The sequence below is a fragment of the Pelagicoccus sp. SDUM812003 genome, from assembly GCF_031127815.1.
Classification (GTDB): Bacteria; Verrucomicrobiota; Verrucomicrobiia; order Opitutales; family Opitutaceae; genus Pelagicoccus.
The window spans coordinates 57,672-115,342 of sequence record NZ_JARXHY010000010.1 but is presented as its reverse complement, the minus strand read 5'-3'; the positions used below and the strand labels follow the sequence as shown (position 1 = coordinate 115,342).

Here is a 57,671-nt window from a genome sequence, read left to right as displayed (position 1 = left end):
CGCAAGGTCGCCATGTCATTGGCTTCCGCCGCGATGAGAGGCACGATTCCCGCCTTCTCCAAAAGCAGGTTGAAGCTCGAGCGAAGGCTGCTTTCGCGGCTCGGCAGCACCACCGGAGCCCCTTGCAAATCCTGGGGAAAACGAAAATCCACCTTGAACTCATAGTCCCGAGGAGCGATCAGACTCACCGCTTGCTCAGCCACGATCTGCGTACGGGTCATGGGCTCCACCTCCGCTGGCACGGCGCTGTTCGACAAAACGATATCTAGAGTGTGAGCCTTCAGCTGGCCGATCAGCTCCTGCAAGTTAGCCGAGTAGATGACCACCTCCACCTCCTGATCGTCGAGGGCGTCGCTGAGGAAGGTGATCTGGAAGTTCTTAGAAAGAGTAGACACCGCTCCGACTCGAATCACGCTGCGGTAGTGCCCGCCGCGGTTGTGCAGCGTGGCCAGCATCTCCTCGCCCGTGCGAAAGATCGCATCCGCATAGTTCAACACCATGCGCCCCTCCTCCGTAAGCGAAAGCGTCTTGTGCTCGCGCTCGAACAAGAAGCAGCCAAGCGACTCCTCCAGCTTCTTCAGCTGAATGCTTAAAGCGGACTGCGAAACGTTTAGCCGATCGGCCGCTTTGGTCAGACTGCCCTCCCGCGCGATGGCATGAAAGTACCTGAGGTGGTGATAGTTGAGCTGAGTCATCCAAGGCCTATGGTTTTATAAAAGTGAACGATTTCTTATAATACTTATATTTGATTTATAAATGTCAATCGCGTACACTGTGTCGCATGGACAACATCCTATTCATCGGAGCTTCCTTCTCCACCATTTCGCTATTGATTTGGCTTCTCGCTTCGTCAGCTCGGCTGAACGCGAACCCGCTGCGGGCCGCTTCGCTCGGGGAGCGCCATGGGTGGCTCGCTTTCGCGCTTACTTTACTCGCTGGAGCTGCCTGGCTTGTGGCCGGGCGAGAAGGGGTACTCCTATCCGTGACGCGCGATCAGTGGATCGGTCTGCGATTCGATGCCTTGTCCATCCCCCTAGCGCTTCTCATCACTTTCCTGGCCGCGATCATATTGCGTTTCTCCAAGCACTATCTCGCAGGCGAGCCGGACCACGGACGTTTCACCAAGTGGATGTGCGCCACCTTCGGCTCCGTGATCGCTCTCGTGATGGCCCCGGGACTGGCTCAGTTTCTCGTCGCCTGGATCGCGACAAGCCTTTGCCTGCACCAGCTTCTGGTCTTCTATCCTGCCCGACGCGGCACCCGGTACTCCGCTCGCAAGAAATTTCTAGTTAGTCGCATCAGCGACCTGCTATTGGCCATCGCTTTCAGCGGGACCTACTTCGCCTTTGGCAGTCAAAGCTTCGAGCAGATTTTCTATTCCCTGCGCGCTGAGGAGACGGTCCTTCCTAGCTACATTCCTTGGCTCATCGCAGCGGCGGCGATCCTGAAGTCGGTGCAGTTCCCGTTCCACACCTGGCTACCTGAGACCATGGGAACACCAACTCCCGTTTCGGCCCTCATGCACGCCGGCATCGTCAACGCAGGCGGGATCCTTATCATCACCTTCGCGCCATTCTACCAATTTTCGGATACATCGGCTCCACTCCATCTGCTAGCCCTTTCCGGAGCGATCACAGCGGCTTTCGGGTCGTTGGTCATGCTCTCGCAGACCAGCGTCAAACGAAGCCTCGCCTATTCTACCGTGGCCCAAATGGGTTTCATGCTGATGCAGTGCGGGCTCGGCGCCTTCCACCTGGCGCTGCTGCATATCGTAGCCCACTCGCTTTACAAGGCGCACAGTTTTCTCTCTTCCGGGTCGAGCGTGCGCGCCATTGAAACCCGTAGCGCTCCAGCAAATACAGAGCCTAGGACTCCGCTCAAGCTGGTCGCTGCAGCTGCAGCGGGATTCCTGCTGTCTCTCGGTCTCTTTGTCGCGCTGTCTGGCGGATTCGACAGCAAGCCAGGCGCCTACGTATTCGCTGCGGTGCTGGCCGCGGCTCTGATACAGCTGCTCTATCAATCTCCCACACAGCGCCCTGCCAACGGCTTCCTCTCGGCCGCCGCTATCGGAAGCGCTTATCTCCTGCTCACGAACTTCGCAGCGTGGTGGGTAGCTCCTGAAATTTCTGTGCATACTCTCACCAGCTCCGTTTTCGACGCAACGCTAGCCGGAATTATCTTCTGCGTATTCATTTTTACGATACTGCTACAAAACCTATCCAAAGCAGCGAGACCTGACAGCTGGGTATCGAAACTCTATGTGCATGCCTTCAACGGATTCTATCTGAACACAATCGCGGACCGCACCATCCGTTTCCTCCGCCTTCATCCTGATCAAGCCTAACTGTTCCAACGCCTTTCACTCATGAAAACGAATCACAACCTGCAAAGCGACATCGAGCAGGCGATCAACACCATCGCCCCACTATGGCCGCTCACTCACTTCGTCGCCGTAAACCCATTCATCGGGTACGCCGATCGACCTATCTGGGAGGCATCCAGCCATTTGAAGCTTTCGCACGGCGACTATCCGCTGCCTGCGCTCGACTATCTCCACCAACAGCATACCGACGGTCACGTATCCAAAGATTGCCTACAAAAAGCCCATGACCTCGCGTCGCCCGCCATTCGGGAAGCCTTCACGCAGCGCGACCTTCGCTTCGACGCTGACACGTCGATCCGCCTGACCGCATCCTATCAGAAGCCGGACTATCCGGAGTTTCAGATCGGCACCTTCAGCGCCTATCTCGACCGAAGAGAGGGCACGCGCTGGAACCATGTCCTCAAGCAGGAGGCGGGCAAGTGGTGCGCCGCTCACTTCGACCGCGGACAATCTATCTGGAGCTCTCCCTGGAAAGAACAGTCGCTGTTCTCGGGCTGGAGACGCTTTGCCGCTATCGATCGCAACCTCTCCTACCATGGGCTCAAAAACGTGCAGGGCATCATCGCTTCGATTCCTGATAGTCCTACGGAGGCGATTCGCTATGTGATTGCCTGCCTAGAGATTCCCGCGGAACGCTGCGCCGATATTCTGGAGCGGGCGTTCCTCGAGCTGCCTGGCTGGTCAGGCTACCTAAGATACCTCGATCGTGAGAGGGAACTACGTGGCGAATCCGACGACAACTGCCTGCAGCTGCTCGCCATCTTGCTCTGCTACGAACTCGTCCTGTATCTGAATTCCAATGACGACGAAGATAGAATCCTCGGTTGGAAACGCAGTTTGATGGAAGACCTCAGCGACACCGGAGAGCCCGGGATCTCGGTCGAGCTGGCGCTTCGGCTCCTCTGGCAATCGGCAGTGGAGCTCTCTGTCGAAAACCATTTGAGAACCCAGATCGTTCCTCAAAACGAGCCAGTGAAGGATCGACCTTCGCTGCAGGCGGTTTTCTGCATCGACGTTCGTTCGGAACGGTTTCGCCGCAGCCTCGAGTCGGTCATGCCGGACGCCCAAACCATCGGCTTCGCCGGATTCTTCGGCATTCCTGCTCATCACCACATCCCTGGAACCCAAAGTGACAAGGCGCTTTGTCCAGCTCTGCTGGCTCCACCGGTCAAGACCGCGCCGAGCGTTTCGCGCCTGGACTGCGACGAGTGGATTTCGCTGCAGAGCCAAGCAGGCGAGGCGGCCAGCAAGCGTGATGCTTGGAGACGCTTTCGCGAATCCGCGGCATCTTGTTTCACTTTCGTGGAAGCCATCGGCCTGAGCTATCTGAGCAAGCTCCTCAAAGCCAGCTTTCCAAGTCTGGCTAAGTCTGATCCTTCGTTCCGAAACAAGCTAGTGCCAAAGTTCCTGGATGCCCTTGGGCAGAAGCAGCGCCTCGATCTAGCGGAAACCCTTCTGAGAGGAATAAACCTCACGGAAAACGTCGCCCCCATCGTGCTCATCTGCGGACACGGCAGCGAAACGGCCAACAATCCCTACGGTTCGAGCTTGGACTGCGGCGCCTGCGGGGGAAACGCGGGCGACGTCAATGCTCGCCTAGCGGTCAGCCTGCTCAACGACAAGGCCATTCGCAGCGGTCTGAAAGCCCGTGGCATTGTGATTCCAGACGACAGCCTTTTCCTTGCCGGTATCCATAATACCACAACAGACGAAGTGGAGCTTTTCGACACGGAGAGCATCCCAGTGGGGAGCCGAGCGAAAGTGGCTGAAACCGAACAGGCCTTGAAACAGGCGGGCGACCTCTGTCTGCTAGAACGACGCGCCACGCTGGGCATCGCTTCCAGCCAAACCAATACCGAGCAAATCCGCGCTCGTAGTCGGGACTGGTCGCAGGTGCGCCCCGAATGGGGGCTCGCCGGAAACGAAGCCTTCATCGTCGCTCCACGCTCGTGGACCCGAGCGAGCGACTTGAAGGGCAAGGCCTTCCTGCACGAATACGACGCTGGGAACGATCCCGACGGAATGCGGCTCGAGAACATTCTCGCAGGTCCATTGGTGGTGGGGAGCTGGATCAATCTCCAGTACTTCGCTTCCGCCTCCAACAACGAGACCTACGGCAGCGGTCAAAAGACCATCCACAACGTGGTGGGCGGCATCGGCGTCGCGATTGGCAACGAGAACGACCTCAAGGTGGGACTGCCTTGGCAGTCCGTGCACGACGGAAAGGACTTTGCCCACCGGCCCGCCCGCTTGCTGGCCTGCATCGCCGCCGAACCGGCCACCATCGATCGCATCTTGCAGCAGCAGCCACACTTGAACGATCTCGTAACCAATAGCTGGATACATCTTGTGGCCCTTGGCGAGCAAGGCGACAAGTGGGCTCGTCGACACGAAAGCGGCCAATGGCTGCTACCCGACCAAATCGAAGCGGAAGCCTCGCAGCAGTCCTGAACGACTATTGCCCAGCGGTTCTCACCGACCGCTGTTTATCCGACATCGCCTTTCGACAGTCTAAACCCAGTACGGCTGCTTAGACTGTCGGGCGACCGAAATAGTTGAGCAGCCAAACTTCCTTCCAGACACGGTATCGGCCTTCCCAAGTGATGCGGCCCATCTCCTCTTGGAGGTGGGGAGGCACGAGGAAGCCTTCCTCGATATTGGTCTTTTCGAGCACGCGCTGCTGATTGTTCAGGTCGTCGATCGGATCGTCGTCGAAGGCCTGCAGCTTTCTGTTTTTCAATCGCTTCCTATGCTGCTTGTAGAGGGACACGATGCTGCGGCACCAAGGCTTGCGCAGCACGTACCAGCTCGACGGATAGAAGCCTCCGTAGGGCATGTAGAGATTGTCGGTCACGATGCGTTCCCCTGACTCGGTTTCCGAGGCGAAGGAAAAGCAGTAGCCGATATCTCCATTGCTTTGCGGCACGAAGAGGATCTGAAAACGAATCGAATTGTCCTCGCTCTGGAAGATGCTGGAGCGAACCTGGATCCCGTGGCCTAGGTCTGCCAAAACCGCGGTGGATCGCGAGAAGCCTTTTCCTCTAAGCCAGTCCTTGACCTCGAACAGCTGCTTCTGAGCCGGCCATTCCTCTCCCGAGGTGTTTTCCTTGAAACGAGGAAAAAGAGCCAGTCCGCTCTGACTAAGGGCGCTGATGGCGAACCAGGTGTAAATGGTCTCCAGCAGCATCCAGCCGAGGAAGAAGGTCACGCTGAGCACCCAGAAGGGCCGCTCGAACCAGTTTCCCTCGAAAGCCAGGTAGGCTGCGCCCTGCGACACTGCCAGCCAGCGTGCCCAACGATTGAATACGGACACTTTCAGGGATGTGCTACGGTTGTTCATAATCCCGAGAAAGAGGGAGAGTCCGATGCAGATATAGACAAAATACTCCACGTAGGGAGAAAGGGCGCTTTGCGGAATATCCATTTTAGAAAACTTGGCTGAGCACAAAATGCGGGTTCATCGCGTCCTCAATCCTAAAGAGGACGAAGCTCTGAAAACTACGCTGAGATTGGGTTACGATCCAGCACGAAGCGTTGATTTCATCAAACAAGGCGCCGCTGCGCAAAAAGACCCGCCTCACAAGAAGCGGGTCTTGGAAAATCGGGGTCCGCTCGGGTCGACCTCGCTCAGGTCAACCGAACCGGCATGATCACGCAGAGGAAGCTCTCCAAGGTCTTGAAAACGCCAGGGCTGACCTCGTCCTTCAACTCGAAGAAGATCTCGTCCTTGGCCAAGGCCTTCAGCGGATCCATCAGGAATTGAGGATTGAAGGCGACCTGCAGGTCCGGACCGCTGTAGTCGATCGCCAGCGACTCGTGAGACTCGCCGAAATCGGGGCTGGACGCGGAAAGCTCCATCAAGTTGTTGCTGATCTGGATCTTAACCTGGTTCGACTTATCGGTGGTCACCAGGGCGGCGCGATGAATGGACTGCAGGAAGAGCTCACGCTCGACCTTGATGCGCTGATGCGTCTCCTTGGGGATAACCTGTTGATAATTCGGATAATTGCCCTCGACCACTTTGGAAACCAGATGGATGTCGCCCACGAAACCGTCGGAATCGTCCTTGGTATGAATCTGGAAGGCCACTCGACGATCGTTGAAAGCGATCTTCAAGGTCTCGCCCTTGTCGAGCAGGCGAACCAGCTCGGAAACGGTCTTGGCAGGAAGGATCAGACTGCCGGACATGCCTTCGCCCACTTCCATCTCGTGGTCGATCTTCGCCAAGCGGCGACCATCGGTAGCCACCAGGCTCAGCTTCCCGGAAGCGCCTTCTTCCGGTTCGAGAAAATTGAAGAACACCCCGTTGAGCATGTAGCGTGTCTCGTCGGTCGACTGGGCGTAGGACACGCTCTTGATCATGCTGGCCAGGTTGCCCTGTTCGATGGTGAAGGAGCGATCGTCGCTGAACTCAGGCAAGGCCGGGAACTCGTCGCGGCTGATGCCCATGATCTTGAAGTTCGAACCACCGGATGCGATCTTGACCTGGTTGTTGGGCGAAGCCTCGACCTTCACGTCGCTATTGGGAAGCTCCTTCACGATGGTCGCCAGACGCTTCACCGGCAAGGTCACCGCGCCTTCCTCCTCCACCGTGGCCTTGATTCGAGCGCAGATTCCGAGGTCAAGGTTGGTCGTGGTGAGCGAGATCGTTTCGCCTTCCGCCTCGATGAGAACGTTACTGAGGATTGGCATCGTTGCCTTCGATCCAACGACGTTGAGAACTTGTTGGAGACCGTTGCTGAAATGATCGCGGTGGATTTTGAACTTCATTGGGGACGAGTTAGCGGAGTTTTGGAGTTTCTGACAATTCCAATGGATAGTAGTTAATTAATTTAAAAAGATAAGCCGTATTCTTATGCTCTGTGAATATCGGGGATAAGCGACGTAAAGAAATGGAATTCAAGCACTAAGAAGGATTCGAAAATGTGCAAGCCTGTGGGGTTTCTTTGCTGGCAAAAAAGCGCATGTTAAAAAAAAACGAATTTCACCAGCTTATTGCGCGGTTCTTCACGAGTTGTTGCCACTTATTGGAAGGCTTATTCCTCGGCGGGATCTGCTCCTTCGCCTTTCTTGCGCAGGCGCAACAGATGGCGAACGACGCCGTAGAAGAGGTAGCCGAGAAACATCAGCACCAAGGCGTATTCGCGGGAGAAGTAGATGATGGCGAAAAGCGCCAGCACCGCCACGAAGGTTCGAAAACGGATCTGAGTCTGCCAGCCGATGTTCTTGAAGCTGGGATAGCGGATCGAACTGATCATCAGGTAGGAGATGAAGAGCATCAGCACCGGCAGGGCGATAGCCCAACGCTGCTCCAGACCATGTTTAGTCATGACGAGGACCAGGGTAGCGATCATGCCAGCCGCGGCCGGCACCGGAAGCCCTAGGAAGTCTCCGCTGGATTTGTCCAGCTTTTCGGAATACACCGCGGGGTGGGTGATTACGTTGAAGCGCGCCAGGCGCACGCCAGCGCACAGGAGGTAGACGAATGCCAGGAAGAAGCCGACCTTGGTGGAGTAGTCCTCGTTGTGGGCGGGATTGAGCAGCAGGAAGAGCACCATCAGGGATGGCGCGATGCCGAAGGTGACGATGTCGGCGATGGAGTCGAACTCCTTGCCGAAGAGGGACTCTCGCCCGCCGAGCCGGGCCACCCGGCCGTCGAGCGAATCGCACAGCATGCCGCCGAGGATGAACAGTACGGCCTGCCGGTAGAGGGCGTTCGGATCGGAGGAATCGTCGCCAAGCATCACGTTGTAGCGCGCTTGGATGCAGTTTTTGATGGCGAGAAAGCCGAAAAAGAGATTTCCAGCGGTGAAGAGATTGGGGAGCAGGTAGATCTTGCTGGCCTGACTTCCGTCTATCTTTGCGACTTCCTTGGGTTCGAGTTCGGGGTCTTCGTCCAAAAGGTGAGAGGAGGGGGGTTAGTGCTTCAGCGTTTCCAGATATTTCCAGAATGAGGAATGCTGCTCCGCGAGCTGCTCTTCGGAGATGGGCAGCTTGGTGCGGTAGATGAAATCGGTAAGCGTGTTCTTGTGCAGGATGCACAAAGTGTTCAGCGAGACGCCTTCGCGCTTGAAGTAGATGCGATGATCGCCGGATCGCAGGCGAAAGATGGTGGCTCCGTCGCGGCGGAAGCTGCCCAGCGGCTCTTCCGGATGGTTCAGCTGGAATTCCGTCAAGTTGCTGAGCGGGTCGATGACGGCCAGCTGCTTTAGCGTGGGGAGCTTTTCCAGCTCCTTCAGGGCCTGATCGTTAAAGGTGACCTGGAACATGATTCGTTGATAAGTTATTAAGCTCCAATTCTGCGTATGCTGGTTGAAACGCAACGCTCAATCGTAGCTGATGCCGCCAAGCATTGCAAAAATTGCGCCTCGTTTTCAGCGAAAGGGATCAGGATTCGCGGCCCTAGGTAGAGTCACGCTCCAGCATGGACCACTGCCGAGTCCGCCGCCGCAAGCGCGAGTCGCGACGCTTGCCTGGCGCTTAGAGGGGCTTGCTGAGTCGTCCTTGGTAGCTGCGAGCCAGAGCCCGATTCGCTTCCATGGCTCCCTCGGTGTTTTGGCTGCGCAGCAGCGGAGCCTCCACGCCCATCGCGTCGAGATGCTGCAGAATCTCCATCTGCAGCAAATTGATCAGCAGGGCTCCAGCCATGGTCGAAGTCGGGCCGGCGAACTTGCCTTTCTCCGGCAGTTCCACGATGGCGTCTCCCATGGATCCGCAGTTGTCCAAAACGAAGTCGGCGATTTCGTGCAGCTTCTTGCCTTCCGAATGAGTGGTCTTCACTTGCTGAGCCATGCCCACCGATGTGAGGGCGATGACTTTCAAGCCCTTTTCATGAGCGTAGCGGGCGACTTCGATGGGCGAGCAGTTCTTTCCCGAATTGGAGATCGCGATGAGAAACTCGCCTGCCTTGAGCCCGTGGTTTCTGTCGTAGCGGGCAGCCAGCTGGGTGCCGTAGCCCTCCAGATTTTCAATGAATCCGCCAGTCATATCCAGAATGGCGCTTACGCAGACCAGACCGCCAGCTCGTCCAACCATCTCGCGGCCAATGATTTCCGAATGTCCGCTGCCGAAGGTGTGGATCACGCCCCCTTCGGCGACAGATTTTGCCATCAATGGACCGAGCGTTTCGATCGTTGACTGGTTGTGAAGGTAGACGCGTTCGAGCAGGACCTGCGTAGTCTTAAAATAGTTTTCCTTAAGCATGAATGAAACTTTTGGCTGTGAAGACTGTTCGGGAAACAAAGGGGAAACAAGGGGAATAACGTTCGACCGGCTAAGGCTTTCACTGCTATAAAGCGCACCTAAAAACTGTAAGCCGCACTTAACGCTTAAACAAAACATTATGACAGAAGTATCAACCCTCACTCAACTGGATCAGCTTAAGGAATTCACCACGGTCGTTGCCGACACTGGCGATTTCCAATCCATCAAGGAGTTCGAACCTCGCGACGCGACCACCAATCCGACCCTCATCTTGAAGGCTGCTGGAAAGGATGAATACGCCTCCATCGTCGATGCCGCCATCAAGGAAGCGGATGATTCGAGCAAGCCCAAGGCGAAGCGCGTCGACGCCATCATCGACGAACTGCTGGTTCGTTTCGGTATCGAAATTTTGAATATCGTGCCGGGCCGCGTTTCCACCGAGGTCGACGCCCGTCTTTCCTTCGACACTGAAGGTTCCATCGCGAAGGCTCGTGAAATCATCGCCCTCTACGAAAAGAAGGGCGTTTCCCGTGACCGCATTCTCATTAAGATCGCCTCGACCTGGGAAGGCATCAACGCGGCAGCTGAGCTCGAAAAGGAAGGTATCCACTGCAACCTTACACTCCTATTCTCCATGGCTCAAGCCGTTCATTGCGCCGAATCCAAGGTCACGCTAATTTCCCCCTTCGTCGGCCGTATCATGGATTGGTACAAGGCGAAGGAAGGCAAGACCTACGAAGCGCCGGAAGATCCAGGCGTGCTTTCCGTACAAGCCATCTACAACTATTACAAGAAGTTTGGATACAAAACCGAGGTTATGGGAGCGAGCTTCCGCAACGCGGGCGAAATCCTAGAACTCGCTGGATGCGACCTCCTTACGATCTCTCCAAATCTTCTGGAAGAGCTCAAGAACGGATCCGGCAAGGTCGAGCGCAAGCTCAGCCCTGAGATCGCTCAGGAGCAGGATATCGAGAAGATCGCCATGGATGAGAACACCTTCCGCTGGATGTTCAACGAAGACGCCATGGCCACGGAAAAGACCGCCGAAGGCATCCGCAACTTCGCCAAGGACATCGTCAAGCTCGAAGAACTGATCGAGTCCAAGCTGTCCTAGGTTTTTCGATACTTTTTTTCGAAAGGCGCCCGATTAGCATCGGGCGCCTTTTTTGCGGCTTTTCGGAAATGACTCTTCTTTGAGAACAGCTAACTCAATTCAGAAGCTGGTCACAGGTCATCGAAGAGGAATGCTCGTCGGTGGTTCGCTAGCCATTCTTCGGAATAGTTTTGTGGCAGGGATTTGAAGCGATGTCCGCAACCTTGGGCAATGGCCTCGAGAGAAACCATCCGTTCGAAAAGTCTTAAGATCCTCATGGCATGAACCGTGCCATTGTCGGGCCCGCAGAGCCACCAGACATTTCCTGAAAGAGATTTGGCGTAGGCCAGAAGATCGCGTTCTCCCTCATCGACATCGTTGCGGTTTCCCACTGCAAGCATCAGTTCAGCTTGGGATTTCTTATCCACCATGACGACTTTCGCAAAGTCACTTTTTAGCTGATCGGGATCTCGATCGACAAGACGGCGTCCTTGTCTGTTTGGTCGTGTGGCCTCTTCTATGCAGAGCTCTACTGTATGTAGTTTGTAGCTTCGCTTGAGGGCATTCCAGCAGTTGAGTTTGTGAGCAGCGGCGATAGCATTTGTATCAACAAGTATGATACTGTTTCGAGTCGGAGGATTCACTAGGTAACTACAGCTCGAATGGTGGCTTTAGTTTGTAGGAAGCGAAAAGATCTTCGAGTTCCTCCTGATCAATGTCGAGAAGCTTGAGCGCCTTTCGCACTGTGATGGCCCCACGCTCCAACACTTTGTACAGATCTCCTACGAACTCTGGACTGAAAAGTTGTGGACGGGCTTCCACACTTTTTCCGCGAAGGGCTGCAGCGGCCTGCTGTGCTTCGCGGGTTTTCTTGAAGACGCGAAGATTGACCATTCTCCAATAGACAGCCATGGGCGAAACACCAAGCTGGTCTGCTGTTTGGGTGATCCACTCTTCATGGTCTTGGTCGCCACGTCTTGCCCAAATCTGTCTCATTGTTTCGGAGGGCATAAGTAGTCCAGCTGTGAATGCGTCAGCGAGCTTCTCAGCAGCGGGGCGCTTTTTCTTGATCTCTGATTCATCGATAACGAGATCGAGACGCGCCGGGGGGAGCTTGTCCCAAGTGAGCAAGTGAAACAGTTCGTGTCCAATATCAAAGTTCTGTCGAGTATTGGGCTCGTTTCGATTAATCAGAATATAAGCTCCATCGTCTAAACGACAGGCAGCTCCAGATATTGAGGCAGGCGCGTCGACGTATAAAACTTGAATTCCAAGTTCTTGTGTGACCGCCTCGCGTAGTCTTTTTGTGGGTACGTCTCCTAGATCCCATGCAGCGGCACAGCGTTCGCCTTGGTATGTCGCGAAATCGAGAGGGGTCTTCTCTCCGATCGAAGAAATCTTCGCTTGTGCGGGGCTTGCCGTTTGTTCGAGCAGTTCCTGGAAACGACGGTGGGTGGCGATGTAAGAGCCGGCCAGATACTCGAAGTCTGCGATCTCCGTTTCGGACGCATTTAGCGACCTATAGGAGAAGGCTTTCTCGCCCGCGACCAGGTAGGGATCTGTGAAATAGTCCAAAGGTTTGCGAAGAGCTTCGGAGAATTGAACGAGTTCCTCCGCGCTGACGCGGCGTTGGCCATTTTCGATGGTGGACAAGGTTTGCCGGTCCTTGAAATCGAGGGTGTGCGAAAGCTTTTCTTGCGAGAGTTTCGCCTCCTGCCGAGCGAGTTTTACGCGTTCGCCGATGAGTCGAGAGAGTGAGTCCATAGCTAGCTCCGGGTTGAGGAAACATCTGCCTAAATCTTGCAAAAGTCAATTATGCAAGACTTATCGATGTTTCGTAGGAGAACTTGTTTGGAAACGAAATTGATGCGTAGCGTATGCCTTTTTTCGAAAAGCAGACTCGCAGCAGAAACTCTACGGTGAAGATGGCGATGGAGACGACTTCGACCAGCCACAGGCTAGAGCGAAGCGTGGGCGAGATGCTGGGCATGGTTTCGATGGTGAAATCGAGTATCGAAACTATGATAACGATCTGGATGAACCAAGCGAAGACGCGTCCGGGGCCGCGGTCGGGGTTGTCGACCAGCTGTTGCAGGAATCGGGTGGGCATGGAGAGGAGGAATCGCAGGAACTACTAGGGATCTATCCGTATCCTTGCCAGAAGAAAAGTGGTTAACCCCTTTTGCATGCGGCTGGCGAGGACGTGGAAGCGCAAGGCAGAGTCGCTGTTGTTTGGAATCAGCCTCGTTCGATCTGAATCGATGATTGGTTCTCGCCACGAAGAGGCACGAAAACCAATGCGCTGTGACCAGCTATAGAAGCCTGGTTTAGGAAATGCTTATTCTTCGCGCCTTCTTGTGGAGATCGACTTGTTAACTGCCTGCCGGTTTCGCAAAAACCAGCTGATAGCATAAACGTATTCCCTACTTTACGGGAATACGATGTCGTCGGCTTCGATGGTGATTAGGGCGGATTTATCGAGGTCGCCTTCGATTTGGCTCAGGCGCAAGGCTTGGTTGCGGATGACTTGTTCGAACAAGTTTCGCGCGTAGCGGCCGTTCCCGAAGTCGTTGCGGGGTTGGGCGAGGATGTATTCAAAAAGTTGAGTCAGCTTTTCCTTGGCCTTTTCGGAGAGCTCGTACTGATTCTTGGCGCAGAAGATTTGGAAGATTTTCAGGAGCTCCTCGCTTTGGTAGTCTTCGAAGAGGATGGTTTTGCTGAAGCGTGATCGCAGTCCGGGATTGGTCTGAATGAATTCCTCCATGTTGGCGGGATAGCCCGCCACGATGACGATCAGGCGGTCGCGATAGTCCTCCATGCGTTTGACCAGCGTATCGATCGCTTCACTACCGAAGTCGCCTTCGCCACCGCTTAAAAGGCTGTAGGCTTCGTCGATGAAGAGCACGCCATCGAGGGCGCTCTCCACGACCTCAGAGGTTTTCTTGGCGGTGTGGCCGACGTACTGGCCCACCAGACCCATGCGATCGGTTTCGATGAGATGGCCTTTCTGCAGGACTCCCAGTTTCTTGAAGATGCGAGCCAGGATGCGGGCCACGGTGGTTTTGCCCGTGCCTGGGTTGCCTGAGAAAACCAAATGGAGCGAAAGCGGGGTGGCTTTCAGGTTGTGTTCCAGTCGCTGTTTTTGGATTTCCAGGAAGCGGGCGAGCCCTTGGATTTCTTGTTTCACCTGAGCCAGACCGATCAGCTCGTCGAGCGTTTGCAGCTCATCTTCGAGCGTCGCCGAATCGTCGACGTCCTCCTGAGGAGCGACTTGGGCTTGTTCGACGGGAGATTCGATCAGAGGCGGACCCTTTCTGGACAGCAATTCGCGAGCTTGCGCTTCCAGCTGAGCAGCGAGGGCGTTGTTTTTTGGAAAAAGCGCTTGGGAGAGGTTGGAGAGAAAAATGCGCTCGTCGGCGGTGAGGTCGCTGTCGCACAAGCAAAGGGCGAAGGCGGCGCGAAAGACCTCTTTGGCGAGCGAGGGGCGCTCGCGGGCGATGCGCAGCTGATCGAGCTCGTAGGTCGGCAAGCTTTCGATACGGGACGTCAGCAGCGAGTCGTACATTTCCGACCAACCGAGGGTGGCGCTTGCCGTTTGCAGGAAGATGCGTTCGGAGGCGTTCCTTTCCCCATCGATGAGGCTGGCGAGAAAGAGGGCGAAGCGCAGCTCGAAATCGATTTCGAAATCGGAGCAGGAATGCTTCGACATGAGCTCCCGCTTGGTGGCAGAGAAGTCCTTGAGGCAGCTTCGCGCTGCTGCTCGAATGGTGTCCATCGGTTTGGAGGAAGGCTTGGCGCGCTGCTGCTCAGGTCAGCCGCTATGGGGACCGCGTTCGACGAGCTGAGACGATACGCTCGCGGGAGCGAAGGACGAGGCGATTTGGTTTTGTATCCGCTGAGCAATGACGGCATCGCCACAGGTGAATATGTCGATGGCCGCGTACGCGTATTCGGGCCAGGTATGGACGGCTATGTGGCTTTCCGCGATGACCACGACTCCGGAAAGCCCATGGGGATTGAATTGGTGAAAGACGCTCTTAACCACGTGAGCGCCCGCATCGGTCGCGGCGGCGACGAGCGTTTCCTCCAGCTTCTCGGCATCAAGCAAGAGCTCGTCCGGGCAGTTCTCGAGCTCTAGCAAGATGTGAGTGCCGAGGGCGGTAGAACGGCCCTCGGCATTCGAAAGACTCGTTTGATTTTCGGCTGTATTGGTAAGCTTCACCAGTTTGGTTGTAGGGCGGGGCGGTGACCCGCCTGACTTGCAATGTTTTGTCGCCTCGGCGCGGCGACCTACAGACTCAGGATTCTGCTAGGCGTTGCCTAATTTCGCTTTCAAGGCGGCCAGCTTGTCGTTGACTGCGGGCGAGGAGGCGCCGCCGCTACCCAGCTCTTCGAACTCCCTGTCCAGAGTGTCGCCTGATCCGCCGGAAACTTCGGAGAGTTCCTTGGCCGCGTCCGCTTCGTAGGACTGGCGTTCCGCCTTGGCTTTCATGCGAGCCATGAGGTCGTCGGCCTTGTTGTTCTTGGAGATGCGGGCCTTGGCTTCGTAGATGTCCTTCTTGACTTGAGCCGCTTTGCTTTGGGCGATGATGAAGTCCTTGTTTCGTTTGAACTCGGCCAGCTCGTCGCCCATCTTGATGATTTCCTTCTTAAGCTCGTCGACCGAGGCGCGTTGGCTCTGCCACTGCGTTTCCAAGCTGGTCATTTTCTGCTCGTGCTCGGTGGCTCGCTGCAGGGCCCGCACGGCGAGGTCTTCCTTGCCGGCCTTGAGGGCCATTTCCGCCTTCTGCTCCCAGGTGAACTTGTCGGCCTTTTCCTTTTCCAGCAGGGCCTTGGTCTGGCGTTCGGTCGCGATGCAGCCCTGCACGGACTTCTTGGCTTCCATGATCTGCTTCTCCTTGTCGCGGATGGCCTGCTCGAGCATGAGCTCGGGCTTCTCCATCTTGTCGACAACCTTGTTTGCGGCGGCTTCGCCTACCTTGAAAATGCGTGAGAAAATGCTCATTTGATATCCTTCGGTTGAGGGGGCTTAGGCGATGTGTTGTGTGAGCAGGACTTCGGCCCGGTCGGTGGCGAGTTCCAGAGCGTCGAACACGCTCAGTATCTCGTGGTCGTTGAGGCTGCCGGTTTCTCGGCTTTCCACCAGTACCAGGCGCGGGTCCTCGGGGTTGGTGTTGTTGATGCCGAAGCTGACGGGAAGGATTTCCGTGTTCAGATCGAGCAGTTTGAAGTGAAGATCGGAGGAGCCGAAGGCGTTCAGGTTGCCAAGGTCCACCTCGAAGTAGATGCTGGTTTCGGAGATCTTAACGAAGACCGGAAGCTCCCCGTCACGGGTTACTTGATACACTTGGTTGTCCAGTTCCTCGACCTGGAATCCGTGGAGGGTGAGGAAGCGGGAGAACTCCTCTTGTTTTTCTATTTTTACTATCACTTCGTTCATCTGGGATGGGTTAGGTTGGACGCCTCAGGCTGACAGCTGGGGCTCGATGTCGTTTTCGATTGAAAGAAAGTCTTCGGGTTTGTCAGCAAGGATGATCAGCCGATCCCCCTTTTCCACGATGGTTCGCTTGTTCGGATTGAGCACATGCTGGTCGCCCTTGATGAGTCCAATGAGCTGCAGGTTGACCGGATGCTGGATAAACGCCATCTGCAGGTCCATAAAACGCTTTCCCACGAAGCGAGTGGCGTGGGTGTAGAATTGGCTGCCTTCGCGGCAGGTGATGAGCTGCTCGAAGGTCTTGCGAATGCCCGGATAGAAGAACTCCTGCACGATCATGCGCTCGTTGATCCCATCGGATAGGATGATGCCATCGGTCTGGGCGCGCTGCATCATCTTCAGGTTGCGCGAGCTGACTAGCTCCACCACGGTTTTGATGGGTTTGCCGGTCTCTGTCTCGATCATCTCCACGATGGAGCCGATAGCGTAAGTCAACGCATCTGACGAGGCGTCGCCTGGGTGTGCTGGAAGAATGAATACGCCGTCGGATTCCGTGACGTTCGCTTGGTAGAGGACTTCTTCGGAAGTCGGTAGGCCTTTCACGAAGAGGACGCCTCGTTTGAGCAAAGCCGCCGGGAGCTCGTCGATGGATTCGGTGACGATGACGACCTTTTTATTGGCGTAGCTTGGATTTCCCTGCAGTTCGTCGAGGATTTGCAGGACTTTGTCCAGACTCGGAAAATTGCAGATGATGATGTGATTGGAGTCTTTGATTTTCATGGCGCCTTTCCGTTTTTTGGATACGCGTTCGAGCACTGCTTCGGTGATGGTGGCAAGCAGGTAGCCAAGCAGTCCGATTCCTACCAGAAAACACGGGTAGGCGATGACGAAACGACCGACGAAGCTTTGAGGAAAATAGTCGCCGTAGCCGACGGTGGTCATGGTGACCATGGCCCACCAGAGAGAGTCGAGGTAGCCGAGTCCCTCCTGATAGCTGCGCTCGGCGAGATAGTATCCAGTTCCGAAAAACAGGTTTAGCCCCAACGCCACCAAAAGAACCTTAGTGAGACGGATTGTGGTTTCGTCCCCCCTGTTGATGATTCGTCTGATTATCTGAAAGAGCATCCTGATTCGTTGAAATGTATCGAATAACCGCCTACAGGGACCAAGGTTCCTGCCATTCGTCGGGTGGTTCTGGCGTGGCGTCGAAGCGGTTGGATCGCTGGGCCAGCAAGTCAACTTTCTGGACCGTGGCTTCGCTTGGCGAATCTTGGCTTTGGTGTTCGATGTTCCGGTGGGGCGCGGTCTCGTGAATGTGGAGTTGCTCAATCAGAGCGAGACCTTGCTCGATGACATCTTTGATTACGGACTCGCCCGGGACGAAACCATCATCGTCCTCCCATCCAAGCTGCTCGGCGGATACGGCGGTTTTGCAGATTTCCAGGATCTCGTCCCAGACGCTGCCCAGCAGCAGGTCGAACTGCCATCCCGTCTCGTTGCGGCCGAACCGGTTTTCGCTGAGGAAGCTCATGAAAACGATCTCCACCGGATCGATGCCTTTGTAGGCGGCCACGGCCACTCGCAAATCTTCCCAGCGCTCGTCATTGAGAAAACGTTGCCATTCCAGCTTGTTGTCGAAGTCGAAGTAGCTGGCGAAAGCGAAGGTCCCTTCCTGAAGATCGACGGCGCAGAAGACGTCGAAGAAGGTCAGGAAATCGGTGTAGCGGCGCATGAAACGCTGCAGAGCGTCGCGTCCTTTCTCCGTCGGCGCGTACTTTTCCTGATCCTTGATTTGAATGAAGTCCCGCGTCAGCAGCCATTCCAGGATGGGCTCCAGATCTTCCTCCTCCCGCTCCAGCATGAGCTGGAAAACCTTGGGAGCGTTGATCATGTACTCCAGTAGATAGATGGCAGCGAACTGCTGCTTCTGGGTCTCGCTAACGGTGTAGTTGGTTTTTTCCGACATGGGAAACTAGAACAAGGCGCCGAGAATCAAGGCCAGGCCGATGGCGGAAGCGCCCTCGATCAAGGCGGCTCCCCAATTGCGGTCCTTTGAGATTTCGTCATCCAGCAAGGATCCCGGAAGGATGAAGCGATCGATGGCGAAACGGCAGACGGAGAGGAGAAAAACGCAGATCACGAACCAGACCGCGAGACCCAGTAGGGAATCGCTGGATACGATATAGCTGGAGAGCAGCATGCCGATCGCGGCGAGGGTGATTCCGAAGCCGACGCCCGCCGCGGCGTTGTCGCGCTCGATTTCGTCGTGCAGATCGTAGGCGCTGATCTTTTGGTAGACCATCGCGAAGAGGATGAAGGCCGCTTGAGCCACCACGAAATAGATCAGGGTGAGGAGGATGTCCGCAAGCAGGCTGCCGGAGGATTCGCCGTAGGTGGCGGCTTTGATCATGAAGGCCGATCCGATGTAGGAGCCGGCCTGCACGGCGCCGGTGCCGATGTTCTGGTCTTCCACGAGCTCCTTGGTGTTGCTGAAGCGACGCAGCAGCAGCTTGTCGTTCGCCACGCGGGCCACTTGCAGCAGGGCGATGCCGAAGAGCGACCAAAGGACGGTGCCGCCGAGGTCGCGTAGCAGGATGTTGGTATTTGGATTGACCGCCTGAGCGGAAACGTCTTGGCGAAGCACGCCCCAAAGAATGATGCCGATGCCAAGGATGTATCCAGAAAAGGATACGGCGATCGCTTTGTTGTCCTTTTGCGTCAGTTCTTGGGAGAGCTGGTAGGGGGTGCAGAGGTCGTTGACCCACTTGCCGATCCACAGGATGACGATCGAGATGCCGAGGAAGACGATGGCGAGGGGGTCGATGAGGGAGAAAACCTCTTCGGTGCCGAACAATTCGTTGAGTGATTCCATCTTGTTTCTCTTTCCGAAAAGGGGTTATTTGCCGCCGCTGCGGAAGCTGGAGGAGCTGCTGCTGCGAAAGCTAGGCGAGGAGGATTGGGTGGCGCTGGATTTGCCGAAGCCGCCGCTGCGGATCTGCTTGGAGGGATTGCGGGCTTGAAAGCTTTTTTGGGAGGCCGTCGGGTTTCTCAGCGGCGCTTTGATGTTGGTCGCGTTCTTGGTGGCGTTGGGAGAGGTGGGGGTCTTGCTGAGCGTGGAGGAGTTCGCTTGCGACCAGCTGGAGCCTGATCGATAGCTGTCCGCTCGACGCTGATAGTTGTATCCACCCATTGGAGTCCAGCGACGATAGTCGTTCGGGTAGTTGTTGTAGCCCCAAGGCGAGCTGTAGTAGGGACGGTTTCCGCTGAAGAGCCACCCTAGGATAAGGAGATCGGTGAGAGAGGTGCGGCTGTGGTAGTAGTGGCTTTGGCCATACAGGTGTGGGTTTCCGTGGGTCTGTATGTTCGCCTGTCCGTCAGAGGTCTTTTCGATCTCGATAGTGGCGACCTCCTGGGTTTGGTTTTCGCCAAGGTCGACGGTGAGAGAGAAGCCTTTGACGTCGCCTTCGCCGTATTCGGTGACCTTTATGTAGTCCACCAGGCCGTCCTCGTCGAGGTCGAGGTTGTTGACAGCTACTGCGGGGTCGTTGAGCAGCCGCTCGAATTCCGCTCCGGTGCTGGCTCGTTTGACCATTTCTCCGACCGCTTGCAGGTCCAGCCCGCTCGCGGCGTCTTGGATGTTGGTTTGCTGCACGGTGACCTGGTAGGTGTCGTTGTAGCGAATGCGATTCGAGCAGCTCGAATAGAACGAGAGCAGGAAGAGGAAGGCGAAGATGCCGAGTCCGATTTTGAGGAGAGAGCTCATGGGCGCTGCGAGAGGTTAAGGCTTCGAAGGTTCATATCGACTAGGCATTAGAGGATGCCGCGCGTTTCCTTCCAGGCGTCTAGATAGAAGGTGTAGATGCAGGGGTTGGTGATGGTATTCACCTCGGTTCGGTCGGTATGGAGTTGGTTTTTCGCGAAGACGAGGGAGGCCTCGACGATTTCGGGTGTAAGGTAGCGGGTGGGGGCAGTCAAGGAGGGGATTGATCGCAAGCGCTGGCGTATGCCGTCCGCGCTCTGGTGGCTGTCTCGTCCGCCGATCCACCATCCCCACTCGCCGAAGGAGGGAACGTTGTCGTGATAGGGCGCGACAGCCAGTCCCGCAGACTGCATGGTGCGACCGATGCACAGGAATGCTTCTTTCGCGTGGTAGGGGCTGGTCGACTGCTGGGCGAATATGCCGTCGGCGCTAAGCTTTTGTCGAAGGAAGCCGTAGAAGTGCTGGCTGTAGAGCTTGGCCAGCTCCACGGAATTGGGATCGGGGAAGTCGATGATGATCACATCGTAGAGCCCGGGCGCTTGGGCCACGAACTCCGCTGCGTCGACGTTGATGACTTGGACTGGCGGCAGGTTGAGGGTCTGGTTCTGGTCGATGCCTCCGGATTGGGCGATGCGTTGGATCTGCAGCGATGCGTCGGTTTGGAAGGCTGTATTGGCGATGGTGGATACTTTGGAGGAGCGCAGGCTGCCGTGGTTGAGTTTTAGAAAATGCTCATTGTCGCGAGCCAGTTCCGTCATCACTGGGTCCAAGTCCACCAAGGTGACCTGGCCCACGTCGTCGTATTTCAAGACCTCGCGCAAAGCCAATCCATCGCCTCCGCCCAAAATCAACACCCTGTCGCGCCGAGGGGCGATCGACATGGCGGGGTGGACCAGGTGCTCGTGGTAGATGTGCTCGTCGTAGCCGTTGAACTGCAAGTGGCCGTTGATGAAGCAGGACATGACGCCGGCACGATTTTCCGTGAGCACGATGTGCTGGTACTTGGTGGTCGTGGAAAAGATGATACGGTCGCGGTAGAGGCGTTGCTCCGCGGTGGCGGTCCAGTCCTTTTCGAACGCGAAGCCGATGCCGATGGCTGCTGCTGCGAGCAAAAGGCAAACGTACAGTCTGCTGGCTTTTTGGACCCGGTCTCGAAACGCCGCTACGAAAAGCAGGCAGGCGAGCAAGGTGGTGAGCGACAGGATGAGTCCGGTCTGCACCATGGAGAAGGTGCGGAAGAGGAAGAAGACCCAGATGAGGGCTCCGATGAGGGCTCCGATGTAATCCATTTTCAGGATACGGGCGAGGTTGCTCTTAACATCGCTGGAAAACTGCTCGTTGATTCGGGTGAGCAAGGGGATCTCGAAGCCGATCAGGATGCCGATGGCGCTGACCAGAAGGTATTGCGTGAGCACGAAGTGGGACGGCAAGGCGCTGAAGACGTGCAGCATCAGCAGCGAGCTGAAGCCGCCCAGCAGGGCCAGTGCGATCTGGCTATAGGCCAGCGTATCCACGACCTTGCGATCTGGGATGTGTTTCTGGATCTCCGCTCCGAGGCCCATGCAAAACAGCATCACCGCGATGACGATGGCCCACTGCTGCACGGAGTTTCCCAATATGTCGGAGGCGATCTTGCTCAGCGTGTATTCGTAGGCCATGCCGCAGCCGCCCATGATGAACATGACGATGGCGATGGCCCAGGTCTGTAGGCTGCGAGAAGAGGAGCCGAGCTTCGATTCGATAGGTAGCGAGGAATGGGAAACGGAGTCCATTTCGGAAGGGAGAGCGATCAGTTCGCGCGGTCGCGGCTTTGCAGGAAGTCGTCAAACCAGGCTTGAGCCTGGGCGTGTGAGGAGAAGGCGCCGTCGAGCTGGGCTTCGTATGCCGACTCGAGAAGCGATTTGAAATCCGGATTGGGTTTGAATCCGCGGGCGATGAGGTCGCGGCCTTGCAGGAGGGGCTTGGGGGCGGATTCCTTGAGATCCAGTTCTTGGATACGCTGTTTGAACTGGGCGAGACGCTTGTCTTGGGCTTTGGAAACGAAAGGCGGGCGTCCTCGATGATCCGACACCATCACATAGTGCAGCTCTTCGCTCGTCGCGGGGGCGAGGCGCTTGGAAAGGCGACGCAAACTGGCGTCGCTGTGACCGCCCTCCGGTACGGTATTGAGAAAGTGGTGATTGCCGACCAGTCGCATGACCTTGTCGCGGATCAGATGCGGGGCTCGCATGCGGTCGAAGAACTGCTGGGCAAGCCAGACGCTGTTCGTGTCGTGGCCCGGGCTGATCCAATGCTTGGCGCCGCGCTTGAGGGCCCACCGAGTGCTGCGAGCCTTGCCGAGGTCGTGGCAAAGCGTGCCGAAGGCCAGCAGGGCTCGTTTGGTGGGGGGAAGCGAAGCCCAATCGGTGTGCTGGATCAAAGCGTCCAGGCAGCAGCAGGTGTGAGCCCAAACGTCGCCTTCAGGATGCCATGCAGGGTCCTGCGGCAGCCCGACCAGCGCGTTGAGCTCCGGGAAGTGCGGCAGCCAGCCGCTGTCCTGCAGAGCTCGCAGGCCGTGGGAGAGGGAGGTGGAGCGGCTGGCCCATTTTTCCCATTCGCCCCAGACCCGCTCCTTGGAGAGACTGTGGAACTCGTTGCGGATGGCGCGGCAGAGGGCTGCGGTTTCCGGATGGAGACTCATGCGAAAACGCCCTGCGAACTGCATGCCGCGCAGCACGCGAAGCGGGTCTTCGCTGAAGGCGGGGCTGACATGGCGAAGGATGCGGTTTTTCAGGTCGTCGAGACCGCCGCAGTAGTCGAGCGCTTGCTTGCTGGCCGGATCGTAGAGCAGGGCGTTGATAGTGAAATCGCGTCGCTGCAGGGCGTCGAACTCGCTCATTCGGGCGTCCGCTTCGATGGCGAACCCTCGATGGCCCGTCCCGCTTTTGGATTCGCGGCGCGGTATGGCGAAATCGTACTCCTCGCCCCGTGTCCACAGCTTCACCACCGCGAAGGACTTGCCCACCAGATCGGTCTTCCCGATTTGGGACAGCTTTTCCGAGATGGCGTCTAGATCGAGGCCGTAGACCTCGACGTCGAAGTCCTTGGGAATCAGGCCCAGCAAGGCGTCCCGCACGGAACCGCCCACGATGCGACAGCGTCCTCCCGCATTTCGCAGGGTTTCGATGGCGCTTTCCAGCGGTCGCGGAAGCTCGAGAGCTAGGGGCTGGCGTTTAGGTTCGACAGGCATGGGAGAGAGAGGAGGCGGCTTCTCGGAAGCCTTACCCCCGCGAGGGCAAACGGTTACTCGGATTTCGATTCCTGAATGCCTCGGTTCTCGATGGCCAGCAAGATCCAGCCCGCGATGAAGGCGAGACCGCCGAGCGGCGTGATCGGACCCAGCAGTTTCCAGCCGGTGAGCGCAAGCCCGTAGATGGAACCGGAGAAAAGCAAAATGCCTAAAACCCACAGCGGCACGCTCCACTTGGCGCGGAGAGAGCTGCCTCGGGAAACTACCGCCAGCAAGGCGACGGCATGAATAAGATGGTACAGTACCGCGGTTCTCCAGGATTCGGCGCTCCCGTTTTCCGCGAGGAGGTCTTTCAGCGCGTGGGCTCCGAAGGCCCCGAGGACAATGCCAAGCGCGGCGATCAAACAGACGAGGGTGAGACGGTTCATCAGGCAGAATGGGGTTGCGACTGGAATTGGCTATGATTTTGAATAATCAAAATAAAAACTTGTAACGTCCAAAATTATAATGCGTAAACGGAATGGTTCGCTCCGCCTCTGGGGCGAGCTATTAATAGAACGAAAGACTGACTCAGATGATGCTACGCGCAACCCTCCTCATGGCGCTTCTTGCCTTGCCTCTGCGGGCGATTTCCCAGGAAAGCAGTGTTTTCTCCGAACTGAAAGTGACCAGTCTCTATCAGGACCGCGGTTTCCAGCTAGGCGACTTCACGCTTCATCCCTCCATCGAATGGGCTGCCTCGGACTGGTATGCGGGCTTTTTCGCGGCCTTGCCGCTGGAGAACCGGTCGGCTCCGGACCGCTTCGAGAACGAGTACGATTTTTACCTGGGAAAGGGCTGGGCTGCAGGAGATCGGGTCTTCTGGGATGCCGGCGCGACCTTCTACGCCTACGAGGACAGCGATAGCAGTTTCGAGACCTATCTGGGAGTGAACGCCGAGCTCGGCACCTTTTCCCCTTCGCTCTACGCCTACTACGATTTCGATCTGGAGGCCTTCACGCTAGAGCTTTCTAGCGGGGTGGCTTTGCCGCTGGATGGGTTTCCGGGCGAGGTGAAGCTCTATCTCGGTCGCATCGAGACTCGGGATCAGATCGACTACACCTATTACGGGGTGGACTTGATCTATCCGATCGAGGTGGGCGATCAGATGAGGCTTGAACTCGGAGTGCATTACGCGGACAACGACATCGGTCTGGGAATTCCAGATGAGCATCTCTATGGAAGCGTATCCTTGAGCTACGGCTTCTAGCGAGGCTGCGCTTTCCCAAAAATAACCAAGTAAACCATTGACAAGGCCTCCGCGAAGGCTAGGAGTTTTGCTCTTTTTCTCGAAATCCGATGAAAACATTTCTCGCTAAAAAGGAAACGGTACAACGCAACTGGTACGTGATCGACGCTAAGGATCAAGTGCTTGGCCGTCTCGCTGTGAAGATCGCCAACGTCCTGCGCGGTCGTAACAAGCCTACCTACACTCCGCACGTGGACACGGGAGACTTCGTCGTTGTCATCAACGCAGACAAGATCGCCCTCACCGGCAAGAAGGGGGAGCAGAAGCAGTACATGTTCTACAGCGGTTACGTTGGCGGCGAAAAGCGTCTGAGCGTCGCGCAGATGCAGGAGCGCCAGCCGGATTTCGTGGTCAAGCACGCCGTCAAGGGCATGCTGCCGAAGAACCGTCTCGCTCGCAAGATGCTCACCAAGCTCAAGGTGTACGCTGGCGAAGAGCATCCACACGAAGCACAAAACCCAGAGGCTCTCTCCGTCTAACCTAGGAAAGCCCACTCAGAATCATGTCAGTCGAATCAAACGTTTTTCTTGGCACTGGCCGTCGCAAGACCGCTGTCGCTCGCGTTCGTCTTCAAGAAGGCAGCGGCAAGATCGTGGTGAACGGCAAGGAGTCGGAAAGCTTCTTCTCGCACGAGAACTTCCAACGCATCGCCCTGTCTCCGCTCGCAACCGCAGAGCTCAAGGACAAGGTCGACATCGTGGCGAAGGTGCAAGGCGGCGGCGACAGCGGACAAGCTGGCGCGATCTCCTTGGGCATCGCCCGCGCCCTTCTCAAGCTCGACGCCGAACTGCGAGCTCCTCTCAAGCAAGCTGGTCTGCTCACTCGCGACCCGCGCATGAAGGAACGTAAGAAGGCTGGTCAGCCAGGGGCACGCAAGAAGTTCCAATTCTCGAAGCGCTAAACCGCTTTATCTCAGAATTTTTCGAAGCCCTCACTGGTCACCGACCATGAGGGCTTTTTCTATTTTCATGCCAAGCATCCAACCAAGCGCCGAAGCCGGACCCAGGATCGAAACGGGAGATCCAACGGGGGCGCCTTCTGAATTCCTCACACTCAGTTTCACTATAGTCCAATGAACGCAGCAATCGTAGGCGCCTCCGGCTACGGAGGTGAAATCCTAGTCAAGCTCCTCGCCGCTCATCCGAAGGTCACGCTTAAGGCCGTCACCTCGCGCAGCAAGGCGGGCCAGCCGGTGAGCGCCGTCATCCCGGCCATGCGGGGCGCGCTTGATGATATGCTTTTTGAAGCCTCTGATCCTCAGGAGCTTGCGGCTCGAGAGGATATCGATGTCTATTTTCTGGCCCTGCCGCATGGAGCGGCGGCGGAATACGCCCGGCACTTGGTGGACGCGGGCAAGAAAGTGATCGACCTGAGCGCCGACTTTCGGATCTCCGATCCCGCGATCTACGAGGAGTTCTACGGGGCGCCGCATCCAGATGTGGAGCTGCTCGGCCGGTCGGTCTACGTGCTGCCCGAACTCACGGAGGACGGCTGGCAGGAAAAGGACCTTTTCGCCTGCCCCGGTTGCTACCCGACCAGCATTCTCATTCCCCTGCTTCCACTGCTCAAAGCGGGCGTCGTGTCCAAGCAGCACATCGTGGCCAACGCCTACAGCGGCACCAGCGGCGCCGGCAAGCAGAGCAAGGAGGCCTTTTCCTTCTGCGAAGTGAACGAAAGCGTGAAGGCCTACGGTCTTCCCAAGCATCGGCACCTTTCGGAGATCGAGGAACAGCTCGGGATGGCGGCGAGAGAGAAGATCGTCATCCAGTTCAACCCGCACCTCGCCCCCATGAACCGGGGCATCGCCACCACCATCACGGTCCCATCTAACGGGGCCAGCATCGAGCAGCTCTACGAGGTCTGGAATGCGACCTACGCGGACAAGCCGTTCGTTTTCGTATTGCCGCAGGACCAGCGCCCGGAGACCAAATACGTGGTCGGCACGAACCGGGTCGACATCTCCGCGGTGAAGGACGATCGGACCGGAAACTTCGTCATCACCTCCGCCGAGGACAACCTTGTCAAAGGGGCCAGCGGCCAGGCCATTCAGATTCTCAACCTCTGGCAAGGCTGGGACGAGACCGCCGGTCTGGTCTAGATCTCCCTCTCCTAGCAGCCAGCCTTTCGCGAAACCGTTCTACCCGACTCATCTTTTCACTATGCCAACTGAAATCACATTCACCCAAAACACTGCAGGAGTAACGGATCCGAAAGGATTCTTCGCGAAGGGAGTCTCCGCCGACATACGCCGCAAGGGTAATGATCGGTTGGATACGGGAATCGTCTTTTCTAGGAAGCCGTGTTCCGCTGCAGGCGTTTTCACGAAGAATCGGGTGAAGGCGGCTCCGGTTCTGGAATGTGTTAGGACGCTCGATTCGGGTGCCCCCATCCATGGCATCGTGGCCAACAGCGGAAACGCCAACGCCTGCACGGGCGAGCAAGGCAAGAAGGACGCCGAGGCGATGGCTCGGCAAGCCGCCGCGGCCTGCGGGGTCTCGGCAGGTAGCTTCCTTGTCTGCTCGACCGGACGCATCGGCGAGTTGCTTCCCATGGACAAGATTTCCGGCGCCATCGCTAAAGCAGGAGCCGCTGCTGCGGCAGGCGAGCCCGACGGCGAGTCCTTTTCCAACTGTATCCTCACTTCCGATACGCGAAAGAAAACCTGCACCGCCAGCTTCGAGGTCGACGGAAAAAAGGTGACCCTCGCCGGATCCGCCAAAGGCGCGGGCATGATCCAACCCAACATGGCGACCATGCTGGCCTTCGTGACCACTGACATCGCCGCCGACAGCGCCACCCTGAAGTCGCTTCTCTCCGAAGTTGTGAAGCGGACTTTCAATGCGATCACCGTCGATGGCGACATGAGCACCAACGATACCGTCCTGGTTTTGGCCAATGGCGAATCGGGTGTATCGCTTGATGGCGCTTGCCTCGAGTCCTTCAAGGAGGCGTTGTTTCGGATTTGCGACGCCCTTGCCGACAAGATCGTGGCGGATGGGGAGCGCATCACCAAGGTAGTGGAGCTGCTCATATCGGGAGCGGACTCCGAACAGGGCGCGGAAAACATCGCCCGGGCCATTGGCAACTCGTTGCTAGTCAAAACCTCCTGGTTTGGAAACGATCCGAACTGGGGCCGGTTGATGGATGCCCTCGGCTACGCAGATTCCGAATTCGATCCGGACGGGATCGATATCCACTACGGAGATGTTCCTGCTCTTGTATCCAGCACTCCGATACCCGAAAACAAGCCGAAATGGAAGGAGATCGTCAGCCAGAAACGCTTCACCATTCGCATCGACTTGCATGCCGGAGACGCTTCCTATCGCCTGCGGGCCACCGATTTGACCGAAGGCTACGTCGACTTCAACAAGAGCGAGTAGCGAATTGTCACCGATCCATGGCGCGAATCCTCTCGAATTCCTTATAATCCAATCAGAGAATCTCCCTTTTGTGACGTTTCGAGCGATTCGATAAGACGCTCCCTTTCTTCCCTTATTCCCTCTAGATCAATGAACATGCAGGAAATCATTTCCAAAGCTGCCGTACTGGTGGAGGCTTTGCCATACGTGCAGAATTTTCGGGGATCTATCTTCGTTATCAAATACGGAGGTAGTTTTATGGACGATCCGGACCCGGAGATTCGGGCGCGGGTCGCTGGCGACATTGCTTTCCTCTCCGCAGTGGGTATCCACGCGGTCGTCGTTCATGGTGGCGGCAAGGCCATCACGCGGGCTCTCGCGGAGAAGAACATCGAAACGAAGTTCGTCAACGGTTTGCGCTTCACGGATGGAGAAACCGTTTCCGTGGTTCGGGATGTGCTCAGCCGGCAGGTGAACAGTGAAGTTTGCGAGATGCTGCAGATCCGCAAGGATCATCCCCTAGGAATTCCTGGTGAGAACGTGCTCCAGTGTGAAAAACTGGATACGGATGTAAACGGTGATCCTGCGGATTTGGGCTACGTGGGAAATATCACCACGGTCAAAGCGAAGATCATCAAGAAAGCGATCAAAGACGGCTACACTCCGGTCATCTCTCCCATCGCCGTGGACGAGAAGGGGCAGTACTACAATGTGAACGCCGATGTCGCAGCCGCCTGCGTGGCTAGCGCTTTGAGAGCTCGACGCTTGGTCTACATGAGCGATGTTCCAGGGCTTCTATCAGATCCCAAGAATTTGGATACGTTGATTTCTACCTTGAAGGTGGGTCAGGTCAACAAGCTGAAGAAGGATGGAACCATCAGCGCTGGAATGCTGCCAAAGATCGACAGCGCCATCAAGGCTCTGGACGCGGGCGTGCACCGTGTCCACTTCATCGACGGGCGCCTCCCGCATAGCCTTCTTCTGGAAATCTTCACCGATACCGGCATCGGCACGGAAATTATCCAATAAGTTTGTGCCCACGAATAACACAAATATACTCGAATCGATTCGTGAAGATTCGAGAAACTCGTGGGTGAAGGAAAAACCTGAAACACATCATGACTACACAAAACACCGAGCAGCTTTATAAGGATAACGTACTCGGCAATTATGGATTGCCGCCTATCACGTTTACCCGAGGCCGCGGCGTGCGTGTATGGGACGATGCGGGCAAGGAGTACATCGATTTCTGTTCCGGCATCGCAGTATTGACCCTTGGACATAGCCACCCGAAGCATGTATCCGCGATTCAAGCGCAAGCGGCGGAGCTCATCCATGTCAGCAACTTGTATCGCAATCAAAAACAGGCTTTGCTGGCTGCCGAACTAAACCGGAAAGCCGGTGGCGGCGGAAAGGTGTTTTTCTGCAACAGCGGAGCGGAGGCCAACGAGGCGCTGATCAAGCTTTCGCGTCTCTATGGAAAGGCCAAGTCAGGTCAGGAGGCGAAGCAGTTCAAGGTGATCGTGGCGGAAAAGGCCTTCCATGGCCGGACCTTCGGCGGCATGAGCGCCACGCCTCAGGAGAAGATTCAAGGCGGATTCCGCCCTTTGGTGCCGGGATTCGAGACGGCTCCGCTCAACGATTTGCCGGCCTTCGAAAAGGCGGTCGACGAGTCGACCAGCGCCATTTTCGTGGAGACCATCCAGGGAGAAGGGGGAGTGAATCCGTGCGAAATCGAGTTTCTTCAGGGCTTGCGGGCGCTTTGCGACGAAAAAGGAATCTTGCTGCTCATCGACGAGGTGCAGTGCGGTATCGGAAGATCGGGTACGTTTTTCGCCTTCGAAGAGGCGGGCATTCGCCCCGACGCGATTGGCATGGCGAAGGGGCTCGGCGGAGGCGTTCCCATCGGCGCGGTTTGGATCGACGACAAGCATGCGTCGCTCTTCCACGCAGGCTCGCATGGCACGACCTTTGGCGGCACGCCTCTGATCTGCGCCGCGGCGCTAGCGACGCTGGAAGTTCTCGACGAAGAGCAGCTCCTGCAGAACGTGCGGACGAACGGAACGTATTTCGTCGAACAGTTGGCAGCGCTAAAGGCCGAGTTTCCCTCCTACGTCCTCGATGTCAGAGGACGTGGATACATGCTTGGCATTCAGATCGCCGAAGTTCCGCTCGAAATGGTTGTCAAGCTCAGAGAAGCGGGACTGGTAGTGCCGCCAGCTGGTGGAAACGTGATCCGTTTTCTTCCGCCGCTCATCGCAAGCAAGGCTGATATCGACGAGGCTCTCGCAATCGTGAAGAACGTAGTAGCGTCTCGGGTAGCGGAGTTGTCCGCGACACCGGCGTAAGTGAATCCCCAATACGAAGTAATCGAAACTCAACTCAAGAAATGCAACACTTCCTAAAAGAGACGGACTTGACCCTGAACCAAGCGAGCGAGGTCTTCTCGCTCGCCGCTAGTTTCAAGAAGGGTCGCGGTCGCCACACCCCACCCGCTCTCAAGGGCCAGACTTGGGCCATGATTTTCTCCAAGTCCAGCACCCGTACCCGCGTTTCCTTCGATGTGGGCATTCACGAGCTCGGCGGCCATCCAATCTTTCTCAACAAGGGCGACATCCAGCTCGGCCGCGGAGAATCGATCTACGATACCGCCAACGTGCTGTCCCGTTTCGTGCACGGCTTGATTGTGCGGACCTACGAGCATGCGGAAGTTGAGGAGCTGGCGAATCTTGGCAGCATCCCGGTCATCAACGCCTTGACCGACTACCTGCACCCCTGTCAGATCTACACCGACGCCTTCACCATGTCCGAGCGCTGGTCCGACGGCGGCAATCACTTCGAATCCCTCAAAGGCAAGAAGATCGCCTACTTCGGCGATACCGCCAACAACATCGCCAACTCATGGATCCTCGGCGCCGCCATGTTCGGCATGGAGCTGCTTCTCTCCGGACCGGTTGGCTACGAGCCGGGCGAGGAGATCAAAGCCACCTTGGCTGAAAGCGGCTACGTGCCAACTTGGAGCTTCACCACTGACCCAGAGGAAGCGGCTCGCGATGCTGACGTGCTCTACACCGATACTTGGGTGAGCATGGGGCAGGAGAAGGAGTCGGCCGAGCGCATCAATGTGATGAAGCCCTATTCGGTGACCTCCGATTTGATGAAACTCGGCAAGAAGGATGCCCTCTTCATGCACGACCTGCCCGCTTACAAGGGCATGGAAGCCCAAGAGGACGTGCTTTACGGTCCGCAGTCGGTCATCTTCGACGAGGCGGAAAACCGCCTGCACACCCAGAAAGCCATCATGGCGGTGCTGGCTGAGGCAGCCCGCAGATAAATTTCTCCCACGAATTGCTCGAATCTTCACGAATCTTGTACTTAGTCCTTAAGGCTCAATTCCGTGCCCATTCGTGAGATTCGTGGGGAAGCCTACTATTAAGAAAGACTTTATATGAAAATCGTACTCGCATACTCGGGCGGACTCGACACTTCGGTGCTCGTTCGCTGGCTCAAGGACCACTACAATGCGGAAATCGTGACCTTCGCTGCTGACGTCGGCCAGGAAGAAGAGCTGGACGGTCTGGAGGAAAAGGCCAAGGCCACCGGCGCTTCCGAGCACTACACGCTCGATCTAAAGGACGAGTTCGCCAAGGATTTCATCTTCCCGATGCTTCGGGCCAATGCGATCTACGAAGGCCAGTACTACCTCGGCACTTCCATCGCTCGCCCCCTCATCGCCAAGGCTCACATCGATCTGGCCCGCAAGGTGGGCGCCGACGCGGTCGCTCATGGAGCCACCGGAAAGGGCAACGATCAGGTGCGTTTCGAGCTCGGCTACGCCGCTCTCGCTCCTGACCTGAAGATCATTTCCCCGTGGCGCATGGAAGTTTTCCGCAAGGCTTTCCCGGGCCGCAAGGAGATGATCCAGTACTGCGCGGACAACAACATCAACGTGGAAGCGTCGGCATCCAAGCCCTACTCCATGGACCGCAACTCGCTGCACATCTCCTACGAAGCCGGTATCCTGGAGGATCCTTGGTTCGACCCGACCACGCCGGAAAACAAGAAGATGTACAAGCTCACCGTCGATCCCGAGGACGCGCCGAATCAGGCTCAGTACATCGAGCTCGATTTCGAAAAGGGCGACTGCACTGCCATCGATGGCCAGAAGGTCACGCCAGCCGAAGCGATCTACAAGCTCAACAAGATCGCGGGCAAGCATGGCATCGGCCGGGTGGATATCGTGGAAAACCGCTTCGTCGGCATGAAGAGCCGCGGTGTTTACGAAACGCCAGGTGGCACGATTTTGATGATGGGCCACAAGCAGGTCGAGTCGCTCACCATGGACCGCGACCTCGAGCACTTGCGCGACAGCTTGATTCCGAAGTATGCGGAACTGGTATACAACGGTTTCTGGTTCGCGCCCGAGCGCGAAGCCCTGCAGGCCTTCATCGACAATAGCCAGAAGAGCGTCACCGGAACGGTACGTCTCAAGCTCTACAAGGGCAACGTAACCACCGTGGGTCGCAAGTCTCCGTACTCGCTCTACGACGAGAACGTGGCCTCGATGGAAGGCGTGCAGTCCACCTACAATCCGGACGACGCGACTGGTTTCATCCGCTTGCAAGGTCTACGCCTTCGGGCTCGCGCCGCGACGCAGAGCCAGTTCATCGAGAAGTAGTCGATTTACGGATACTGATACTGATTTTTCCGAGAGGCGAAGCTGGAAACGGCTTCGCCTTTTTCAGGCATCAAATGAAGGAACTGCCTTTCGGGATGAAGCAGCGAGGGCCAAAGTATTCGATGTAGTTGGCCGACCAGTGCGACCATTGGCGGGACTTGTCGGTCTTCCACCGGTCGTACCGCCGACAGCTTTCTTGATAGAAGTCTTGGTAGCCTTCGTCGACGGGTTCGAAGGGACCGCCCTGTTCGATCAGTTTGTATTCCCTATTCTGATACGTTAGCCACGGGTTGACGTAGAGACGGACGCGCTCGATCGAACCGTCCACTGCCCCGTCAACGCGTTTATCTTCGAGGATCAGGTCGATTCGGTCTCGCTTGCTCGGATCGTGGGCGACCTTTCTGCCGAGCGATAAGGAGAGGCCCTCGAACTCTCCCCACTCGTCCTTGTTGTTGTGGTAGAAGGTGAAGGCCTTGAGGTTCGGGTCGCACCAAAGATCGTCTACGAAAAGCTGATACTCGTCGGGGAGCTTCGCGATGCAGGGCTGTATGAGCTCTCGAGCGTCGATCAGGTATTTGGCGTCCTGACCGATAGGGTGGATGTGTGTTCGAAAGACGGTGAGCCCATACTTGTTCCAGGGACGCGACCAGCCGAGGCCTTTGGCGGCGCGTTTCTGCTCCAAGGCCTTCATGAATTCGCGCAGAATGCGAAACGGGCGTTTTTGAAGGGTGAGCTCGCGCATCAGAGCCTCCCGGCTGAGCGTGCTGGGGTCGATTGATTTCTCGTCGAGTGGGAGCGTTTTAGCAGTCATGGGCGCGGCGATGTTCTTCCGCACTGTGTTGCGCTCGCGGATCGAAGTAAAAAGGCGGACCGCTTTTGACCGGATTTTGATGCGACGCTCGACTAGTCGTGCTTTTGAGGCAAGAGCGGTCTGACGAGGTCGCGACCGATTGATCCCCGTCGTGGTCAGCGAAAGAGGTCGCCGGTCTTGAAGCGCCAGATGCTCACGGCGTTCAGCAAGACGGAGATCGCGAGAATGGTGCCGAGGATGGGAAGCAGCTCCACGAAGGAGGCCTTTTCCCACAACGCTCCCAGGAAGCCTTCCACACCCCAGTAGACGATGGTGAACTTGCTGAACAGCTGCATGGGCTCGGGCATCCAGGTGACCGGAAACCAGGCTCCGCCCAGGGCGCTCATGCTGATGATGAGCAAGGTGCCGAAGCCTTGGGCCGATTGCTGGCTTTTCGAGATGGAGGCCAGCAGCATGCCGAAGGCGGTGCAGGCTGAAGCGCTGCAAATGGCCACGATGAGCAGGTTCAGGAAATTGTCGTAGATCTGCACCCCGAAGATCAGGTTGGCCCCCACGAAGAGGGCGATGGCCTGCACGGTGCCGAGCATCATGTTGAAGAGGTACTTCGACCAGAGGATGTGGGTGCGTTTGACCGGCATGGAAAACAGGCGCAGAAACATGCCCGCGTTTCGTTCTTCGAAGAGCGAGGAGGCGCTGCCGGTGGTGGCGAACAGCAGGAACATGATGGCGTAGCCGCCCACCATGCGGGTCAGGTAGGGGTTTTGGACTTCTTTTCCGTAAACCTGATCCTCTTCGAAAACCACGAGATCCGCTAGCATGTCGCCAGCCCCGCCGCCGCTTTCGCCTTCCGCTTCGTTCATCTCCTCCATGCTTTCCAGGAAGGCGGTCAAGGACATGTCATCGCCGCTCAGGTTTAAGTCCGCCTCGTCGGAGGAGAGGTTGATCAGGGCCGCGAGGCCGTCCAGAAAGAGGCGATAGTTGTCGTCGCCTAGAAATTCCGCCTGCATGGCGTCGGCCTGCTTGGCGAAGACTTTGGGAAGGCCGGTGAAGATGTTCTTCTGGATGAGCCCGTTGATCATCTGGGCTTCCACGTTGTTTTTCGGATTGGAAAGAAACTCCAGCCGCACGCCCAGCCCCTCTTCCTTCACGAAATTCTCCGGAATGATCAGGGCGAAATTGTAGTGATGGTCCACGATGCCTTGGCGAATGCTCTCTCGGGTGAATGGGATCGGCTCGGCGCCTTCCTGTTCGATCTGGGTGATGATTTCCAGCCCCTCGTCCGCTTGCATGGCCTCGATCAGCCCGGCTCCGCTCTGATCGGGACTCAGATCGAGAACGGCCAGTTCGATTTTTGTGGTCAATCCTCCATTTCCGTCCGCTCCGCTGAAGATGTTGCCGATCAGGAAGATGACGAAGAAGGGCACGAAGAATGTGAGCAGGACCGCGGTCTTGTCGCCCGCGAAATGACGAGCGTCTTTGCCGATGAGAGCGAGAATGGTTTTCATGGAAAGGAGGGGAAAGGTGACGTGAATCAGGAGAGGGGGGAATGGGAGCGGCGCTACTCGCGCAGATCGCGGCCTGTGAGGTGGAGGAAAAGGTCTTCTAGGGAGGGACGCTGGATCTGGAAGGTTTGCGCGGGTATGTCCTGCTCCTCCGCCCAGCCGAAGAAGCGGGAAAGCTTGAAGGTTTCGCCGGGCTGCAGCTGGTAGTGGTGCCCGCTTTCGCGCACCGTTCCGAATTGGGAAAGGGCGGCGAGTTGGGGCTCGGCCAGCGTCCCACGGCGCAGGGAAATGAGGGTGTCGTGCGGCAGGTCGCTGAGGAGCTCCTCCAGAGTGCCGCGGCGCAGGATCCGGCCTTGATCGATGATGGCGATGGTGTCGCACAGACGTTCCGCCTCTTCCATGTAGTGGGTTGAGTAGACCACTGTCATGCCTTGCTCCTTCATGGCCCGCAGGGTGTCGAAGATGGCATTTCGAGATTGCGGGTCGACGCCGACCGTGGGCTCGTCGCAAAGCAGGATGCGGGGCTGGTGCAGCAGGGCGCAAGCGATGTTGAGCCGTCGTTTCATGCCGCCTGAGAAGTCCTTCACTCGCGAGCGGCGCCGATCGGCGAGCTGGGCGATGTCTAGCACCGAGTCGATGCGGTGGGCCAGGTCCTTGCCGCTGAGCCCGTAGAGCTTGCCGAAGAAGGAAAGATTCTTTTCCGCGGTGAATTCCGGGTAGAGCGCGATGTGCTGCGGAGCGAAGCCGATGGTCTTCTTCTGCTGGAGGTTTTCCGCGTCCAGGGCGACTCCGAAGAGCTGCAGCGTGCCGCTATCGGGCTTTTGGAATCCGGAAACCAGGCTCATGAAGGTGCTTTTGCCGGCCCCGTTGGGACCTAGCAGTCCGAAGAAGGAACCGTCTTCGATGGCGAGATCGAGCTGGTCCAGCGCTTTGATGGGGCCAAAGGATTTGCTCAGTTGGGAAGCGAGAAGGGCAGTCATGCGGAGAGGAGTTGTGTCCTGTTGTTCCCCGTCAGCCTAGCGCAGGTTACAGGATTCTCGCCAGTGCCGGGTGGCCTAGAGCTCCCTAGGCCATAGGTCACGCGTTGCCCTCTGTCAGAACGACCAGAGCAGGGGGATGACCACGAGAGCGATGATGAAGGAGACGATGTTGAGCGGAATGCCGATCTTCATGAAATCGGTGAAACGGTAGCCGCCGATCCCGTAGACGTAGGTGTTGGTCTGGTAGCCGATGGGAGTCGCGAAGCTCGCCGATGCCGCTGCCGCCACCGCGATGATGAAGGGGCGGGCGTCCACGCCGAGCGCCTCGGCGGCTCCGATGGCCAGGCTGGTCATGAGCACCGCTGTGGCGTTGTTGGATAGCACTTCGGTCAGCGTGGTGGTGATGAGGTAGATGCCGGCCAGAAGCACCAGGGGCTGCCAAGCGGGCGTCACGAAAGTGTCGATGGTGGAAACCAGCGATTGGGCGATCAGGCGCGAGGCCCCGCTGGAGTCGAGGGCCTGGCTCACTCCAAGCATCGCGAAGATGATGAAGAGGATGGGCCAATGGATGGACTTGTACGCTTCCTGAGTGGTCAAGCAGCCGCAGAGCAGCAGGAAGACGGAGCCTATGATGGCTGCGCCTGCGATGGGAATGAGCCCGAAGCTGGAGACGATGATCACGCCAGCGATGGTCGCCACGGATAGCAGGAGCGGACCGAGGCCTTGTTTCGTCTCCATGGGGGTTTCGTCGATCACTACGAAGTCCGGGTTTTGTCGCAGGGCTTGGATGGCTTCGGTGCTGCCGACGAGTAGGAGGATGTCTCCAGCTCGGAGCGGGATATTGGCGATGTTTTCCTCCAAGTTGATGTTGTTGCGATGGATGGCGATGGGGGCTAGGCGGTAGCGTTGTCGGAAATTGAGCTGGTTGAAGCTGCAGTCTGCCAGCTCGGTTTCGGCGCGGATCGCCACTTCGATGAGGCTGCCTTGGGCGGCGGCGATGGGTTCCATCCCGAACGCTCCGAGCAGGGAGGACAGGGAGTCGTCCGCGGAGGCGTGGGCCTGCGAAAGCACGCGAGCGCTGGCGGCGACGAGGATGCGGTCGCCTTCATGGAGTTCGATGGTTAGCGGATCGCGCTGGATGGAAACGCCGTGGCGGATCACTTCGAGGGGACGCAGGCCGCTGCCTTTGAAGTTGGTCAGGGCCGATAGGGATCTGCCGATCAGCGGCGAATCCTCGGCGATGAAGCCTTCCAGCATGTATTCTCGGCGCTCTTCGTCGTTGAGAATGGAGGTGAGCGTCTCGCGGTGGGGCAATATGCGGTAGCCGTAGAGGACGAGGTAGAGGGTGCCGGTGATGAGCAGCGGGACGCCGATCCCGGCCAGCTCGAACATGGATAGCGGGCGCAAGCCGTTGGCCTGGGCGACGGAGCTGACTACGATGTTGGTGCTGGTGCCGATGAGGGTGCAGGTGCCGCCGAAAATGGAAGCGTAGGACAGAGGGATGAGCAGTTTGGAGGCGGGAACCTCCATTTGCTTGGCCAAGGAAAGCACCACTGGCAGGAAGACCACGACCACCGGAGTGTTGTTGATGAAGGCTGAAACGGCGGCCACCACCAGGACGAGGGCAGGAAGCGTCAGGTAGGCGCCGCGCTTGCCGAGGCCCTTGAGGCGCTTGGCCAGGATCTGGATGGCGCCGCCTTTTTCCAGGGCGGCGCTGAGCACGAACATGGCTCCGACGGCGATGGGGGCGGAATTGGAGAACGACGCCAGAGCCTGGTCGGTGGAGAGCACTCCACTCGCGATCAGGATGCAAAGTCCGGCCAGCGCGGTGAGCTCGGCGGGAATGCGTTCCCAGATGAAGCTCGCTAACATCGCGACGAGAACGAAGAGCACGAGGGCGATCTGCCAGGTCATAGCGGTTGGTTCCTGCAGGCGAACTATAGAGGCGTCGGACCCGAGCGCTAGCTTTATCAGAGCCCGGGGAAACGCCAGTCATCCAGACCTTCGCCACGAGCCTGTGTCGGAGCGAAGGGAAGGTCCCTGCTGGCGGAGGGCGAGCAGCGAGCGGTAGAGTGAATTCGGCAGGCTTCGAATTGGGATGAAAGGGGCGCGGCATCAAGCGCGTCTGGCTTTGAGCGACGCCGGTATTAGACGCGCTTCACCGGCCGGCCGCTTTCGATTCGAGTTTCTGCTAGGTCAGCAGGGTTCTTCCTGAAACCGGGGTCGTACCGCTGTCCTTGAGCAGGTTTCGGGGACGCGAAAAACGCGGTCCTGCTGGGCGCAGGGACCGCGTTCTTCGCGAAAAATCGGTGTGGCGGGCGCGTGGCCCGGCGAAACTAGGCTTCGGGAAGCTGTGCCTCCAAGGTCTGGGCCCGCGATTTCCAGAAGAATGAGGATTCCGGAATGGCGGCGATCAAGGCCTTGGCTGTGGCGGCGTCGCCTTCGTCGGCCGCGATCTGGGCCAAGCGGTACTGGGCTTCGGCCCGGTTGAGGGCTTCCGGATTGCTGGAGATGATTTCCAGAATGTCCTTGGCTTCGTCGGTATTGGATTGGGCCAGCAAGGTCATGGCCAGGGCCATGTTGGCCGCTTCCAGCACGGGGGTCTCCACGGATTTCACCGCTTCGCGGTAGTAGGTTTCCGCCTGCGAGTAGTCGCCTTGGGCGTAGGCCTCGTCGCCCAGCTCCTTGAAGGCGAAGCCGCTGAGGGCGGAGCCTTTTTCGTCCTCGGCCCAGGCGGCCTTTTGAGCGCTGGTGTCGGCGGCTTGATAGCCTTCCTTGAGGGAGGACTCGGCGCTGGCCTGCATCACCTTGAGACCTTGGTAGCCGAAGAACACGGCGAAGATGAAGACGACGCCTCCGATGATGAGCCCTTTGTTGTCGTTCCAGATCATGTAGACCTGATCTTCGATATCCTGGATTTCGACTTGGTTCGGGCCGACGATGTTGCGTTCGTCGCTCTTGGAGGGAGTGCTGGGATCCTTTTTGGCCATTTTGTTGATGGAGAAAGTGGTTCTGGGGGCTCGCTCGCCTCGGCGGCGATGAGGAAAAGGATCGAGTGAACGCGATTCCTCGACAATTTCGAGCACTATTTTCGCTGGGCGAAGGCCATGGCCTGGACGGGGCGAAGGGGACAATTGTTTCGATAAAGCGCTTTGGCGCATTGACCTATCGCGACCCATCGCTGAGTTTAGGCTCCTAGGGCTGGGCAGGTAATAACGCGCGAAAGCATTACATTTCTACATGCGATGAAGCAGAAACGGGTGGACGCCGCGAGGGGGGCGCACGACAAGCTCGCGTTGGAGGAGGCCCTGCGCGACCGCACTTTGGTCGAATTCATCAACGCGCACGCCATCGTGGCGGTCACAGACGGACAGGGAGTCATCACCCATGTGAACGATCCGTTCTGCCAGATCAGCCAGTACGATCGGGAGGAGCTGGTCGGAAACACCCATCAGGTGCTGAACTCCGGCTACCATTCCACGGCCTTTTGGGAGGAAATGTGGAAACGCATAGCTTCGGGCCGCGTTTGGATGGGGCAGATATGCAACCGGGCCAAGGACGGCAGCGTCTACTGGCTGCAGTCCACGATCTTTCCGGTGCGGCATGAAACGAGCGAGCAGGTGGAGCAATACGTGGCCATGCACACCGACATCTCCATGCAGAAGGAGGTGGAGCAGCGGCTGCGAACCTCCCGCTACCAGCTGCAGGAGGCGGCTCGTCTGGCTCGGTTGGGCTCTTGGGAGTACGACCCGCTGACCGACGTCATGACCTGGTCGAGCATGACGCGGGAGCTGCACGAAGTGACATACGATTTCGACCCGACGCTAGCGGCGGCGGTCGCGTTTTTCGAAGAAGGTTTCAGCCGAGAGCAATTCCAGCGGCGCATGAGCGAATGCATGCAAACGGGGGCGCCTTTCGAGGACGAGCTGGGTTTGCTCACCGCCAGGGGCAACCGGCTCTGGGTGCGGGTGAAGGGCTATTCCGAGCTGGTGGAGGATCGCTGCGTGCGCCTTTACGGGGTGATTCAGGACCTGTCGGAGCTGCGCCGGGCCGAAGCGTCTTTGCGGGATAGCGAGCGGCGTTGGAAGTTCGCGCTGGAGGGAAATGGCGACGGGGTATGGGATTGGTCGGTCGAAACGGGGGAGGTCTATTTTTCCCACAGCTGGAAGGAGATGATCGGCTACGAGGTTTCCGAGATCGAGAACCGGCTGGAGGAATGGAGCAAGCGGGTGCATCCGGACGATTTGGACCAGTGCGAGCGCGACCTGAAGCGGCACTTTCGAGGCGAGGACCCTACCTACGAGAACGTGCACCGCATGCGCTGCAAGGACGGCAGCTACAAGTGGGTGCTGGACCGTGGCAAGGTCATCGAGCGCGATGCCAAGGGCCAGCCCGTCCGCATGATCGGCACGCACACCGATATCACTGAATTCCGAGAAATGAGCGAGCGCCTGCTGCGCGCCAGCGATCGTCTGGCTCTGGCGGTGAAGGCCAGCGGTCTGGGCATCTGGGAGTGGGATGTGGCCGAGGATCGCCTGATCTGGGACGATCGCATGCTGCGGCTTTTCGGCTTGGACCGAGAGGCCTTCGACGGGCGTTGCCAGACCTGGAAAGCGGCCATCCACCCGGACGACCGGGCTCGAGTGGTGGCCCTGCTGAAGGCGGCCGTCGCGGGCGAGGCCGACTACGACACCGAATACCGCGTTTGTCTGCCGGATGGAAGTGTTCGCTACCTCAGAGTCATGGCCATCGTGCAGCGCGACGAGTCGGAAGGCGCCGTCCGCATGGTTGGCACCAGCTGGGATGTCACCGAGTCGGTCAAGCAAAGGGATGAACTGGTCCGGCTAGCGGAGGAAGCCAAGCAGGCAAGCAAGGCAAAGAGCCAGTTTCTGGCGAACATGAGCCACGAGATCCGCACGCCGCTCAACGGGGTGATCGGGATGTCGTCGCTGCTTCTGGATTCTCCCGGGCTATCGGTCGAGCAGAGGGAATTTGGCGAGGTCATTCGCTCCAGCGGCGAAGCCCTGCTTTCTTTGATCAACGACATCCTGGATTTCTCCAAGGTGGAGGCTGGCAAGCTGAGCTTGGAGGAGGAGGAGTTTCGCTTGCGCGACATGCTCGACGACTTCGCTTCCATCCTTCGCTTCCGAGCGGGTCAGAAGAACCTGCGCTTCACCTGCGAGGTGGATTCGCTGGTGCCGGATCGCATCATCGGCGATGCCGGGCGGCTGCGGCAGATCCTTTTGAACCTGGCGGACAACGCCATCAAGTTCACCGAACGCGGCAGCATCGAAGTCAGCATCGGTCTGATTCGGGCCAGCGACGACGCGGTGATGCTGCGCTGCTCCATCAAGGACACTGGCATCGGGATCAGCCCGGAAACTCGGGACAGCCTTTTCGACGAGTTCACCCAAGCGGACAGCAGCACCACGCGACTCTACGGCGGCACGGGGCTGGGGCTGGCCATCTCGAAGCAGCTGGTGAAGATGATGGGTGGGGAGATCGGGGTGGAAAGCGCCTTGGGATCCGGATCGGAATTCTGGTTCACCGCGGTCTTCCGGACCAGCAATCTGAATCTTCGCGCGGAAGATTGGGTGAACGTCTTCGAAGGTCGCTCCGCTCTGGTCGCGGCGAAGGATTCAGGAACGCGACGCTACTTGAGCGAGCAGCTGGGTCGTTGGAATATCGATACGTTGACCTGCTCGCTTCCCTCCACCGCCAGCGTCTTGATGAAGGACCGAGCCTTCGCCCAGGAGCCGTTCAGCTATCTCTTCTTCGATGTCGAGGATAGCAAGCTGGAGAATCTGGAGCTGGTGAAGGAGCTGGGAGCCGACAAGGAAACCAGGAATACCAGGATCGTGCTGGTCTCGAAGATCGGAAATCGGGGCGATACGAACCTGCTACTCGCCGCCGGGGCGGACGGTTTCGTGAGCAAACCGTTTCGGCAGTCAGAGATTTTCAATACGTTGATCGATATCGAAACCTCGACCGGGCGGCGTTCCAGTACCGTATTCATGCCGCCGCTCGGGGCGTTCAAGGGCAAGCAGTGGAAGATCCTCGTGGTGGAGGACAATGTGGTGAATCAGCGCGTGCTGCTTGGCATGCTGAAGAGATTCGGTCTGAAAGCGGACGTGGCCAGCAACGGCGCGGAGGCTTTGGAAGCCTTGAAGCGAAACGCCTACGACATCGTTTTTATGGATGTGCAGATGCCGGTGATGGATGGCATCCAGGCCTGCCAGCGCATACGCTCCGGCGAGTGCGGGGTCGAACGAAAGGACGTGGTCCTGGTGGCGGTGACCGCGCACGCTCGCACCGACGACCGAAACGCGTGTTTGGCGGCGGGGATGAACGACTATTTGGCCAAGCCTTTCGTGCCGCAGGAGATCTTTCTGGTGCTGGAGAAACGCCTCAGTCTGTCCCAGCCCGCTCGCCAGCCCGATACCCAAACCGCGGAGCCTGAAGCTCCGGGGCGGAGCGCGGACATCTTCGATCGGGCCAAGTATCTCGACTCCATGATGAACGACCAGCAACTGGCCGTCGATATCGTGAAGCAGGCGATCGAGGATTTCGCCGTTCGTCGGCAGGCGATTCGCGAGAGTCTGGAGGACGGGGATGCCGAGGGACTGGTTCGACACTTGCACAGCGTCAAAGGGCTGAGTGGGCATTGTCGCTGCGGGCGAATGAGCGCCGTAGCCGAAAAGATGGAAGATGACGCGCGTGATGGAAAACTGGATACCGTCTTGGCGACTATGGGAGAGCTCGATAGGGCGATGGACGAGGCGGTATCTGCTCTGACTCGCTTTGCCTCGTCCAGTGGGGCGTAGGCTTAGGCGTATTGAGCGATGGCCCGCTTCAGGTCCTGCACCGCGACGGGCTTGCGCAGGAAGGCGTCGAAGCCGCGAGATAGGCATCGCTGTTCCATCTCCACCGAGGCGTGAGCGGTGACTGCGATGCAGCTCGTCTTCTGCTTGAACAGAGGGATCTTGCGAAGCTCGTCCAGGGTTTCCAATCCGTTCATATCCCTCATGCTGATGTCCAGCAGGACGATATCGAAGGTTTCTCGTCGGCACAGCTCGATGGCGCTTCTGCCGTCGTTGACGCGCTGAGGCAGAGCTCCCATAGCGGAAATGGCGCGCGAGATATAGCGGGCGTTGTCCTCGTTGTCTTCGACGACGAGTATTTTGACCGCTAGGCCGGAATGCTGCTCGTCGGAGCTCTCGGCCACGGTAGGTTCGCCCGCCGGTAGTGGCGAAAGCATGACGACTGGCGTGGTGAACCAGAAGCAAGCGCCATGCGGCTGATTGTCCGTCAGGCCGATTCTGCCACCGAGCAGCCGGGTGAGCTTCGAGCAGATGGCGAGACCGAGACCGATGCCTTCGTGGGAACGTGTGGTGGAGCTGTCCGCCTGCGTGAACGGATCGAAGATCTTTTCCTTGTAGTGATCCGGAATGCCAGGGCCTTGGTCGCTCACCTCGATACGAATGGTTTGCATGTCTCCAGACTGAGGATACGCGATGCCGACCCTGATTTCGATTGGCGAGTCATTGGCGTATTTGATGGCGTTGTTCACAAGGTTCATCATCACCTGCTTGATGACATTGAGAGGCGCGGTGATCTGGGTGTTTTCCGGAATGCGCTGGAGTGACTCGGTTCCGTTTACGATGGTGATCTTGCTTTGCGAGAGGCGCAGGGTTTGGGTAGCGGTCACCTCGTCGAAGAGGTCATCGAAGGTGAAGCTCTCGATCGGAAAATCGGTATCCTTGTGATTCAGCTGGGTGAACAGGAGGATGCTCTCCACCAGCTCGAGCATGCGGCGTGCTGCGTTGAGGGTGACTTTTGAGCATTCCTGGATGAAGCTTTCCTTGCTGTGTTGCCCAAGGATTTCAGCGTATCCGATGATTGGATTCAACGGAGTTCTGAGCTCGTGGCTCATAACGGAAAGAAACTCGTCCTTGGTCTTGTTCGCCTCCTCGGCGGCGGTCTTGGCTTTCAGCAATTCGTTTTCGAAGGCCATGCGTTGCGAGATGTCGCTCACGATGAGCAGGGCGTGCGGCGTTTCTTCGTGCTCGATCATGCCGGCGAAGATTTCCGCGGTGAAGGCGGCGCCGGATCCCTTGCGCTGGACGCTCGTCAGCACATGGCGGCCGTTTCGCTTCAGCGAGCGAATGGATAAGGAAAAGCCTTCGTCGCCCAGCTGGTCGATGCTGGACTGGCTAAGCTGGTCTCCAGATTTCTCGTACAGCTGAGCCGCAGCCTGGTTCGCGTCGACGATGCGGCCCGTGGAGGGCTCCACTAGGAGCATGGGAGAGAAGTCGTTGTAGAAGAGTCGGGAGAAGTGCGCTTCGCTTCGGGCCAGCCGCTGCAAGGCGTCCTCGTGGTTTTTGATGACCTCTGCGAGGCGCGTTCTCATGGCGTTCAAGCTGGTTTCCAGCTCCTCGAGCTCGGCCGTGGGCAGAATGCGCTGGCGAAGAATCTTAAAAGGCTCCTCGAGATTGGTTTGATCGAGTTTCGAGAGGTAGCGGGACAGTCCTATCAAATTGAATACAAGCCGTCGCTGAAAGAAGAGCAGCTGGATGAAGGAGAGAAACGCGAGGATCGAAAGGCTGTTGAAGATTTGCGTGTAGCTGTACGCCTGCTGTCGGAGCTTTTCGTTTTTTTCCATTGCTTGGTCTCTGGCCACTTCGAATGAAGCAAGCTGATGGTTGGCGAACTCTCGTAGTCGATCCTGCACTACAGCCAGTAATTGCTGGCTTTCGAGAAAAAGGCTGGTCGAGGCTTCGACATGTCGGTTGCGCTCGCTGAGGCTTTGATGGATTCTGCTGGTGATGGAAACCGCTTGCTGGGTGGCTTCGCGCCAGTTTTCGTATTGTCCGAGAACGAAGGAGAAGGAGGGCTTCAGCTCGGGGCCAGCCAGCTCGCGGGCGCTTTCCACGCGGTCGCGGATCTGCTGCAGGTTTTCTTGGTATTCCTGTTTGAGCTGATTGAACACTTGGCTGTCGTGGGCGACGCCATGCACGATCTCCTGCTCTCCCAGCAGGGCCTGATAGGCGTCGCGGTCGGCATTGAGCACCAGACTGATGGCGGTGCCGATTGCTTCGGCTTCCTGGCGGGTGAGGTCGCTGTGGAGCTTTTCGTCGACCTGTTCGCCGAGCACGTCGATGCTGGATCGAAAGGGGGTGAAGAGTTGCTCCGATTTCTCGCGGTAGCGAGCTCTCAGCTCGAGATCGGCCGCTAGGGTTTTGGTGAGTTCGATGATTTGGGTCTCCCTTTCGTGCCAGCGCTGCAGCACCACCTTGTGCTTGCTCCAGCTTTCGTGGATGGGCTCGGGAAAGGACTTTTCGGCGTAGTCGAGGGTCTCGCGCATGCTGGCCAGGCTGGCTTCGCTTTGCTGGATCAGGGGGGCCAGTTCCTTGGGGGTGTCGAGGGCGATGCTGCGCATCTGCAACATGCGGGCGGACTGGGCGTTGCTCATGGCGTCCAGCAGGGAGGTGAGTCCTTCGTAGGTCTGCTGGAGGCGAGGAGCGTTTTCGAGCACCAGCGGATTGAACTGGTTGTCGATGATTTCGGAGGTGTTTCGGACCGCGTCGTTGAGCCGTTGGCGGCCGATGACCAGCAGGATGCACAGACTGCCGAACGCGATGAGGAGGATCGCAAAGAATTGGGTGCGGAGCTTCACGTGACGATGGGTGTTCCCCGAAGGTGGCGGAGAACCCTAAGCTACGAGCAGGCCTGGCGCTGGCAAGTGGCGCGGGCCGATTTTGGAATCCGAGGCGACGCGCGATGCGGCTAGTCGAAAACCACGGTCTTGTTTCCGTAGACCAGTATGCGGTTTTCCAGGTGCCAGCGCACGGCTTGGGCGAGGGTGAACTTTTCCAGATCGCGACCCTTGCGCACGAGGTCGTCCACGCTGTTGCGGTGGGTGATGCGTGCCACGTCCTGGTGAATGATGGGGCCTTGGTCCAGGTCGGGCGTGGCGTAGTGGGCGGTGGCTCCGATGAGTTTCACCCCTTTGGCGTGGGCTTGGTGGTAGGGGCGGGCTCCGGCGAAAGCGGGCAGGAAGCTGTGGTGGATGTTGATGACCGGCTTGCCGAAGGTGTCGAGGAAGATGGCCGAGAGGATTTGCATGTATCGGGCCATGATGACCAGGTCGATGCCTTCCTGCTTGAGCAGGGCGAGCTGCTCGGCTTCGGCGTCGGCTTTGTTGGCTTTGCTGACCGGAATGTGGTGGAAGGGGATGCCGTACTGACGCGCCGATTCGCGCAGGGTCTGGTGGTTTGAGATGATGAGGGCGATCTCGCAGGGGTACTCGCCCGCTTTCCAGCGCAGGATCAGGTCGTGGAAGCAATGGTCGAACTTGGAAACGAAGATGGCGACCTTCGGCTTTTCTCCGGCGATGGCCACCTTGGTCTTCATGCCGATCGAGTCGCCGAAGGACTGGAACGACGTGGCGACTGCGGTAGGCGTGGTATCGCCATCTAGAGCCCATTCCACCCGCTGGAAGAACACGCCTGCCTCGGCGTCGCGATGCTGGTCCGCATGGATGATGTTTCCTCCGTTGTCGAAGATCCATCCAGAGACTTTGGACACGAGGCCTTTTTGGTCGGGACCGGAGAGCAGGGCGACGATGTGCGGAGACATTTTCTAAAGGGAGATGGAGAGAGGAGGAGGGAGGGAGTGGGAGGGGAGCTTGCTGGCGATGGCTTCGCGAGCAAGCTCGCTCCGACCTAAACGTTGCCGACGCTCTTTTTCACGTAGGACTGCACGCTGCGCACCTCGTAGTCCCGCTTGTTGAGGGACTTGATGCCGGAGACGGCGGCTTCGGCGCCCGTGATGGTGGACATGATACAGACGTTGTGGGCCCAAGCGATGGAGCGCATCTGGTTCTCGTCCTTGCGTGGGATCATGCCAGACGGGGTGTTGATGATCAGCTGGATTTCGTCGTTTTTGATCATGTCGACCACGTTGGGGCGTCCTTCGGCGATGCGGAAGAGCTTCTTCACCTCGATGTCGTTCTCGCTGAGGAACTTGGCGGTGCCGGAGGTGGAGTAGATGTTGAAGCCGAGAGAGACGAGCTGACGGGCGATGTTGAGGGCCCGCGGCTTGTCGGCGTCCTTCACGCTCAGGAAGACGTTTCCTTCGGTGGGGAGGCCGGGCTTGGCGGCGGCCTGCGTCTTGGCGAAGGCGATGCCGAAGTCGTTGTCCAATCCCATGACTTCGCCGGTGGAGCGCATTTCCGGGCCGAGTCGGATGGTGGAGCCTGGGAAGCGCACGAAGGGGAAGACCGCTTCCTTGATGCACCAGTGCTTGGGGGTCATCTCTTCGGTGAAGCCTAGGTCCTTGAGCTTTTTGCCGGTCATCACTTTGGCGGCCAGCTTGGCCAGCGGCACCCCGATGGCTTTGGAGACGAAGGGCACGGTGCGGGAGGCGCGCGGGTTGACTTCGAGCACGTAGAGCTCGTTGTCCTTGATGGCGAACTGGATGTTCATCAGGCCCACTACGTTGAGGGCCTTGGCGAGGCGGTAGCTCGCTTGGCGCACGGTCTCGATCATCTCCTTGTTGAGCGTGTGCGGGGGCAGCACCATGGCGGCGTCGCCGGAGTGCACGCCCGCGTATTCGATGTGTTCGAGCATGCCGCCGATGACGGTGGTTTCGCCATCGGAGATGCAGTCCACGTCGAGCTCGATGGCGTCCTCGAGAAACTTGTCCAGGAGCACCGGCTTGTCCGGGGAGGCGTCGAAGGCTTCACGGATGACCGCCCGCATTTCCTCCATAGTGTGCACGATGAACATGCCGCGACCGCCCAGCACGAAGGAAGGACGGAGCAGCAGCGGAAAGCCGACTTCGTCGGCCATCTGGTAGGCTTCTTCCTCGTTGAGCACGGTCTTGTTGGCTGGCTGCTTGAGTCCGGTCTGGTCGAGGATGCGCTTGAAGAGCTCGCGGTCTTCCGCGGCGTCGATGTCGTCCGGGTCGGTGCCGATGATGTTGACGCCGTGGCTCTTGAGCTGGGAAGCGAGATTGAGCGGCGTCTGTCCGCCGTACTGAACGATGGCGCCGATGCAGTTCTCCTGTCGGTAGACCTCCAGCACGTCCTCGAGGGTGAGCGGCTCGAAGTAGAGCTTGTCGGAGGTGTCGTAGTCGGTGGAAACCGTTTCCGGGTTGGAGTTGATCATCACCGATTCGTAACCCAAGTCCTGCAGGGCGAAGGAGGCGTGCACGCAGCAGTAGTCGAACTCGATGCCTTGGCCGATGCGGTTGGGACCGCCGCCGATGATCATGATCTTCTCCTTATCGGTGACGATGACTTCGTTTTCGTCGCCGTAGGAGGAGTAGTAGTAGGGCGTCTTGGCTTCGAACTCCGCGGCGCAGGTGTCCACCAGGCGGTACACGGTTTCGATGCCCTTGGCCTTGCGGGCCTTGTTGACCGCTTCCCAGTCGCAACCGAGCAGCACGCCCAGCTGGCGATCCGAGAAGCCGTATTCCTTAGCTTTGCGCAGCAGCGCGGTGGATACGGTATCCAAGCTTTCCTTGGCCAGGGTGTCCTCCAAGTCGGAGATCTGCTTGAGCTGGGTGAGGAACCACGGGTCGATTTTGGTCAGCTCGAAGAGCTGTTCCACGCTGTAGCCCGCTTTGAGGGCGTAGCGGATGTAGAAAACGCGCTCGGAGTTGGGGCGCACCAGCTTGCCGTTGATGATTTCCGTGGACGGGATGACGTTTCCGCCCAGCTTGCCTCCAGCTCCGAAGCCGAAGGCTCCGGTTTCCAGCGAGCGCAGGGCTTTTTGGAAGGATTCCTTGAAGGTGCGGCCGATGGCCATGGCCTCGCCTACGGACTTCATGGCGGAGGTCAGGGTGTCGTCGGCCCCTTGGAACTTTTCGAAAGTGAAGCGCGGGATCTTGGTCACCACGTAGTCGATGCTCGGCTCGAAGGAAGCCGGGGTGGCTTTGGTGATGTCGTTTTGGATCTCGTCGAGGCTGTAGCCCACGGCCAGCTTGGCGGCGAACTTGGCGATGGGGAAACCGGTGGCCTTGGACGCCAAGGCGGAGGAGCGTGACACCCGAGGGTTCATTTCGATGACCACCATGCGGCCGGTCTGGGGGTCGACGGAGAACTGGATGTTCGAGCCTCCGGTCTCCACGCCGATCTCGCGGATGACGGCGAAGGAAGCGTCGCGCATGGCTTGGTATTCGCGGTCCGAGAGGGTCATGGCCGGAGCGACGGTGATGGAGTCGCCGGTGTGCACGCCCATGGGGTCGAAATTTTCGATGGAGCAGATGACCACGCACTGATCCTTGCGGTCGCGCATGACCTCCATCTCGTACTCCTTCCAGCCCAGAAGGCACTCCTCGACCAGCACTTCGTGAACGGGGGAAATGTCGAGGCCGTTTTCGACGATGTCCTCGTATTCCTCCTTGTTGTAGGCGACGCCGCCGCCGGATCCGCCGAGGGTGTAGGAGGGGCGGATGATGAGGGGGAAACCGCCGAGCTCTTTGGCGGCTTGGCGGGCTTCCTCCATGGAGTTGACGAGGCGGGAGTGGGCCACGTCGAGTCCGATCTTGAGCATGGCGTCCTTGAAGAGCTCGCGGTCCTCGCCCTTCTTGATGGCGTCGGGGCGGGCTCCGATCATTTCCACGTCGTATTCGTGCAGCACGCCGGCGGCCTCAAGCTCCAGGGAGAGGTTCAGCGCGGTCTGTCCGCCCAGGGTGGGGAGGAGGGCGTCGGGGCGCTCCTTGGCGATGATCTTGGTGACAGCGTCTAGCGTAAGTGGCTCGATATAAGTGACATCGGCGAACTCGGGATCGGTCATGATGGTCGCCGGATTGCTGTTGACCAGGATGACGCGGTACCCCTCTTCCTTGAGCGCTTTACAGGCTTGCGTGCCCGAGTAGTCGAATTCGCAGGCTTGGCCGATGATGATCGGTCCGGCGCCTATGATTAGGATGCTCTCGATGTCGGTTCTTTTTGGCATGTCAGAAAAAATTTTTCCAAGTTGACGCACAGGCTTGGCTCTGGGCAAGGGTGAAAAGAAAGGAATCAGTGCTAGATGCAAGCGGATTTGGGAACGCCTTTTCTGGAAGGCCCGGGTAACAAGCTGGCGCCGGAGCGAGTGGGGCGTGGACGAGAGGCCGTTCTCCATCCATAGATGGGCGGGTGAGACTGTTACTTTGCTTCTTGGCTTTGCTTTTCCCAGAGGGCGGCGCCCTCTGGGCGGATGATGGGGCGGCTTCCGTCGAGCGTTTCGCCTTCGGATCCTGCCTGCATCAGGACCGACCCGCTCCCATTTGGGAGGCTGTCAATGGAGCGGATCCGGATGTCTGGATCTGGCTTGGCGACAACATCTACGGGGATACGGACGACGCGGCGATTCTGGCGGCCGCTTATGCGAAGGTGAAAGCTCAGCCGGGCTACGGCGCTCTCAGAGAGGGCGCTCGGGTGTTGGGCATTTGGGACGATCACGACTTCGGCAAGAACAATGGCGGCAAGGAATGGCGCGGCAAGGTCGTGGCTCAGAAGGCGCTGCTGGACTTTCTCGACGAGCCGGCGGACAGCGACCGGCGGGCCCGGGAGGGAATCTATGAGAGCTACGATTTCGGATCGGGTGACCGGCGGGTGAAGGTGATGCTGCTGGATACGCGCTATCATCGAGACGATCCCAATGATCCGGGGGGAGACATCTTCGGGGCGGCCCAACGACGCTGGATCGAGGCGGAGCTCGCAGGCAACGAAGCGGCGGTGACCCTGATCGCCTCTGGAATCCAGGTGATCGCCGAACAGCATCCCTACGAAAAATGGGCTCAGTTTCCTCAGGCCAGACAGTGGTTTTTCGATCAGCTCGCCCGTCACCAAACGCGAAACGTGATCTTCCTCTCCGGCGACCGGCATGTGGGGGAGATCTCCCGTCTCGAGTGGGAGGGCGTGGAACGGCCCTTGATCGATGTCACCAGCAGCAGTTTGACCCATGCTTCCCGAACGCTGCGGGAGGAGCCCAACCGCCATCGCGTGGGCGAGATGCAGCGGGTCAACAACTTCGGTCTGATCGAAATCGACTGGCAGAGCGGCGTGATCGCGGCCAGTTTGCGGGCCGAGGATGGATCGTCGCTGCAGGAGCTCTCCTGGGAGCTATGAGCGGTTACACTTCGCTCGGATCGCAACCGAGCACTTCGGCGGCTTTGGCGGTGTCGCCTTGGCAGGCGTTGAGCACCTGGCGTCGGTAGCGGACTGCCTGATCGTTTAGGAATGATTCGAGCGTTGGCCAGCTGGAGATGTCCTGCAGCTTGTCGGGAAGGTCCTTTTCGTGGATGATCGGGTCCTCCGCGGTGGAGGCTGCGGCGGCCAGGATTTCTTCAAACTCCGTGTAGTTGCCCGGCCAGCGGTAGGCTTGCAGCAGGGCGCTGGCCCGTTCACCGAGGCTGAGGTGGGAATAGCCGTTGTTGTTGAAAAAGGCCAACGCCATGGCGGGCACGTCTTCCGAGCGATCGCGCAGGGGCGGGATCGAAAGGGTGTTGGTGGCGATGCGGAAGAATAGGGCGTCCTCGAATTCGCCCGCGTCGATGACCTGTTCCAGATCCTTGCTGCTGGAGCAGATGATGCGCACGTCGCCTTTGATGTCGCGCACCAGGTTGCTCAGTTTGCTTTGCATGGCGAGCGGCACCCGCTCGACATGCTCGATGTACAAGGTGCTGCCCTTGGCGGACTCGATGGTTTCGCTGGGCGCCCCGTCCGCGTTGAAGAACGCCTCGTAGAGGGCGGCCTCGTCGAGGTTTTTGGCGTCGATGGTGATCAGCGGGTTGCCGGAGCGGTCGCTCTGGGCGTGGATCATGGAGGCGATGGAGTCCTTCTGGGTGCCGGGTTCGCCGGTGATGAGCAGGGGCGTGCCGAGCTTGGCGTTGCGAGCGATGCTTTCGCTGAGCGATTTCACGGTTTCGGAATCTCCCGCGAGGGCGTTGGCGGCCACTGACGAATCGGGGCTGCCCGCTTCCAGCCGTTTCTTTCGCTCCTGGCTGGCTCGATTGATGGCCGACATCAGCTGGTCGACCTTGAAAGGCTTGGTGAGGTAGTCGAAGGCCCCCAGCTTGAGAGCCTGCGTGGCGTTGTCGATATTGGCGTAGCCCGACATCATGATCACGATGGCCTTCGGATCGATCTCTTTGATGGAGGCGAGCAGCTGCAGACCGTCCATCGGCTTCATGTTTATGTCGGTCAGCACGATGTCGTACCGTTCTTCGCGCAGCTTCTGCAGGGCGATCTCGCCGTCGGTTGCGAACGCGGTGTTGTATCCGATTGGTTGGATGACCGCGTCGAGCATCTCGTGAATGGATTCGAGGTCGTCGACTATGAGAATGGATTGCATCGGTTGGTTCGTAACGTTGGGCCAGATTCAACAGGCGCCAGCTCTCTCTGCCAGCATTTTCTCAGCCCAGATGGGCTGGAAGTCGAGGTTCTCGCGATTTGGGCGAGACCTCGCCGTTCGCAGCGCGGGGCGCTGTCTATGCGGAAACGATGGAGGAAAGCTGGAAGATCGGCATGAACATGGCCATCACGATGCCGCCTACCACTACGCCGAGGAAGACGATCAGCATCGGCTCGATGAGCGAGGTGAGCGAGGAGATGATGGCGTCGGTCTCGGTGTCGTAGAAGTCGGCGATCTTGTTCATCATGCCGTCCACGTTTCCGGTTTGCTCGCCGGCGCGGGCCATGTGCTTCATCATGGGCGGGAAGAAGCTGATCTGCTCGATGGTGGTGGAGACCTGTCCGCCTTCCGAAATGTCTTTGGAGATCTTGCGGCAGGCGTCCTCGACCTGGGTCTTGCCGGAACTGGCGGCCACGATCTCGAGGCTTCTGAGGATCGGCACGCCGCTTCGCAGCAGAGTGGCGTAGGTGCGGCAGAAGCGTGAGAGGGTGATCTTCACGATGAGGTTGCCGAAGACCGGCAGTCGAGTGAGCAGCTGGTCGTTCACCCGTCGGCCTTTGGGGGTCTTGGTGAAGCGGCTCCACGCCTGGTAGAAGACGAATCCGGCCCCGATTATATAGAGGATGTTCCCTTTCAGGAAGTCCGACAGGTCGATGAGGAACTGGGTCGGCTTGGGCAGCTGGGCTCCGAAGTCCTGGAACATTTCAGCGAAGGTCGGCACCACGAAGATCAGCAGCACGTTCACCAGGATGATGGCGAGGGCGATGACCGCGACCGGGTAGGTCATGGCGGATTTCACCTTTTTGGTCAGCTTGGTGGAGGCTTCGAAGTAGCCGGCTACCTTGCCGAGGATCTCGGCGAGCCCGCCGCTGGCTTCACCGGCTTCCACCATGGAGATGAACAGGTTGTTGAAGGATTTGGGAAACTTCGCGCAGGCGGCGGAGAAGTTGCTGCCTTGGGAGACGTCCGCTTTCACTTCGCGGATGATGATGCGGAAGACGGGGTCGTCGGTCTGGTCCTGCAGGGCGTCCAGAGCGGAAACCAGCGGGAGTCCGGCCTCGAGCATGGAGCTGAGCTGCTGGGTGAAGACGGCGAGATTCTCGAGTTTCAGCTTATAGCGCTTGGCCTTCTTTTCGTAGGCTTTCTCCTTGGCGAGGCGTTGAGATTCCCAAAAGCTGACCGCCTTGTCCTTTTCCTTGTGAACGAGCTTGTGTTTAGATCCTGATGACTGAGTGGCGAGTAGCGGCATAGTGTATACCTATTCGGATTTCTCTGCGCGAACTGTGGCGCGTAATGCGCTTAAACTACCTGAGTAGTTGGGCTCAAAAAACCGCGGAGGAAACCGGTCCCCCAAGGGGCGCTCGGATCGTGCGCCAGGGGCTTCGCGGAGTTGGGGGCGCGGCGGCGATCGCGAGGTGTTTTGGCAATTCTACGCATGGGGCGTCGTTGTCTCCTACAGGGTTGGTGGAAATCCGCCCCCTTGCTTCGGGGAAATCGCTTGATTCGATTTGTATCTTCGGGAGGGGCGCGTTTTGGTGTGCCGAGATTTCGCTTTTCGCGGCGCTGACTCGCCTCGAGCCTGGCCTTCCAGATGAGAATCGCGTCAAAGATCAGACTCCTCACCCTAGCCCTATTGCTGTCCTCGACCGGTTTGGTGACTTGGATGGTCTTCTGGGGCTACCTGCGTTTGATCGACAATTTGGAGGCCTTGGCCATGGAGCGCCAAGTCGCCGCAGAGGTGGCTCATCTGGAAGCGATCTTCGACGAGCTCAGGCATGACATTCACCTGCTCGAAGGGCTGCACGAGGTGGAGCGGCTGGTGGTCGATCCCGACAACGAGGAGGCGTTGCGGGGCGCGGAGCTTTTTTTCCGTCAGTTGCTCAGAGCCAAGCCGTACTACGATCAGGTCAGGCTGATCGGAGAGGCTATGGGTGGACGTGAGCTGGTCAGGGCGGACCGCAGGGGCGGGGCGCTCAGCATCCGGCAGGAGGAGGAACTGCAGGACAAGGCGCACCGAGACTACTATCAGGCCGCTCGCGCCTTGGAGAGGGGGCAGATCTATTTCTCTCCCATCAATCTGAATCGAGAGTTTGGGGAAATCGAGCTGCCGCATCGGCCCACGTTGCGGGTCGCCATGCCGCTGTACTCCATGCAAGGAGCGTTTGGCGGCATCGTGATCATAAACGTGGATTTCGGCCGTTTCATGGCCGAGTTCATCGAGGAGCTGGGCGGGTCCTTCGAGCACTTTCTCGGCAATCAGGACGGCGACTATCTGGTCCATCCCGACGCCTCGAAAACTTACGGATTCGATCTCGGTCAACGCCATACCCTGCAAGCGGACTACCCCGAGCTCGCGGGCTTCGTGGAGGCGCCCGCGGACGATCTTTCGTTTCGCATGGAGGGAGCGGATGGGCAGGAGGACTTGTTCTATTTCCGCAAGGTGCGTCCGTTCGACACCTCGCGCTTTCTGATCTTCGGCCTGAGCGGTCGCTTCGAGGGAGTGATCGAGAGTTCGCAGAGCATTCTGTTCCAAGCCCTGACCGTCATCGTCGGCTTTTCGCTGATCGCCTTGGTGGGAACCTTGTGGGTAGCGTCGAAGCTAACGCGTCCCATCGCGGCCATCGCTCACGCCGCTCGACGTTTCAGTCAGGGAGACAGCGACGCGGAGCTGCCCACGGGGCGGGACGACGAGATCGGCACCTTGGCCTCCACTTTCGAATCGATGCGACGGTCCTTGCGGGAGCAGGAAACCCGCATCCTGGCAGCGAATTCCCGCCTGCTGCGCACCAATCGGGATCTGGAGCATTTCACCCACATCTCCTCGCACGGGCTGCGGGAGCCGCTGACGCGCATCGGCGGTTTGGCCAGCTTGCTCGAACGCCAGGTGGAGACGGCTGACGCCGCCTCGGCCAAGGAGCTGGCTCAGCGGATCGTCAAGGAAGTGGGGGCCGCTCTCAGGCAGGTGTCGGACTTTCGGGTCTTTTCCAAGCTGGGCAAGGGACGCAGCATTCGGGAGGAGGTTTCCATGGATGAGCTGGTTCGGTCCGTGGTCGAGGAATTCGAAGCTCCGCTCCGTCAGCGAGGGGTCGTCCTGCGATACGCTTCGCTGCCGCGCATGGAGGTTTATTCCAATCTAGTGGCAGCCCTCTATCGCAATCTGTTGGAAAACGCCTTGAAATTCTCCGAAGGGCCGGATCTGGAGATCGCCTTCACTTGCGAAGAGGGGGAGAAGGCAATGGTTTTCGGGGTGCGCAACACCGGCTCCACGATCGCGGAGGAGCACCGAAATCGAGTCTTCGGCATCTTCAACCAGATCGATCCCTCCATGGAGGGCAGCGGAGTGGGGCTTGCCGTCTGCCGTCGGGTAGTCGAGCGACATCGCGGAAAGATCTGGATCGAGTCAGGAGAGTCGTTTACGCATGTGAAGTTTACATTTGGAGAGGAGGAAGATGCAACGAGCGAACTTTGAAGTGGCCAATCGGGCCGGACCGATCGTGATGGTCGACGATAGCGAAACGGATTTGGACATCGCTCGCCGGTTCTACGAGTTCTGCGATCTGGAGAACGACTTCGTGACGCTGAGCTCCGGAGACGATCTGCTGGATCATCTCGGGGCGGTGGAACGGGGCGACGCTCCCTTTCCCATGCTGGTTTTGCTTGATGTGAACATGCCCGGCATGGACGGATTCGAAACCCTGTCTCGGATCCGCAAAGCTGAAGCCTTTCGCGAGGCGCCGACCATCCTGATGCTGACCAATTCCGACAACCCGCGCGACATCGAGCGGGCCGGAGAGCTCGGGGCGAACGGCTATCAGCCCAAGCATTTCGAGCTGAAGAAGTACGTGGATTTCTTCAACTCCTTGGCGCCGGAAAACTGAAGCCGCGGACCCACCCCGCGATGCGTCGATGGCCGCTTCGCCGCAAAGGGGCGGATTTTGGCCCTTCCACTCCTTGGCCTTGGAGCTTTGGGGGGCGTGTCGAGACCTGGCATTGGCGAAACGCGCCCTCAGCTAAGGGTGTTTCGCTCTGCCAGCTTGCGGTTGAGGGCCTTTTCCAGGACTGAGCGCAAGGCCCGGTGATCGAACGGCTTGGCGATGAAGCCATCCATGCCGGCGAGGAAGCAGCGGTTTCTGTCTTCTTCGGTGGCGCAGGCGGTCACCGCGGCGATCATGGGAGAGCGTGGGCTGGAACGGTGGTTGAAAAGGATTCGTTTGGTGGCGTTGATGCCATCGATAACCGGCATTTGCAGGTCCATCAGGATGAGGTCGTAGGACCTGCTTTGCGTCATCTCGATACCCCGCTCGCCGCTTTCGGCGCAATCCACCTGATAGCCCCACTGGTCCAAGGTGGAGGTGAGCACGCTGCGGCTCATCTTGTCGTCGTCGATGAGCAGGATGTCGAGAGGGGAGTCTGTTTGGGAGCTGCCGGCCCCGGAGGCGTGGCTCCAGAGGTCTTCTGACGGGGGCTTCTTCTCCTGGGTGTGGAAGGTGAACACGAATGTGGTGCCGGCGCCGGGCTGGCTTTCGACCTGAATGCTCCCTCCTAGCATGTGGACCAGCCGTTTGCAGATGGCCAGGCCAAGTCCGGTGCCTTGGAAACGGCGCTCGTAGGAGGAATCGACCTGAGTGAAGGCGTCGAAGATCGCGTCGAGCTTGTCTGGTTCGATACCGATGCCGGTGTCCTGCACCGTGACCTGGATCTCTCTAGATGCGCTGCGGGTGAGGGTGACTCTGATTTCCCCGCTTTCGGTGAACTTGATGGCGTTTCCCACCAGGTTGACCAGGATCTGCCGCAGTCGCCGCTCGTCGCTCACCACCTCCTTGGGCAGCGACGGGTCGAGCGAGGTCAGCAGCCGCAGCCCTTTCGATTTGGCCTTGAAGCTCATGATCCGCATCACGGAATCCACCAAGTCGGGCAGGGAGAAGGGGGAGTAGATGAGCTCCAGCTTGCCCGCTTCGATGCTGGAGATGTCGAGCACGTCGTTGATGAGAGCGTTTTGGGCGTCGGCGCAAAGCTGCATGGTCTCCAGATGCTCGTCGATATGGGGTGGCGGGTTCATGGACCTGACCAGGTTGATGGTGCCCATGATGCCGTTCATGGGAGTGCGAAATTCGTGGCTCATCACCGCAAGGAATTCGCTCTTGGCGAGGTTCGCCGCTTCCGCCTCGCGCTTGGCCAGTTGCAGGTTTCGTTTGAGGGCTTGTCGCTCGATGGCGTAGAGGATGGAGCGTTCGAGGCCGCGATGGTTGAGCTCGTCCTTCAGCAGATAGTCCTGGGCGCCCTTTTGCACCGATTCGATGGCGAGGTACTCATCGCTGGTGCCGCTGAGCACGACCACCGGCACCTCCGTGCGCTCGAGGATGGAGTTCACAGTGTCCGAGCCGTGGGAGTCCGGCAGCCCGAGATCGAGCAGGATGACATCGAAGCTGCCTGCTTCGAGGGCTTGGATGGCGCCTTCTAGAGTCGATTCGTGGCGGCATCGGTAGGTCTGGCGAAGCGGAGACTCCAGCAGCAGGGTCTGCACCAGGGCCGCGTCCGATTC

General features: G+C 58.3%; 47 protein-coding genes (2 of these 47 cut by a window edge). 16 read left to right on the top strand and 31 right to left on the bottom strand.

The annotated features are described in order from the left end of the window. A protein-coding gene (locus QEH54_RS14425) for a LysR family transcriptional regulator (protein ID WP_309019401.1) crosses the window boundary here: on the bottom strand, positions 1-695 show its 5' portion. 205 nt of this gene lie to the left of the window's left edge; only the first 695 of its 900 coding nucleotides appear in the window; it begins with the start codon at positions 693-695; its stop codon lies off the left edge, out of view. 86 nt (positions 696-781) lie between these two features. Here QEH54_RS14425 and QEH54_RS14420 point away from each other — a divergent pair, with 86 nt between their 5' ends. Continuing rightward, positions 782-2,344, top strand: a complete 1,563-nt coding sequence (locus QEH54_RS14420) for a proton-conducting transporter membrane subunit (RefSeq protein ID WP_309019400.1) — start codon at positions 782-784, stop codon at positions 2,342-2,344. A 21-nt stretch (positions 2,345-2,365) separates the two neighbouring features. Continuing rightward, a complete protein-coding gene (locus tag QEH54_RS14415) occupies positions 2,366-4,834 on the top strand; it encodes a DUF2309 domain-containing protein (RefSeq protein WP_309019399.1) in 2,469 nt (822 codons plus the stop codon). 79 nt (positions 4,835-4,913) lie between these two features. Here QEH54_RS14415 and QEH54_RS14410 read toward each other — a convergent pair whose 3' ends face one another. From QEH54_RS14410 to QEH54_RS14390, 5 genes are all read right to left on the bottom strand, one after another. Continuing rightward, complete coding sequence (locus QEH54_RS14410) at positions 4,914-5,807, bottom strand: hypothetical protein (RefSeq protein ID WP_309019398.1); 894 nt, start codon at positions 5,805-5,807, stop codon at positions 4,914-4,916. A 203-nt stretch (positions 5,808-6,010) separates the two neighbouring features. Continuing rightward, a complete protein-coding gene (gene dnaN, locus QEH54_RS14405; RefSeq protein WP_309019397.1) occupies positions 6,011-7,153 on the bottom strand; it encodes a DNA polymerase III subunit beta in 1,143 nt (380 codons plus the stop codon). Positions 7,154-7,419: 266 nt separating this feature from the next. After that, complete coding sequence (gene pssA, locus QEH54_RS14400) at positions 7,420-8,283, bottom strand: CDP-diacylglycerol--serine O-phosphatidyltransferase (RefSeq protein WP_309019396.1); 864 nt, start codon at positions 8,281-8,283, stop codon at positions 7,420-7,422. An 18-nt stretch (positions 8,284-8,301) separates the two neighbouring features. Beyond that, complete coding sequence (locus tag QEH54_RS14395; RefSeq protein WP_309019395.1) at positions 8,302-8,652, bottom strand: cytotoxic translational repressor of toxin-antitoxin stability system; 351 nt, start codon at positions 8,650-8,652, stop codon at positions 8,302-8,304. A gap of 211 nt (positions 8,653-8,863) precedes the next feature. After that, positions 8,864-9,586 (bottom strand): sugar isomerase domain-containing protein, encoded by a 723-nt coding sequence (locus QEH54_RS14390; RefSeq protein ID WP_309019394.1) that lies wholly within the window; start codon positions 9,584-9,586, stop codon positions 8,864-8,866. Between the two features lie 139 nt (positions 9,587-9,725). Between QEH54_RS14390 and tal the strand changes: the two genes are divergently transcribed. Then, complete coding sequence (gene tal, locus QEH54_RS14385; RefSeq protein WP_309019393.1) at positions 9,726-10,700, top strand: transaldolase; 975 nt, start codon at positions 9,726-9,728, stop codon at positions 10,698-10,700. A 110-nt stretch (positions 10,701-10,810) separates the two neighbouring features. Here tal and QEH54_RS14380 read toward each other — a convergent pair whose 3' ends face one another. From QEH54_RS14380 to QEH54_RS14315, 14 genes are all read right to left on the bottom strand, one after another. Beyond that, positions 10,811-11,323: a hypothetical protein gene (locus QEH54_RS14380; protein WP_309019392.1), complete on the bottom strand. Its 513-nt coding sequence runs from the start codon at positions 11,321-11,323 to the stop codon at positions 10,811-10,813. A 7-nt stretch (positions 11,324-11,330) separates the two neighbouring features. Beyond that, positions 11,331-12,443, bottom strand: coding sequence for an XRE family transcriptional regulator (locus QEH54_RS14375; protein WP_309019391.1), 1,113 nt, complete (start codon positions 12,441-12,443; stop codon positions 11,331-11,333). A gap of 49 nt (positions 12,444-12,492) precedes the next feature. Continuing rightward, positions 12,493-12,789: a hypothetical protein gene (locus QEH54_RS14370; RefSeq protein ID WP_309019390.1), complete on the bottom strand. Its 297-nt coding sequence runs from the start codon at positions 12,787-12,789 to the stop codon at positions 12,493-12,495. A 318-nt stretch (positions 12,790-13,107) separates the two neighbouring features. Continuing rightward, complete coding sequence (locus tag QEH54_RS14365) at positions 13,108-14,454, bottom strand: AAA family ATPase (protein WP_309019389.1); 1,347 nt, start codon at positions 14,452-14,454, stop codon at positions 13,108-13,110. 36 nt (positions 14,455-14,490) lie between these two features. Further along, positions 14,491-14,901: an adenosylmethionine decarboxylase gene (gene speD / locus QEH54_RS14360; RefSeq protein WP_309019388.1), complete on the bottom strand. Its 411-nt coding sequence runs from the start codon at positions 14,899-14,901 to the stop codon at positions 14,491-14,493. 87 nt (positions 14,902-14,988) lie between these two features. After that, positions 14,989-15,684, bottom strand: a complete 696-nt coding sequence (locus tag QEH54_RS14355) for a PspA/IM30 family protein (protein WP_309019387.1) — start codon at positions 15,682-15,684, stop codon at positions 14,989-14,991. 24 nt (positions 15,685-15,708) lie between these two features. Beyond that, positions 15,709-16,119, bottom strand: a complete 411-nt coding sequence (locus QEH54_RS14350) for a hypothetical protein (RefSeq protein WP_309019386.1) — start codon at positions 16,117-16,119, stop codon at positions 15,709-15,711. 24 nt (positions 16,120-16,143) lie between these two features. Continuing rightward, positions 16,144-17,241, bottom strand: a complete 1,098-nt coding sequence (locus QEH54_RS14345) for an ion channel (RefSeq protein WP_309019385.1) — start codon at positions 17,239-17,241, stop codon at positions 16,144-16,146. A gap of 31 nt (positions 17,242-17,272) precedes the next feature. Then, positions 17,273-18,082 carry a hypothetical protein gene (locus tag QEH54_RS14340; RefSeq protein ID WP_309019384.1) on the bottom strand — a complete coding sequence of 270 codons (810 nt, stop codon included), beginning with the start codon at positions 18,080-18,082 and terminating at the stop codon, positions 17,273-17,275. Between the two features lie 6 nt (positions 18,083-18,088). Beyond that, positions 18,089-18,988, bottom strand: a complete 900-nt coding sequence (locus tag QEH54_RS14335) for a DUF350 domain-containing protein (RefSeq protein ID WP_309019383.1) — start codon at positions 18,986-18,988, stop codon at positions 18,089-18,091. A 24-nt stretch (positions 18,989-19,012) separates the two neighbouring features. Then, positions 19,013-19,879, bottom strand: coding sequence for a hypothetical protein (locus QEH54_RS14330; protein ID WP_309019382.1), 867 nt, complete (start codon positions 19,877-19,879; stop codon positions 19,013-19,015). 47 nt (positions 19,880-19,926) lie between these two features. Next, positions 19,927-21,648: a polyamine aminopropyltransferase gene (locus QEH54_RS14325; protein ID WP_309019381.1), complete on the bottom strand. Its 1,722-nt coding sequence runs from the start codon at positions 21,646-21,648 to the stop codon at positions 19,927-19,929. A gap of 17 nt (positions 21,649-21,665) precedes the next feature. Beyond that, positions 21,666-23,105 (bottom strand): HD domain-containing protein, encoded by a 1,440-nt coding sequence (locus tag QEH54_RS14320; RefSeq protein WP_309019380.1) that lies wholly within the window; start codon positions 23,103-23,105, stop codon positions 21,666-21,668. Between the two features lie 53 nt (positions 23,106-23,158). Next, a complete protein-coding gene (locus QEH54_RS14315; protein WP_309019379.1) occupies positions 23,159-23,533 on the bottom strand; it encodes a DUF423 domain-containing protein in 375 nt (124 codons plus the stop codon). A 146-nt stretch (positions 23,534-23,679) separates the two neighbouring features. Here QEH54_RS14315 and QEH54_RS14310 point away from each other — a divergent pair, with 146 nt between their 5' ends. From QEH54_RS14310 to QEH54_RS14270, 9 genes are all read left to right on the top strand, one after another. Beyond that, complete coding sequence (locus QEH54_RS14310) at positions 23,680-24,354, top strand: hypothetical protein (protein WP_309019378.1); 675 nt, start codon at positions 23,680-23,682, stop codon at positions 24,352-24,354. A gap of 89 nt (positions 24,355-24,443) precedes the next feature. After that, a complete protein-coding gene (rplM, locus tag QEH54_RS14305; RefSeq protein WP_309019377.1) occupies positions 24,444-24,872 on the top strand; it encodes a 50S ribosomal protein L13 in 429 nt (142 codons plus the stop codon). 23 nt (positions 24,873-24,895) lie between these two features. Next, on the top strand, positions 24,896-25,294 hold the full coding sequence (gene rpsI, locus QEH54_RS14300; RefSeq protein WP_309019376.1) for a 30S ribosomal protein S9: 399 nt from the start codon (positions 24,896-24,898) through the stop codon (positions 25,292-25,294). A 171-nt stretch (positions 25,295-25,465) separates the two neighbouring features. Further along, positions 25,466-26,491, top strand: a complete 1,026-nt coding sequence (gene argC, locus QEH54_RS14295; protein WP_309019375.1) for an N-acetyl-gamma-glutamyl-phosphate reductase — start codon at positions 25,466-25,468, stop codon at positions 26,489-26,491. A gap of 61 nt (positions 26,492-26,552) precedes the next feature. After that, positions 26,553-27,773, top strand: coding sequence for a bifunctional glutamate N-acetyltransferase/amino-acid acetyltransferase ArgJ (gene argJ / locus QEH54_RS14290; RefSeq protein WP_309019374.1), 1,221 nt, complete (start codon positions 26,553-26,555; stop codon positions 27,771-27,773). Between the two features lie 129 nt (positions 27,774-27,902). Next, entirely contained in the window at positions 27,903-28,781 is an 879-nt protein-coding gene (argB, locus tag QEH54_RS14285) for an acetylglutamate kinase (protein WP_309019373.1), read from the top strand. Positions 28,782-28,870: 89 nt separating this feature from the next. Beyond that, the gene (locus tag QEH54_RS14280; protein WP_309019372.1) at positions 28,871-30,100 is read left to right on the top strand and encodes an aspartate aminotransferase family protein; all 1,230 of its coding nucleotides are present in this window, start codon (positions 28,871-28,873) and stop codon (positions 30,098-30,100) included. 41 nt (positions 30,101-30,141) lie between these two features. Beyond that, the gene (argF, locus tag QEH54_RS14275) at positions 30,142-31,086 is read left to right on the top strand and encodes an ornithine carbamoyltransferase (protein WP_309019371.1); all 945 of its coding nucleotides are present in this window, start codon (positions 30,142-30,144) and stop codon (positions 31,084-31,086) included. 114 nt (positions 31,087-31,200) lie between these two features. Further along, on the top strand, positions 31,201-32,430 hold the full coding sequence (locus QEH54_RS14270) for an argininosuccinate synthase (protein WP_309019370.1): 1,230 nt from the start codon (positions 31,201-31,203) through the stop codon (positions 32,428-32,430). 70 nt (positions 32,431-32,500) lie between these two features. Here the strand turns inward: QEH54_RS14270 and QEH54_RS14265 are convergent, their stop codons facing one another. From QEH54_RS14265 to QEH54_RS14245, 5 genes are all read right to left on the bottom strand, one after another. Further along, the gene (locus tag QEH54_RS14265) at positions 32,501-33,241 is read right to left on the bottom strand and encodes a hypothetical protein (RefSeq protein WP_309019369.1); all 741 of its coding nucleotides are present in this window, start codon (positions 33,239-33,241) and stop codon (positions 32,501-32,503) included. 155 nt (positions 33,242-33,396) lie between these two features. Then, a complete protein-coding gene (locus tag QEH54_RS14260; protein WP_309019368.1) occupies positions 33,397-34,746 on the bottom strand; it encodes an ABC transporter permease in 1,350 nt (449 codons plus the stop codon). A 53-nt stretch (positions 34,747-34,799) separates the two neighbouring features. Further along, positions 34,800-35,723 carry an ABC transporter ATP-binding protein gene (locus QEH54_RS14255; protein WP_309019367.1) on the bottom strand — a complete coding sequence of 308 codons (924 nt, stop codon included), beginning with the start codon at positions 35,721-35,723 and terminating at the stop codon, positions 34,800-34,802. A 114-nt stretch (positions 35,724-35,837) separates the two neighbouring features. Next, positions 35,838-37,637, bottom strand: a complete 1,800-nt coding sequence (locus tag QEH54_RS14250; protein ID WP_309019366.1) for an SLC13 family permease — start codon at positions 37,635-37,637, stop codon at positions 35,838-35,840. Positions 37,638-38,059: 422 nt separating this feature from the next. Then, positions 38,060-38,713, bottom strand: coding sequence for a tetratricopeptide repeat protein (locus tag QEH54_RS14245; RefSeq protein ID WP_309019365.1), 654 nt, complete (start codon positions 38,711-38,713; stop codon positions 38,060-38,062). A gap of 255 nt (positions 38,714-38,968) precedes the next feature. Between QEH54_RS14245 and QEH54_RS14240 the strand changes: the two genes are divergently transcribed. Beyond that, on the top strand, positions 38,969-42,547 hold the full coding sequence (locus tag QEH54_RS14240) for a PAS domain-containing protein (RefSeq protein WP_309019364.1): 3,579 nt from the start codon (positions 38,969-38,971) through the stop codon (positions 42,545-42,547). A gap of 2 nt (positions 42,548-42,549) precedes the next feature. On the opposite strand, the gene QEH54_RS14235 is transcribed toward QEH54_RS14240, so the two are convergent. The 3 genes from QEH54_RS14235 to carB form a co-directional block, all read right to left on the bottom strand. Beyond that, on the bottom strand, positions 42,550-45,399 hold the full coding sequence (locus tag QEH54_RS14235; RefSeq protein ID WP_309019363.1) for an ATP-binding protein: 2,850 nt from the start codon (positions 45,397-45,399) through the stop codon (positions 42,550-42,552). A gap of 110 nt (positions 45,400-45,509) precedes the next feature. Beyond that, the gene (gene purU / locus QEH54_RS14230) at positions 45,510-46,361 is read right to left on the bottom strand and encodes a formyltetrahydrofolate deformylase (RefSeq protein WP_309019362.1); all 852 of its coding nucleotides are present in this window, start codon (positions 46,359-46,361) and stop codon (positions 45,510-45,512) included. Positions 46,362-46,447: 86 nt separating this feature from the next. After that, positions 46,448-49,687, bottom strand: coding sequence for a carbamoyl-phosphate synthase large subunit (gene carB, locus QEH54_RS14225; RefSeq protein WP_309019361.1), 3,240 nt, complete (start codon positions 49,685-49,687; stop codon positions 46,448-46,450). A gap of 203 nt (positions 49,688-49,890) precedes the next feature. On the opposite strand from carB, the gene QEH54_RS14220 reads away from it, so the two are divergent. Next, the gene (locus QEH54_RS14220; protein ID WP_309019360.1) at positions 49,891-50,844 is read left to right on the top strand and encodes an alkaline phosphatase D family protein; all 954 of its coding nucleotides are present in this window, start codon (positions 49,891-49,893) and stop codon (positions 50,842-50,844) included. A gap of 4 nt (positions 50,845-50,848) precedes the next feature. Here QEH54_RS14220 and QEH54_RS14215 read toward each other — a convergent pair whose 3' ends face one another. Both QEH54_RS14215 and QEH54_RS14210 read right to left on the bottom strand, forming a co-directional pair. Further along, a complete protein-coding gene (locus tag QEH54_RS14215) occupies positions 50,849-52,069 on the bottom strand; it encodes a response regulator (protein WP_309019359.1) in 1,221 nt (406 codons plus the stop codon). 136 nt (positions 52,070-52,205) lie between these two features. Next, complete coding sequence (locus QEH54_RS14210; protein WP_309019358.1) at positions 52,206-53,378, bottom strand: type II secretion system F family protein; 1,173 nt, start codon at positions 53,376-53,378, stop codon at positions 52,206-52,208. Between the two features lie 342 nt (positions 53,379-53,720). On the opposite strand from QEH54_RS14210, the gene QEH54_RS14205 reads away from it, so the two are divergent. Together QEH54_RS14205 and QEH54_RS14200 are read left to right on the top strand one after the other, a co-directional pair. Next, on the top strand, positions 53,721-55,598 hold the full coding sequence (locus QEH54_RS14205) for a sensor histidine kinase (protein ID WP_309019357.1): 1,878 nt from the start codon (positions 53,721-53,723) through the stop codon (positions 55,596-55,598). Next, positions 55,579-56,007: a response regulator gene (locus tag QEH54_RS14200; RefSeq protein ID WP_309019356.1), complete on the top strand. Its 429-nt coding sequence runs from the start codon at positions 55,579-55,581 to the stop codon at positions 56,005-56,007. The genes QEH54_RS14205 and QEH54_RS14200 overlap by 20 nt, the downstream gene beginning before the upstream one ends. A 128-nt stretch (positions 56,008-56,135) precedes the next feature. Here QEH54_RS14200 and QEH54_RS14195 read toward each other — a convergent pair whose 3' ends face one another. Further along, positions 56,136-57,671 carry the 3' portion of a response regulator gene (locus QEH54_RS14195; RefSeq protein ID WP_309019355.1) on the bottom strand. Its footprint extends 69 nt past the window's final position, so only the last 1,536 of its 1,605 coding nucleotides appear in the window; the start codon falls outside the window, past its right edge; its stop codon occupies positions 56,136-56,138.

Bases quoted from the DNA above. Each gene is read 5' to 3' on its own strand.
- QEH54_RS14420 (WP_309019400.1), top strand. From the start codon at position 782: ATGGACAACATCCTATTCATCGGAGCTTCCTTCTCCACCATTTCGCTA.
- QEH54_RS14415 (WP_309019399.1), top strand. From the start codon at position 2,366: ATGAAAACGAATCACAACCTGCAAAGCGACATCGAGCAGGCGATCAAC.
- QEH54_RS14410 (WP_309019398.1), bottom strand. From the start codon at position 5,807: ATGGATATTCCGCAAAGCGCCCTTTCTCCCTACGTGGAGTATTTTGTC.
- dnaN (WP_309019397.1), bottom strand. From the start codon at position 7,153: ATGAAGTTCAAAATCCACCGCGATCATTTCAGCAACGGTCTCCAACAA.
- QEH54_RS14395 (WP_309019395.1), bottom strand. From the start codon at position 8,652: ATGTTCCAGGTCACCTTTAACGATCAGGCCCTGAAGGAGCTGGAAAAG.
- QEH54_RS14390 (WP_309019394.1), bottom strand. From the start codon at position 9,586: ATGCTTAAGGAAAACTATTTTAAGACTACGCAGGTCCTGCTCGAACGC.
- tal (WP_309019393.1), top strand. From the start codon at position 9,726: ATGACAGAAGTATCAACCCTCACTCAACTGGATCAGCTTAAGGAATTC.
- QEH54_RS14375 (WP_309019391.1), bottom strand. From the start codon at position 12,443: ATGGACTCACTCTCTCGACTCATCGGCGAACGCGTAAAACTCGCTCGG.
- QEH54_RS14370 (WP_309019390.1), bottom strand. From the start codon at position 12,789: ATGCCCACCCGATTCCTGCAACAGCTGGTCGACAACCCCGACCGCGGC.
- QEH54_RS14365 (WP_309019389.1), bottom strand. From the start codon at position 14,454: ATGGACACCATTCGAGCAGCAGCGCGAAGCTGCCTCAAGGACTTCTCT.
- QEH54_RS14355 (WP_309019387.1), bottom strand. From the start codon at position 15,684: ATGAGCATTTTCTCACGCATTTTCAAGGTAGGCGAAGCCGCCGCAAAC.
- QEH54_RS14350 (WP_309019386.1), bottom strand. From the start codon at position 16,119: ATGAACGAAGTGATAGTAAAAATAGAAAAACAAGAGGAGTTCTCCCGC.
- QEH54_RS14345 (WP_309019385.1), bottom strand. From the start codon at position 17,241: ATGCTCTTTCAGATAATCAGACGAATCATCAACAGGGGGGACGAAACC.
- QEH54_RS14340 (WP_309019384.1), bottom strand. From the start codon at position 18,082: ATGTCGGAAAAAACCAACTACACCGTTAGCGAGACCCAGAAGCAGCAG.
- QEH54_RS14335 (WP_309019383.1), bottom strand. From the start codon at position 18,988: ATGGAATCACTCAACGAATTGTTCGGCACCGAAGAGGTTTTCTCCCTC.
- QEH54_RS14330 (WP_309019382.1), bottom strand. From the start codon at position 19,879: ATGAGCTCTCTCCTCAAAATCGGACTCGGCATCTTCGCCTTCCTCTTC.
- QEH54_RS14325 (WP_309019381.1), bottom strand. From the start codon at position 21,648: ATGGACTCCGTTTCCCATTCCTCGCTACCTATCGAATCGAAGCTCGGC.
- QEH54_RS14320 (WP_309019380.1), bottom strand. From the start codon at position 23,105: ATGCCTGTCGAACCTAAACGCCAGCCCCTAGCTCTCGAGCTTCCGCGA.
- QEH54_RS14315 (WP_309019379.1), bottom strand. From the start codon at position 23,533: ATGAACCGTCTCACCCTCGTCTGTTTGATCGCCGCGCTTGGCATTGTC.
- QEH54_RS14310 (WP_309019378.1), top strand. From the start codon at position 23,680: ATGATGCTACGCGCAACCCTCCTCATGGCGCTTCTTGCCTTGCCTCTG.
- rplM (WP_309019377.1), top strand. From the start codon at position 24,444: ATGAAAACATTTCTCGCTAAAAAGGAAACGGTACAACGCAACTGGTAC.
- rpsI (WP_309019376.1), top strand. From the start codon at position 24,896: ATGTCAGTCGAATCAAACGTTTTTCTTGGCACTGGCCGTCGCAAGACC.
- argC (WP_309019375.1), top strand. From the start codon at position 25,466: ATGAACGCAGCAATCGTAGGCGCCTCCGGCTACGGAGGTGAAATCCTA.
- argJ (WP_309019374.1), top strand. From the start codon at position 26,553: ATGCCAACTGAAATCACATTCACCCAAAACACTGCAGGAGTAACGGAT.
- argB (WP_309019373.1), top strand. From the start codon at position 27,903: ATGAACATGCAGGAAATCATTTCCAAAGCTGCCGTACTGGTGGAGGCT.
- QEH54_RS14280 (WP_309019372.1), top strand. From the start codon at position 28,871: ATGACTACACAAAACACCGAGCAGCTTTATAAGGATAACGTACTCGGC.
- argF (WP_309019371.1), top strand. From the start codon at position 30,142: ATGCAACACTTCCTAAAAGAGACGGACTTGACCCTGAACCAAGCGAGC.
- QEH54_RS14270 (WP_309019370.1), top strand. From the start codon at position 31,201: ATGAAAATCGTACTCGCATACTCGGGCGGACTCGACACTTCGGTGCTC.
- QEH54_RS14265 (WP_309019369.1), bottom strand. From the start codon at position 33,241: ATGACTGCTAAAACGCTCCCACTCGACGAGAAATCAATCGACCCCAGC.
- QEH54_RS14260 (WP_309019368.1), bottom strand. From the start codon at position 34,746: ATGAAAACCATTCTCGCTCTCATCGGCAAAGACGCTCGTCATTTCGCG.
- QEH54_RS14255 (WP_309019367.1), bottom strand. From the start codon at position 35,723: ATGACTGCCCTTCTCGCTTCCCAACTGAGCAAATCCTTTGGCCCCATC.
- QEH54_RS14250 (WP_309019366.1), bottom strand. From the start codon at position 37,637: ATGACCTGGCAGATCGCCCTCGTGCTCTTCGTTCTCGTCGCGATGTTA.
- QEH54_RS14245 (WP_309019365.1), bottom strand. From the start codon at position 38,713: ATGGCCAAAAAGGATCCCAGCACTCCCTCCAAGAGCGACGAACGCAAC.
- QEH54_RS14240 (WP_309019364.1), top strand. From the start codon at position 38,969: ATGAAGCAGAAACGGGTGGACGCCGCGAGGGGGGCGCACGACAAGCTC.
- purU (WP_309019362.1), bottom strand. From the start codon at position 46,361: ATGTCTCCGCACATCGTCGCCCTGCTCTCCGGTCCCGACCAAAAAGGC.
- carB (WP_309019361.1), bottom strand. From the start codon at position 49,687: ATGCCAAAAAGAACCGACATCGAGAGCATCCTAATCATAGGCGCCGGA.
- QEH54_RS14215 (WP_309019359.1), bottom strand. From the start codon at position 52,069: ATGCAATCCATTCTCATAGTCGACGACCTCGAATCCATTCACGAGATG.
- QEH54_RS14210 (WP_309019358.1), bottom strand. From the start codon at position 53,378: ATGCCGCTACTCGCCACTCAGTCATCAGGATCTAAACACAAGCTCGTT.
- QEH54_RS14205 (WP_309019357.1), top strand. From the start codon at position 53,721: ATGAGAATCGCGTCAAAGATCAGACTCCTCACCCTAGCCCTATTGCTG.
- QEH54_RS14200 (WP_309019356.1), top strand. From the start codon at position 55,579: ATGCAACGAGCGAACTTTGAAGTGGCCAATCGGGCCGGACCGATCGTG.